Annotated in this window: 50 protein-coding genes (2 of these 50 running past the window's edge); 39 read left to right on the top strand and 11 right to left on the bottom strand. The window is 68.1% G+C overall.

Features of this window, described 5'->3' with window-relative positions; genetic code table 11:
- From BLU09_RS15680 to BLU09_RS15560, 25 genes are all read left to right on the top strand, one after another.
- Positions 1-7 carry the final stretch of a two-component system sensor histidine kinase NtrB gene (locus BLU09_RS15680; protein WP_090490451.1) on the top strand. The gene continues 1,526 nt to the left of window position 1, outside the view, so 7 of the gene's 1,533 nt are visible here — the last part of the coding sequence; its start codon lies off the left edge, out of view; the stop codon is at positions 5-7.
- Complete coding sequence (locus tag BLU09_RS15675) at positions 4-1,440, top strand: sigma-54-dependent transcriptional regulator (RefSeq protein ID WP_090490339.1); 1,437 nt, start codon at positions 4-6, stop codon at positions 1,438-1,440. Before BLU09_RS15680 ends, BLU09_RS15675 begins: the two co-directional genes overlap by 4 nt.
- A 186-nt stretch (positions 1,441-1,626) precedes the next feature.
- Entirely contained in the window at positions 1,627-2,292 is a 666-nt protein-coding gene (gene pilA / locus BLU09_RS15670; protein WP_090490338.1) for a type IV pilin protein PilA, read from the top strand.
- A gap of 93 nt (positions 2,293-2,385) precedes the next feature.
- Positions 2,386-3,303 (top strand): ABC transporter, encoded by a 918-nt coding sequence (locus BLU09_RS15665; RefSeq protein ID WP_244171747.1) that lies wholly within the window; start codon positions 2,386-2,388, stop codon positions 3,301-3,303.
- Complete coding sequence (locus BLU09_RS15660) at positions 3,300-4,280, top strand: ABC transporter ATP-binding protein (protein WP_090490337.1); 981 nt, start codon at positions 3,300-3,302, stop codon at positions 4,278-4,280. The genes BLU09_RS15665 and BLU09_RS15660 overlap by 4 nt, the downstream gene beginning before the upstream one ends.
- Positions 4,280-5,047 (top strand): ABC transporter permease, encoded by a 768-nt coding sequence (locus tag BLU09_RS15655; RefSeq protein ID WP_090490336.1) that lies wholly within the window; start codon positions 4,280-4,282, stop codon positions 5,045-5,047. The genes BLU09_RS15660 and BLU09_RS15655 overlap by 1 nt, the downstream gene beginning before the upstream one ends.
- Positions 5,048-5,070: 23 nt before the next feature.
- Positions 5,071-6,078, top strand: coding sequence for a prepilin peptidase (locus tag BLU09_RS15650; protein WP_090490335.1), 1,008 nt, complete (start codon positions 5,071-5,073; stop codon positions 6,076-6,078).
- A 16-nt stretch (positions 6,079-6,094) separates the two neighbouring features.
- The gene (locus BLU09_RS15645) at positions 6,095-7,216 is read left to right on the top strand and encodes a sensor histidine kinase (protein ID WP_090490334.1); all 1,122 of its coding nucleotides are present in this window, start codon (positions 6,095-6,097) and stop codon (positions 7,214-7,216) included.
- Between the two features lie 73 nt (positions 7,217-7,289).
- Positions 7,290-8,711 carry a sigma-54-dependent transcriptional regulator gene (locus tag BLU09_RS15640; protein ID WP_090490333.1) on the top strand — a complete coding sequence of 474 codons (1,422 nt, stop codon included), beginning with the start codon at positions 7,290-7,292 and terminating at the stop codon, positions 8,709-8,711.
- 214 nt (positions 8,712-8,925) lie between these two features.
- Positions 8,926-10,008, top strand: coding sequence for a type IV pilus assembly protein PilM (gene pilM / locus BLU09_RS15635; RefSeq protein ID WP_090490332.1), 1,083 nt, complete (start codon positions 8,926-8,928; stop codon positions 10,006-10,008).
- Positions 10,009-10,034: 26 nt separating this feature from the next.
- On the top strand, positions 10,035-10,712 hold the full coding sequence (locus BLU09_RS15630) for a PilN domain-containing protein (RefSeq protein ID WP_090490331.1): 678 nt from the start codon (positions 10,035-10,037) through the stop codon (positions 10,710-10,712).
- A 15-nt stretch (positions 10,713-10,727) separates the two neighbouring features.
- Positions 10,728-11,354 carry a type IV pilus inner membrane component PilO gene (locus BLU09_RS15625; RefSeq protein ID WP_090490330.1) on the top strand — a complete coding sequence of 209 codons (627 nt, stop codon included), beginning with the start codon at positions 10,728-10,730 and terminating at the stop codon, positions 11,352-11,354.
- Between the two features lie 43 nt (positions 11,355-11,397).
- Positions 11,398-11,961, top strand: a complete 564-nt coding sequence (locus BLU09_RS15620) for a pilus assembly protein PilP (RefSeq protein WP_186817777.1) — start codon at positions 11,398-11,400, stop codon at positions 11,959-11,961.
- 57 nt (positions 11,962-12,018) lie between these two features.
- Complete coding sequence (locus tag BLU09_RS15615; RefSeq protein WP_090490328.1) at positions 12,019-14,739, top strand: type IV pilus secretin PilQ; 2,721 nt, start codon at positions 12,019-12,021, stop codon at positions 14,737-14,739.
- Between the two features lie 41 nt (positions 14,740-14,780).
- The gene (locus BLU09_RS15610; RefSeq protein WP_090490327.1) at positions 14,781-15,443 is read left to right on the top strand and encodes a hypothetical protein; all 663 of its coding nucleotides are present in this window, start codon (positions 14,781-14,783) and stop codon (positions 15,441-15,443) included.
- Between the two features lie 60 nt (positions 15,444-15,503).
- The gene (locus BLU09_RS15605) at positions 15,504-15,866 is read left to right on the top strand and encodes a roadblock/LC7 domain-containing protein (protein WP_011555721.1); all 363 of its coding nucleotides are present in this window, start codon (positions 15,504-15,506) and stop codon (positions 15,864-15,866) included.
- Between the two features lie 134 nt (positions 15,867-16,000).
- Positions 16,001-16,579, top strand: a complete 579-nt coding sequence (efp, locus tag BLU09_RS15600) for an elongation factor P (protein WP_090490326.1) — start codon at positions 16,001-16,003, stop codon at positions 16,577-16,579.
- 43 nt (positions 16,580-16,622) lie between these two features.
- A complete protein-coding gene (gene accB, locus BLU09_RS15595) occupies positions 16,623-17,222 on the top strand; it encodes an acetyl-CoA carboxylase biotin carboxyl carrier protein (RefSeq protein WP_090490325.1) in 600 nt (199 codons plus the stop codon).
- A gap of 73 nt (positions 17,223-17,295) precedes the next feature.
- Positions 17,296-18,681: an acetyl-CoA carboxylase biotin carboxylase subunit gene (accC, locus tag BLU09_RS15590; RefSeq protein WP_090490324.1), complete on the top strand. Its 1,386-nt coding sequence runs from the start codon at positions 17,296-17,298 to the stop codon at positions 18,679-18,681.
- 188 nt (positions 18,682-18,869) lie between these two features.
- Positions 18,870-22,040 (top strand): type IV pili formation protein SgmX, encoded by a 3,171-nt coding sequence (gene sgmX / locus BLU09_RS15585; protein WP_090490323.1) that lies wholly within the window; start codon positions 18,870-18,872, stop codon positions 22,038-22,040.
- A gap of 27 nt (positions 22,041-22,067) precedes the next feature.
- A complete protein-coding gene (locus tag BLU09_RS15580; protein WP_090490322.1) occupies positions 22,068-23,012 on the top strand; it encodes an ExeA family protein in 945 nt (314 codons plus the stop codon).
- A 5-nt stretch (positions 23,013-23,017) separates the two neighbouring features.
- Positions 23,018-26,947, top strand: a complete 3,930-nt coding sequence (locus BLU09_RS15575) for a translocation/assembly module TamB domain-containing protein (RefSeq protein WP_090490321.1) — start codon at positions 23,018-23,020, stop codon at positions 26,945-26,947.
- A 14-nt stretch (positions 26,948-26,961) separates the two neighbouring features.
- A complete protein-coding gene (locus tag BLU09_RS15570) occupies positions 26,962-30,045 on the top strand; it encodes a POTRA domain-containing protein (RefSeq protein ID WP_090490320.1) in 3,084 nt (1,027 codons plus the stop codon).
- A gap of 17 nt (positions 30,046-30,062) precedes the next feature.
- Positions 30,063-30,578: a hypothetical protein gene (locus BLU09_RS15565; RefSeq protein WP_090490319.1), complete on the top strand. Its 516-nt coding sequence runs from the start codon at positions 30,063-30,065 to the stop codon at positions 30,576-30,578.
- A 22-nt stretch (positions 30,579-30,600) separates the two neighbouring features.
- Positions 30,601-31,920 (top strand): lysophospholipid acyltransferase family protein, encoded by a 1,320-nt coding sequence (locus BLU09_RS15560; protein ID WP_090490318.1) that lies wholly within the window; start codon positions 30,601-30,603, stop codon positions 31,918-31,920.
- On the opposite strand, the gene BLU09_RS15555 is transcribed toward BLU09_RS15560, so the two are convergent.
- The 8 genes from BLU09_RS15555 to BLU09_RS15520 all read right to left on the bottom strand — a co-directional run bounded on the left by BLU09_RS15555 (position 31,911) and on the right by BLU09_RS15520 (position 39,335).
- Entirely contained in the window at positions 31,911-33,179 is a 1,269-nt protein-coding gene (locus BLU09_RS15555; protein ID WP_090490317.1) for a spinster family MFS transporter, read from the bottom strand. The genes BLU09_RS15560 and BLU09_RS15555 overlap by 10 nt on opposite strands.
- Positions 33,176-34,111: a Ppx/GppA phosphatase family protein gene (locus BLU09_RS15550; RefSeq protein WP_090490316.1), complete on the bottom strand. Its 936-nt coding sequence runs from the start codon at positions 34,109-34,111 to the stop codon at positions 33,176-33,178. Before BLU09_RS15550 ends, BLU09_RS15555 begins: the two co-directional genes overlap by 4 nt.
- A gap of 14 nt (positions 34,112-34,125) precedes the next feature.
- Positions 34,126-35,310, bottom strand: coding sequence for an aminotransferase class V-fold PLP-dependent enzyme (locus BLU09_RS15545; RefSeq protein ID WP_090490315.1), 1,185 nt, complete (start codon positions 35,308-35,310; stop codon positions 34,126-34,128).
- Positions 35,311-35,398: 88 nt separating this feature from the next.
- The gene (locus tag BLU09_RS15540) at positions 35,399-35,935 is read right to left on the bottom strand and encodes a hypothetical protein (RefSeq protein WP_244171746.1); all 537 of its coding nucleotides are present in this window, start codon (positions 35,933-35,935) and stop codon (positions 35,399-35,401) included.
- 128 nt (positions 35,936-36,063) lie between these two features.
- Positions 36,064-37,356 (bottom strand): Tol-Pal system beta propeller repeat protein TolB, encoded by a 1,293-nt coding sequence (gene tolB, locus BLU09_RS15535; protein WP_090490314.1) that lies wholly within the window; start codon positions 37,354-37,356, stop codon positions 36,064-36,066.
- Positions 37,353-38,141, bottom strand: a complete 789-nt coding sequence (locus BLU09_RS15530; protein ID WP_090490313.1) for an energy transducer TonB — start codon at positions 38,139-38,141, stop codon at positions 37,353-37,355. The genes tolB and BLU09_RS15530 overlap by 4 nt, the downstream gene beginning before the upstream one ends.
- 3 nt (positions 38,142-38,144) lie before the next feature.
- Complete coding sequence (gene tolR / locus BLU09_RS15525; RefSeq protein WP_090490312.1) at positions 38,145-38,612, bottom strand: protein TolR; 468 nt, start codon at positions 38,610-38,612, stop codon at positions 38,145-38,147.
- A gap of 12 nt (positions 38,613-38,624) precedes the next feature.
- The gene (locus BLU09_RS15520) at positions 38,625-39,335 is read right to left on the bottom strand and encodes a MotA/TolQ/ExbB proton channel family protein (RefSeq protein WP_011555704.1); all 711 of its coding nucleotides are present in this window, start codon (positions 39,333-39,335) and stop codon (positions 38,625-38,627) included.
- A 245-nt stretch (positions 39,336-39,580) separates the two neighbouring features.
- Here BLU09_RS15520 and BLU09_RS15515 point away from each other — a divergent pair, with 245 nt between their 5' ends.
- Entirely contained in the window at positions 39,581-40,531 is a 951-nt protein-coding gene (locus tag BLU09_RS15515; RefSeq protein ID WP_244171745.1) for a hypothetical protein, read from the top strand.
- Positions 40,532-40,646: 115 nt separating this feature from the next.
- Positions 40,647-41,462 (top strand): glutamate racemase, encoded by an 816-nt coding sequence (gene murI / locus BLU09_RS15510; RefSeq protein WP_090490310.1) that lies wholly within the window; start codon positions 40,647-40,649, stop codon positions 41,460-41,462.
- A gap of 69 nt (positions 41,463-41,531) precedes the next feature.
- Here the strand turns inward: murI and carF are convergent, their stop codons facing one another.
- On the bottom strand, positions 41,532-42,377 hold the full coding sequence (gene carF / locus BLU09_RS15505; RefSeq protein ID WP_090490309.1) for a plasmanylethanolamine desaturase: 846 nt from the start codon (positions 42,375-42,377) through the stop codon (positions 41,532-41,534).
- A 226-nt stretch (positions 42,378-42,603) separates the two neighbouring features.
- On the opposite strand from carF, the gene BLU09_RS15500 reads away from it, so the two are divergent.
- The 10 genes from BLU09_RS15500 (at position 42,604) to BLU09_RS15455 (ending at position 53,738) form a co-directional block, all read left to right on the top strand.
- On the top strand, positions 42,604-43,170 hold the full coding sequence (locus BLU09_RS15500; RefSeq protein WP_090490308.1) for a hypothetical protein: 567 nt from the start codon (positions 42,604-42,606) through the stop codon (positions 43,168-43,170).
- Between the two features lie 161 nt (positions 43,171-43,331).
- Complete coding sequence (gene ftsE / locus BLU09_RS15495; protein WP_090490307.1) at positions 43,332-44,024, top strand: cell division ATP-binding protein FtsE; 693 nt, start codon at positions 43,332-43,334, stop codon at positions 44,022-44,024.
- Complete coding sequence (locus BLU09_RS15490) at positions 44,021-44,923, top strand: cell division protein FtsX (RefSeq protein ID WP_090490306.1); 903 nt, start codon at positions 44,021-44,023, stop codon at positions 44,921-44,923. The genes ftsE and BLU09_RS15490 overlap by 4 nt, the downstream gene beginning before the upstream one ends.
- Positions 44,920-46,053 (top strand): murein hydrolase activator EnvC family protein, encoded by a 1,134-nt coding sequence (locus BLU09_RS15485; protein WP_373284010.1) that lies wholly within the window; start codon positions 44,920-44,922, stop codon positions 46,051-46,053. Before BLU09_RS15490 ends, BLU09_RS15485 begins: the two co-directional genes overlap by 4 nt.
- 69 nt (positions 46,054-46,122) lie before the next feature.
- A complete protein-coding gene (locus tag BLU09_RS15480) occupies positions 46,123-46,983 on the top strand; it encodes an alpha/beta fold hydrolase (protein ID WP_090490304.1) in 861 nt (286 codons plus the stop codon).
- 57 nt (positions 46,984-47,040) lie between these two features.
- Positions 47,041-48,417 (top strand): S41 family peptidase, encoded by a 1,377-nt coding sequence (locus tag BLU09_RS15475; RefSeq protein ID WP_090490303.1) that lies wholly within the window; start codon positions 47,041-47,043, stop codon positions 48,415-48,417.
- Between the two features lie 69 nt (positions 48,418-48,486).
- On the top strand, positions 48,487-50,313 hold the full coding sequence (locus BLU09_RS15470; RefSeq protein ID WP_090490302.1) for a PEGA domain-containing protein: 1,827 nt from the start codon (positions 48,487-48,489) through the stop codon (positions 50,311-50,313).
- 2 nt (positions 50,314-50,315) lie between these two features.
- Positions 50,316-50,669 carry a hypothetical protein gene (locus tag BLU09_RS15465; protein WP_090490301.1) on the top strand — a complete coding sequence of 118 codons (354 nt, stop codon included), beginning with the start codon at positions 50,316-50,318 and terminating at the stop codon, positions 50,667-50,669.
- Positions 50,670-50,908: 239 nt separating this feature from the next.
- Positions 50,909-51,889 (top strand): D-alanine--D-alanine ligase, encoded by a 981-nt coding sequence (locus tag BLU09_RS15460; protein WP_090490300.1) that lies wholly within the window; start codon positions 50,909-50,911, stop codon positions 51,887-51,889.
- A gap of 325 nt (positions 51,890-52,214) precedes the next feature.
- Positions 52,215-53,738 (top strand): cellulose synthase family protein, encoded by a 1,524-nt coding sequence (locus BLU09_RS15455; protein ID WP_090490299.1) that lies wholly within the window; start codon positions 52,215-52,217, stop codon positions 53,736-53,738.
- 68 nt (positions 53,739-53,806) lie between these two features.
- On the opposite strand, the gene BLU09_RS15450 is transcribed toward BLU09_RS15455, so the two are convergent.
- Positions 53,807-54,349 carry a hypothetical protein gene (locus tag BLU09_RS15450; RefSeq protein ID WP_186817778.1) on the bottom strand — a complete coding sequence of 181 codons (543 nt, stop codon included), beginning with the start codon at positions 54,347-54,349 and terminating at the stop codon, positions 53,807-53,809.
- 83 nt (positions 54,350-54,432) lie between these two features.
- Here BLU09_RS15450 and BLU09_RS15445 point away from each other — a divergent pair, with 83 nt between their 5' ends.
- Complete coding sequence (locus BLU09_RS15445) at positions 54,433-55,479, top strand: PEGA domain-containing protein (protein ID WP_090490297.1); 1,047 nt, start codon at positions 54,433-54,435, stop codon at positions 55,477-55,479.
- A 51-nt stretch (positions 55,480-55,530) separates the two neighbouring features.
- Here the strand turns inward: BLU09_RS15445 and BLU09_RS15440 are convergent, their stop codons facing one another.
- Positions 55,531-56,127 (bottom strand): hypothetical protein, encoded by a 597-nt coding sequence (locus BLU09_RS15440; RefSeq protein ID WP_090490296.1) that lies wholly within the window; start codon positions 56,125-56,127, stop codon positions 55,531-55,533.
- 53 nt (positions 56,128-56,180) lie between these two features.
- Between BLU09_RS15440 and BLU09_RS15435 the strand changes: the two genes are divergently transcribed.
- Positions 56,181-57,169 carry the 5' portion of a M1 family aminopeptidase gene (locus BLU09_RS15435; protein WP_090490295.1) on the top strand. Its footprint extends 901 nt past the window's final position, so the window shows 989 of its 1,890 coding nt (coding positions 1-989); its start codon is at positions 56,181-56,183; its stop codon lies off the right edge, out of view.

Here is a 57,169-nt window from a genome sequence, read left to right as displayed (position 1 = left end):
GCTATGACGGCGACACAGGGAGGGGAGGCGGGCGCCCGCGGCCACATCTTGGTGGTCGACGACGAGCTGTCCATGCGCGAGTACCTTGAGCTGTTGCTCCAGCGGGAGGGATACGCCGTGACGAGCGTGGCCGGGGTGAAGGCCGCATGCGACCTGCTGGCCTTGGATGGGGTGGACCTGGTCATCTCCGATTTGAAGCTCGGGACCGGCAGCGGGCTCGACGTTCTTCGTGCCGCACGCGCGCGTCCCGGCTCGCCGGAGGTGGTGCTCATCACGGCTTACGGAACACCCGCCGCGGCCGTGGGGGCGATGCGCGAGGGCGCGTACGACTACATCTGCAAGCCATTCGATAACGAAGAGCTACGGCTCCTCGTCCAGAAGGCGCTTGAGAAGCGCACGCTGCGGCAGGAGAACACCGGCCTTCGTGCGCGCCTCTTTCCGGGGCTTGATGGTGCAGTGGGGCAAAGCGCCCGGATGCAGGCCGTGTGGTCGCTGGTGGAGAAAGTGGCTTCTGGCCGGAGCACCGTGCTGGTGACCGGGGAGAGCGGCACAGGCAAGGAACTGGTGGCGCGTGCCATCCACATGCGCGGAAGCCGAGCAGCCCGACCGTTTCTCCCGTTCAACTGCGCTGCGCTGAACGAGGGGACACTTGAGAGCGAGCTTTTTGGGCATGTGAAAGGGGCGTTTACTGGGGCCACCCATGACCGTTCGGGCTTGTTGGTCGCGGCAGGGGATGGCACGGTCATGCTGGATGAAGTCGGAGAGATGCCGCTGGCCACCCAGGTGAAGTTGCTCCGAGTGCTCCAGGAGCGAAAGGTGAAGCCGGTGGGCAGCGCGGCGGAGATTCCCTTCCAGGCGCGCGTCATCGCGGCCACGAACCGGCGGCTTGAGGCGGAGGTGAAGGCGGGGCGGTTCCGGGAGGACCTTTTCTATCGGCTCAACGTGATTACGGTGGAGTTGCCCCCGTTGCGCGAGCGCTCAGGAGATATCTCCCTGCTGGCAGGCTACTTCCTTTCCCGAATGGCGGAGGAACTAGGGCGACCTGGCCTCCGTTTCGCGCCCGAGACGCTGGCATTGCTGGAGCGGTATCCGTTTCCTGGCAACGTGCGACAGTTGCAGAACATGGTTGAGCGTGCCGCGACGTTGTCGGACTCGGACTTGCTTGGGCCATCCACGCTGCCTCCTGCCGTACGAGGGGATGCGGAACCCGTTGCCCGCGCGTCGGAGGGCGCCGAGCCGGGGCTTGGCGCCGGCTTCAATCTGGAACGCCACCTGGATGACAGCGAGCGTCGCTACCTGCTTGCCGCAATGAAACAGGCTGGCGGTGTGAAGACCCGGGCCGCAGAACTCCTCGGCCTTTCGTTCCGTTCGTTTCGGTACCGCCTGGCCAAGCACGGCTTGACGGACGACCTGGAACCCGGGGCTCCGTCCGATGCGTAGGCTGATCGACAGTTATCGTCAGCGGCACTGCCGAATTTTGTCAGCCCTGCACCTGGAAAGCGGCGCAGGATTCCTCAGCTCTTGGAAATCAGCGGTGTTAGCGCGTGGCGGTGAGCTGGCACATCATGTGCTAGCGCTACCAGCGGGCGCAGTGCCCCCCCGTTGCAACCTTCCTTGAGGATCCCCATGCGCGTCTCGCGATTCAACCCCCGCAACCGTGGCTTCACGCTCATCGAGCTCATGATCGTGGTGGCCATCATCGGCATCCTGGCGGCCATCGCCATCCCGAACTTCATCAAGTTCCAGGCTCGCTCCAAGCAGTCGGAGGCGAAGACCAACCTCAAGGCCCTGTACACGGCGCAGAAGTCGTTCTTCTCTGAGAAGGACCGCTACTCGCACTTCGCCAACGAAATCGGCTTCGCGCCTGAGCGTGGCAACCGGTACGGCTACCGCGTTTCCGCTGAGGCGGGCACCTGCGAGAACCGCACCGCCGCCGATATCACGGTGCCCAACGCGGGTGTTCCTTGCATCAGCAACGACTCGTTCCGCTTCGGCTCGAGCAGCGTCATTGACGACCCGACCCCGCATGTGGCCACGTTCACGGTTGCGAGTGCTGGTGGCTGGACCACGACCTTCGGTGTGCAGCCGGACGTCGAGACGTGCCCCAACTGCAACTTCTTCGCTGGCGCGCAGGGCAACGCGGATAACGAGGCTTCCTTCGATGACTGGGTGATCGCCGGCTTCGAGGGTACGGGCGGTGTCGGTCCTTGCTCCGAGGCTGGCAACGTCGCCTCGGGTACCCCGTACAACACCCGTAACGATGTCGCTTGCGACGGTGCCACTGGTACCTGATGTTGTCTGACGTGGAATGAGCGGTGGCTTGACCACTGTTCTCTGGGCCGCCCTCCTTCAGGATGGCGGCCCTTCGTCGTTTAGGAGCCTGTGGTGCTTATCCGGATTGTGGTCTTGGCGCTGGCCGTGTGCTCGGTGGGGTTGCTCGCTGAGAAGCCAGGGAAACCCTTGCGAACGAAGGATGGCCCCGTGCTCCCCCGTCGGGAACTCCTTCAGATTTTGGGGGCAGCCCAGAGCCCGCTTTTAGCGGACTTCTACTGGATTCAAGCGATTCAGCAGGTAGGGCGTGCCAACACTGACACCGAGTACCGGGATGTATTCTTCTATGCGGACTTCGCGACCGATCTCGACCCCAAGTTTCGCTACGTCTACGAGTTTGGCGCGATTGCAACCCCATTCAATCTAGGGCGTGAGCAGTGGGTGAACACGGACCTGTCATCCCGGCTGTTGGTCAAAGGGCTGGCTCAGTTCCCCGATGACCGTCGTTTCTTGTTCCAGCTCGCCTACAACAAGATGACGTACGAGCGTGACTATCAAGGGGCCGCTGAGCTCCTCACGCGATTGTCTCGGTTCCCTGACATCCCGCGCTACGTAGCCCATCTCGCTACTCGCCTGTACGCGCAAGCTGGGAGTTTTGATACGGGGTTGCAGATGGCCGAGATGCTACGCGACAGTGCGGAAGATGATGAGTCGCGCGCGTTCTATGAACATCGCATCAAGGAAATCTTGCGTGAGCGCGTGCTGACTCAGATTGATGACGCCATCAGTGCTTTCCAGCGAGACCGAGGTGAGTTGCCCAAGACAGTCCCTGCATTGGTTCGCTCGGGCTATCTACGTGCAATGCCCGAAGACCCATTGGAGGGGCAGTTTTTCATCGACCGGCGAGGGCGCGCGCGCTCTACATCGGGATTGTACAGGTTGGAGATGTACGAGGACGCCAAGAAAAAAGAATTGCAGGAAGATCTAGCTGCAGGCGGCATTCAGCTCGGTGACCCGGGGGATGCGCCATGACGGTGACCGCCTCGACAGAGTCGAACTTGCCAGTCTCCATCCGCGGATTGTCCAAGACGTACCGGGTGGGGTTCTTCCTCAACAAGCAGGTCAAGGCCCTCCAAGGATTGGATCTGGAGATTGCGCCAGGACAGGTCTATGGCTTGTTGGGGCCCAACGGTGCGGGCAAGTCCACGACCATCAAGATTCTCATGGGGCTGGTGCGAGCCTCTCAGGGGCAGGCGTTGCTTTTCGGTGAACCGCCCGAGCGGCCGCATGTCCGGCGTCAGGTGGGTTTCCTGCCGGAGAACCCCTCGCTTTATGAGTACCTCACCGGGCGGGAGTTCGTGACGCTTGCCGGTCGCATCTTTGGGCTAAGCGGCCATGAACTGGATCAGCGTGTGGAGCGGGTGCTCGGCGAGGTGGGGATGGGCCGAGCGTCTGACCTGCAGATTCGCCGTTATTCCAAGGGCATGGTGCAGCGGACTGCACTGGCTCAAGCGCTCATCAGTGGGCCTCGCTTGCTGGTTCTGGATGAACCCACTTCCGGCCTGGATCCCCTCGGGCGCAGGCAGATGCGTGACATCATCCTTGCCGAGCGGGAGAAGGGGACGACCATCCTCTTCTGTACCCATATCATCTCCGACGTCGAGTCCCTCTGCGACCGCGTGGTGGTGCTCGTAGGCGGGCGACGCGTTCAGGAAGGGAGCGTGCAGGAATTGGTGTCCACAAAGGCTCCCTCCGTGGAGATGGTCGTACACGGGCTCCCATTGGATCAGTTGCAGTCGCTGGGCTTCACATATGAGCAGGCGCAGCAGTTGGACAGCCGGGTCCTGTTGCGGGTTCCGGACGCTGATTCTCATGGTTTGCTCCAGGCCGTCCTTAATAGAGGGGGGCGAGTTAGCCAGGTACAGCCTGCGCGCTTCTCGCTGGAGGACCTCTTCCTGGACGCGATGAAGCAGGCAGGTGGGCAGACGGTAGGCGGGGAGATTCAGTGATGGGGGCTTTCGCCGCCATGGCATGGAACGGGTTCCGCGAGGCGCGGCGCAACCGGGTGACGGTGCTGGTTGCTGCCTTCGCTATCTTGCTGCTCTTCGCCACCACGCTCGTTACCGAGGTCACTGTCAGCACCTTCGACAGAGTGGTGACCGACTTCGGACTAGGGGTGATGAGCCTGCTGCTCGTCTTCCTCTCCATCTACTTGTCGTCGGGGCTCATCAGCCGTGAAATCGAGCGGCGAACCATCTTCTTGATGGTGTCCAAGCCTCTGTCCCGAAGCAGGTTCCTGCTGGCGCGGCTCGCGGGCAACATGCTCACCCTCGGTGTGTTGCTGGTGGCCATGACGCTGCTGTTCTGGGTGGAGCTTGTCCTACATCATTCGCCCATCACCCAGCCGCAGATGGCCGCGCTGTGGGGGCTCTATCTTGAGCTGTTTGTCCTCACCAGCGCGGGGTTCCTGATGTCCACCTTCGCCAGCCAACTCGTCTCCGCACTGGTGACGACGGGACTGTACTTCGCGGGGCATCTCTGCGCGGACATCTACAACCTGGGAGTGAAGTCCAAGGTGGACTTTGTCCAGTGGGTCAGCAAGGCGACGTACTATGCCCTGCCCAACCTGGAGCGGCTGAACTTCAGGCCGCGCGCCACGTATGCCATCGATGTGACGGCCGCGGAGCTAGGCTCGGCCACCCTGTACGCACTGGGCTGGGGAGCGCTCTTCTGCGTGCTGGCCACGCTCGTGTTCGAGCGGCGCGACTTCCGCTGAAGCTCGGGTAGGATGCGTCCCCTGTGACGCATTCCTCCCTGCCGGGATACTTCGGGCCCCTATTCGCCGTGTTCCTGTTCGTGCTCGGTCTGTGCGTGGGCAGCTTTCTCAACGTCGTCATCGCGCGCGTCCCGCTGGGGCAGAGCATCGTGCGCCCGGGCTCGAGGTGTCCCAAGTGTGGGCACGTCCTGGCCTGGTACGAGAACATCCCGCTGCTGTCGTGGCTGGCACTGCGGGCCCGCTGCCGGGGCTGCCGCACACCCATTTCCGTGCGGTACCCGCTGGTGGAGTTGCTGACGGGGCTCCTGTACTTCGCCTGCTTGCGCCGCTTTGGCTGGACCTATGAGTTGGTGCCGGCGCTGGTGCTCGTTTCGTTGCTGGTGCCGCTCGCCTTCATCGATCTGGACCACTGGATTCTGCCGCTGTCCATGACGGTGTCGGGCATGCTGGCCGGGCTCATCCTGGCGATTCCTCTCGGGGTGGATGCCTTCCGCGACGCCCTGGTTGGCGCGGCCGTGGGCTTCCTGTCCTTCCGGGTGATGGAGTACGTCGGGTGGAAGGTGTTTCAGCGGGAGGCACTCGGAGCGGGGGACAAGTACCTCGTGGCCATGCTCGGGGCGTTTCTGTCGTGGCGCACGCTGCTGGGCGTGTTGTTGTTCGCATCCATGCAGGGCGCAGTGGTGGGCATCCTGATGTTGCTGCTGACGGGACGCGCGGGCCCGCGTGCAGAGAACGCTCCCGGGGAGCCCGTGGGTGATGCTGAGCCACTCACGATGACCTGGGAGTTCACGCAGCCGGGACTCCCACCCTGGAAGCGCCTGTTGCTGGTGCCGGTTTGCCTCCTGGTGCAGCCCATCCCCGATGCCCCGCTGGATGAAGAGGGCGAAGAGGAAGAGTGGGTGCCTGAGCGCACCAGTATTCCCTTCGGGCCCTGGCTGGCGCTCGCGGGGCTGGAACTTATGCTGCTGGGGCCCTGGCTGTCACGGGTGTTGCCTCCGGACATCGCAATGATGCTGGGCGGCCTGCCGTGAGCGGCGCGGGGATGCGATGAAGTGGCGGATCGCCAGCGTCGCGTTCCTGCTGGGCTCCCTCTCATCGGGGCTCACCTGGCTGTCCGTGCAACCCGTGCTCTTCCGACTTCTGGATGCACTCCGCCGGTGGGTGCCCGAAGGGAGCTCGGAGGAGGAGACCCTTTCTCGCGTGCGAGGCGTACTCCCCTGGCTCCTGGGGTTGGACTTGGTCGCATTGACGGTCCTCACCTATGTGGTGTTGGACTTGATGGTGGGACGTCCATTGCGGCGCACCGAGGCGGTGGTGGAGCAGTTCGGACGGATGGAATGGGAGCCGCAACTGGTGCCGACCCAGGGCGGCACGCTGGTGTCCCGAATCCAGCGTTCCTTACAGCGGATGGCGGAAGCGCTTCGCGAGGAGCAGGCGCTCACGCGCGCGCAAATGACGTCCCTGCGAGAGTCCAATGCGCAGTTGGCCCGGACGCAGACGGAGCTGGTGGCCTCGGAGCGCATGGCCACCGTCGGGAGGCTGGCTGCGGGTGTCGCCCACGAAGTGGGCAATCCGCTGGCGGGAATCCTAGGGTATGTGGCGCTCGCGCGTGCGAAGGCGGACACGCCCGAGCTGAAGGACTTCCTCAAGCGCATTGACCACGAGGTGCAGCGCATCGACCAAATCATCCGGGGCTTGCTCGACCTGGGGCGCCCCGGCACCACTTCGTTGGGGCCGGTCGAGGTGGCTGCGGTGGTGGAGACTTGCGTACGCTTGGTTCGGGCCGCGCCCGAGCTGTCCGGCGTGACGGTCTCTTTGGAACTGGAGCCGGGGCTGCTGGCACGTGCTGACCCCGGCCCGCTCTCACAGATCGTCATCAACCTGTTGCTCAACGCTGCCCAAGCCATGGGGGGGCAGGGGCGCGTGCGGGTTTCCACCCGGCGAACGGCTGACGAGGTTCGTCTCCTCGTGGAGGATGGCGGGACGGGCATTCCTGATGACGTCATGCCTCGTCTCTTCGAGCCCTTTTTCACGACGAAAGGGCGCGAAGGGACGGGGCTGGGACTGGCGGTGTCCCTACGCCTCGCGCAGATCATGGGCGGTCGCCTCGAAGCGGAAAATGCGCAGGGAGGCGGTGCCCGCTTTACCGTGTGCCTGCCCGTACTCTGAGGAAAAGGCAGGCCCCTTCGGCGCGGAAGCTTCCGGCTCTGGCGCGGGTGGGGGATGATGCTCAGAGACGGCCATGCCCTTGTTCCGCACCATTCTCGTTGCCGATGATGAGCCCTCTATCCGGCACATCCTCACGTTGGTGCTCACCGGGCACGGATATGAAGTACGCGCGGTGGCCGATGGCGAGGATGCGCTGAAGGAGCTCGCCGCGCGTGACTACGACGTGCTGCTGTGTGACGTGCGCATGCCGAAGAAGGACGGCCTCTCGGTCTTACGTGAGGCACTGGCGGCGCAGCCTTCGTTGACCGCGGTGGTGATGAGCGCCTACGGCTCGCAGGAGCAGGCGCTCCAGGCCGTTGCCTGGGGGGCGTTCGATTACGTCCAGAAACCTTTCAAACCGGATGAAATCGTCTTCGTCCTCCGCAAAGCCGAGGAGCGGGAACGGCTGGTCCGAGAAAACCGGCGGCTGAAGCAGTCCAACCTGCCGTCAACGCCGGAGGGGCACATCCTCGGCGAGAGTCCGGCGTTGCACGCACTGCTGCGCCAGGTGGCACGGCTCGCGCCGGTGGACACCACCGTGCTCATCAGCGGCGAGAGCGGCACGGGCAAGGAGCTCATCGCGCGGGAACTCCACGAGCGCAGCCCCCGTGCGCCCATGTCATTCGTCGCGGTCAACTGCGGCGCCATTCCCTCCGGGCTCATCGAAAGCGAGCTGTTTGGTCACGCGAAGGGCGCCTTTACGGACGCGCGCACCGCGAAGCGAGGCCTCTTTGCAGAAGCGGATGGCGGCACGCTCTTCCTGGACGAGGTGGGAGAGCTTCCACTGTCCGCCCAGGTGAAGCTCCTTCGCGTCCTCCAGGAGGGAGAAATCCGCCCGGTGGGGGAGAACCGCGTGGAGAAGGTAAGCGTGCGAGTGGTGGCCGCGACGCTGCGCGACCTGTCCCGCTTGGTGGCGAAGGGCGAGTTCCGCGAGGACTTGTACTACCGCCTTAACGTGGTGAACCTCCGCGTTCCGCCGCTACGGGAGCGTCGTGAGGACGTGCCCCTGTTGGCGCGGGCCTTCATCGCTCGCTTCAACCGCGAGCTGAACCGGGATCCCCCTGTCGCGGGGCTCTCCTCCGAGGCGGAGGCGCTCCTGCAGTCCTACGCGTGGCCGGGAAACGTCCGCGAGTTGGAGAACGCAATGGAGCGTGCCGTGCTCCTTGCGGATGAGCCGCTCATCCTCCCGGCGAACCTGCCCGAAAGGCTGTGGGCCGCCTCCCCACCCGGGCCGCAGGGGACCACGCAGGTGGGGCAGGTGCTACAGGATGGTAGAGACCTGTCCCTGAAGCGGGCCATCCGGGAGTTGGAGGAGTCCTACATCCGAGCCGCCCTGCGGAAGACCAAGGGCAACCGGACCCGGGCCGCGGAGCTGCTGGACATCAGTCATCGGGCGCTCCTCTACAAAATCAAGGAGTACGGCATCGACCCGGACGCCGAAGCGGAGCGTGGGTGACGTGCGGGGCCGGTCCAGAACCCGGACGGATCGGCCGGCATTTGACGGAACGCGCCGGAGGCCGGAAAATCGGGCCTCCGCGACGGTGTTGAGGGGCCCGGCGCTGAAGGTAGTGTGAGGCTCCCGTCCGTCCGGAGGGCAGGCGGGCTCCAGGCACTTTTTAGGAGGGGTTGACGGCCAGTGCTACGCTGGCTGCCTCTCGACGGAGTCACGCATGGCGAAGGGCAAACTGGTACTCGGCCTGGATATCGGATCGACGTCCATCAAGATGATTCTCCTCAAGGAGCAGCGCAAGCGCGGCGAGGTCATCTACGCGCTGCAGAGCTTCGGGATGAAGCCGCTTCCTCCGGAGGCCATCGTTGACGGCGCGCTGATGAACTCCACGGCCATCGTCCAGGCCGTGCAGGACCTGATGTCCGAGCTGAAGGTGAAGGGCAAGGACGTCGCTATCGGCGTGTCCGGCCACTCGGTCATCATCAAGAAGATTCAGATGCCCCGCATGTCCCAGGATGAGCTCGAGGAGAGCATCCAGTGGGAGGCGGAGCAGTACATCCCGTTCGATGTGAAGGACGTGAACATCGACACGCAGATTCTCGACGGCGGAGGCAACGACGCCACCGGGCAAATGGACGTGCTGCTGGTCGCGGCCAAGAAGGACATGATCAACGACTACACCACGGTGGTTTCCGAGGCGGGGCTCGCGCCGGTGGTCGTGGACGTGGACGCGTTCGCGGTCCAGAACATGTTTTCCGTCAACTACGACGTCCCTGACCGCGAGACGGTGGTTCTCATCAACGCGGGCGCCTCGGTGGTGAACATCAACATCATCTCCAACGGCGCGACGGTGTTCACGCGCGACGTCACCATCGGTGGCAATCAGTTCACCGAGGAGATCCAGAAGCAGCTGAACGTCTCCTATGAGGAGGCTGAGGCGCTGAAAATCGGTGGCAACGGCGCTGACGCCGATGCTGTGGTGCCGCAGGATGTGGAGCGGGTGCTCTCCAGCGTGGCCGAGCAGGTGGCGGGAGAAATCCAGCGCTCGCTCGACTTCTACGCGGGCACCGCCGCCGACTCGAACTTCAGCAAGGTCTACTTGTCGGGCGGCACGGCGAAGATTCCCGCGCTGTTCAAGACCATCGAAGCGCGCACCGGCGTGCCGGTGGAGATTCTCAACCCCTTCCGCAAGATCGAAGTGGACAACCGGAAGTTCGACCCTGCGTTCATCATGGACGTGGCGCCCATGGCGGCGGTGGCCGTGGGACTGGCGCTGCGGCGCCCGGGCGACAAGCTGGCCTGACCGGACCCCCTCTGGAGACGACGCACATGATGATTCGCATCAACCTGCTGCCCGTCCGGGCGGTGAAGAAGCGCGAGATGGGCCGGCAGGTGCTGGTTCTCTTCGCCGTGGTCCTGATTGGCGCGGGTGTGGCCAACTACCTCTGGTACGACAACCGTGAGAGCGAGTTGGTGGCGCACCAGCAGGGCGTCACGGCGGCCAAGGCCAAGATCGCCGAGTTGGAGAAGATCATCGGCGAAGTGAAGAACATCAACACCCGTAAGGCCGAGGTCGAGAAGAAACTGGCCGTCCTGGACTCGCTCCGAAAGGGGCGCAAGGGCCCCGTCCGCATGATGGATGCGCTCGCGTCCGCTACGCCGAAGAAGGTGTGGGTGAAGACGTTTGCGGAAACCAACAACGCCGTTTCCATCGATGGGTCGGCCGTGAGCCACGATGAGGTCGCGGAGTTCATGCGAGGGCTCAACAGCGTCGTCTGGACGCCGAAGGGCATGGGCCGCCTGGTGGACCGGCGGCGAGAGAGCAAGACCTCTCGCGTGGAGCTGTTGACCGCGGAAGCGACCATCGAAGAGTTTCCAGAGGCCCAGGTCACGCCGTTCTTCACCAACATCGACTTGAAGAACGCGTCACAGTCCAAGGAGACGCAGACCGGTGCGCCCGTGCTGGTTGATTTCAAGATCATGCTGAAGTCCAACTACGCCATCTGAAGAAGGCCGCTCGCCATGGACAAGTACCTGGATCAATTCGTCAAGGCGCCACCGGCCATCAAGTTCGGTGGGCTGGCCGCTGCGGTCGTCGTGCTCACCGTCGTCAACTTCTTCATGGTTATCCAGCCGACGGAGGAGGCGATCGAAGGCACCATCGCCCAGCGCCGCAAGCTGGACATGGAACTGGCCGACAAAAGCGAAATTGCGCAAAACCTCAACGAGCGTCGGCGTGAGATGGATGTGCTCGAGCAGAAGCTTTCTGAGGCGTTGACCGAGCTTCCTGAGCAGCGTGACATCGAAGAACTGCTCGCGCAGATCAACGACATCGGCAAGAAGAGCGGGTTGGAGATCGCCAGCGTGACTCCCGACAAGGAGTCTATCGGGGGCGGCGAATTCTTCGCGCGCATCCCCATCAAGATGACGGTGAGCGGCAACTACCATGAGATCGCCCTCTTCCTTCAGGAGATGGCGAACATGCGCCGCATCGTCAACGTCAACAACATCAAGCTTGGTACCGCCACGCTCAAGAACGAGAAGGTGGTGCTGCAGAGCAGCTTCTTGGCTACGACGTTTCGATTCGTGGATCAGAAGAGCGTCGCAGCAGAGGACGCGAAGACCAAGAACGCCAAGGCGAAGAAATAGAAACTTGATCCGTCCGAGAAGTAGGGCGACAAGGGGATTGAGGATGAAGACGTTCAAGGCCACCATGACCACTGCGATGCTCGCCTTGGCGCTTGCCTCGTGCGAGGAGGCGCCCCCTCCGGCGCCGACGCCCGCGAAGCCCAAGGTTGCGGCGCCAGCGCCGGTAAAGGAGGTCCCCTCGGAGTCAGAGGCCCAGAAAGCTCCGGACCTCGCCTATACGTACAATCCGGTGGGCAAGCGCGATCCATTCCGCAGCCCCATTGAGGATCTTGGGCCGGTGAACGCGAATCCGGTTGCCGCATGTAACGAGCCACTCTGCTCGTTCGACCTGGACCAACTGAAGCTCGTTGCTGTCGTAACGGGTGATGCTAGCCCGGTGGCAATGGTCGAGGACCCAGCGGGTCGGGGACATATTGTGCGGCGCAACACGCGGATGGGGCGCCAGGGTGGCAGGGTGACGCAGATCCTTCGTGACTCCGTGACGGTCACTGAGGTGTTCTCAGGCAATGGCGAAATCATCAAGAATCCGGTGATGCTGCAGCTGAAGCCTGATGCGAAGCTGGACCCCGCCTACAACATGATGACGGGCAGGAACTTCGGAGAGTAGCGCCCTCCAAGGCGCTCCCGCGGGCGGTGGCCCGCTTCCAACTTGTTGAGGGGACGCATGCTCGAGGAGAGCGCTGTGACGAGGGGCAAGTGGATGTTGGCGACCGCGTGGGCGGTCGTACTTATGGGCGCCAGGGTGCATGGCGCCGAGCTGAATACGCTGCGGGGGCTGGATGTGTCCCGCACGGGCTCGGGCGCCCAGGTGGTGGTGACCGGCACCCGACCACCAACCTTTACCGTGTTCCGCCTGAGTGGGCCGGAGCGCCTGGTGGTAGACCTCTCGTCGGCGGATGCGACGGGGATCAAGGGTCACCATGTCGGCTCCGGACCGGTCTCTGGTGTCGTGGCCTCGCAGTTCTCGGACGAGCGCGCAAGCGTGGGTCGAGTGCTGCTGGCGCTGGACAAGGCGTCTCAATACGATGTCCGTGCGGACGGCAACCGGGTCGTCATCTCGGTGGACGGCGCAGCACAGCCCGTCGCTGCTCCTGCGGAGGCAGCGCGTGCGGAGGCTTTGTCCACGCCGGGCAACGCTCCAGCGCAGGGCGAGACGAAGCCGAACAAGCCTGTGATGACCACCGTACACACCAGTGAGCCAAAGAAGGCCGAGGTGGTCGCGGCCAAGGCTGCTCTGCCTGAGAATGTGGTGGCTGCCGAGGCAGATGAGCGCGAGGTTGTCGACCCGGCGCAGCGCATCACCGCCATGTCGTTCTCGAACGATACGCTTCGGATCCAAGCCGACGGAGACATTGCCCGGTATGAGGTGCTTGAGCTGGCCGACCCGCCTCGGTTGGCAGTCGACCTCTTCGGGGTAGGCTTGGCGACGCGAGCTCCCCGGGTGAACTCGGGTGCGCTGCGTGACGTGCGCGTCGGTGCGCACTCCGACAAGGTGCGGTTGGTTCTGGACGTGCGCGGCAAGATGCCCGCCTACCGTGTCGATCGTACGAACCGGGGGTTGGAGGTGGTGCTGGGTGGTGCCGTGGCCCGGAAGGCTGCGCCGGTGGTTGAGGCGCAGACGTCCGTTGCCTCCTTGGCGGAGGTCGAGCCGCTTCGCCCGACCCCTGTGAAGTCCGAGCCCGCTTCGTTGGTTGAGGTGAAGGACCTGCGCTTCGAGGAGAACAGCGCTGGTGGTCGCATCGTGATGAAGCTGTCCGGGGCGGCGGCGTGGAAGGTCGACCGGCCGGACCCGCGCAGCGCCGTATTGACTTTGGACAGCGTGCGTCTTCCCAAGAAGCTGGAGCGGAGCCTCGACACCAGCGCGCTGGAAACGCCGGTGAAGATGATCAGCGCCTTCAGCGTGCCGGGGGCGGGCAGCAAGGTGCGCCTGGTGGTGGCCGCTGACGGGGCCATCGAGGAGAAGATCTCTCAGAGCGGCAGCACGTTGACGTGGCGCCTGGACGTCAAGGGCGTGAAGACGGAAGAGGTCGCGGTCGCTCAGCGGACCGCCGGATTCACCACGGAAGCGCCCGCCTATGCCGCCGAGGGCGCGCCTCAGCAGGCCCGCTATCGCGGGAAGCGAGTGTCCTTCGAGTTCAAGGACATTGACATTCAGAACCTGCTTCGCGTCATCGCCGAGATTTCCAAGAAGAACATCGTGGTGGCGGACGACGTGAGTGGTCGTGTGACCATCCGGCTGCGGAACGTTCCTTGGGACCAGGCGCTGGACCTCGTGCTTCGCACGAAGGCGCTCGGCAAGGAGGAGTTTGGGAACATCGTCCGGATTGCGCCGCTCAAGACGCTGGAGGAAGAGGCCCGGTTGCGGCAGGAGCGTAAGAAGTCGCTCCAGCAGCAGGAAGACCTCATGGTCAACCTCATACCGGTCAACTACGCAGTCGCCAGCGAAATGGCCGCTCGCGTAAAGGATGTCCTGAGCGAGCGAGGTTCCGTGACGGTGGATCAACGCACCAACGTTCTTATTGTGAAGGACGTGCGCTCCAACACCGAGCGTGCTCGCTCGCTGGTTCGGAGTCTCGACACCCAGACTCCTCAGGTGCTTATCGAGAGCCGCATTGTGGAAGCGAACACCACCTTTAGCCGTTCGCTGGGTGTGCAATGGGGTGGGCAGGCACGTGCGAGTCAGGCCACGGGGAATCCTACGGGACTCATCTTCCCGAACAACGTTGCGGTCACGGGCGGTGCCGGCGGAGCGGCCATTGGTGTCGCGGACAACCCAAACTTCGCCGTGAACCTGCCGGTGGGTACGGGACAAGGTATCGGTGGTGCTTTGGGGTTCACGTTTGGTTCTGCTGGTGGCGCGCTCCAGCTCAACCTGCGGCTGTCAGCCGCAGAAAACGAAGGTACGGTCAAGACCATCTCCGCGCCTAAGGTCACGACGTTGGACAACAACACCGCGCGAATCAGCCAGGGTGTGTCCATTCCTTTCAGCCAAACTTCGGCCCAGGGTGTGAACACCACCTTTATTGAAGCGCGGCTGTCGCTGGAGGTGACGCCACACATCACCCAGGACGGCAGCGTGCTGATGTCCATCAACGCAGCCAACAACCAGCCTGATCCGTCCAGCACAGGTGCGAACGGCCAGCCCGCCATTCAGCGGAAAGAGGCGAACACCCAAGTGTTGGTGAAGGACGGAGACACCACTGTCATTGGTGGAATCTATGTGCGCCGCGGCAGCACGACCTCCAACGCTGTACCGTTCTTGTCGCGGATCCCTGTTCTTGGGTTTTTGTTCAAGAACAGCATCGAGAATGATGCTCGGCAGGAGTTGCTGATTTTCATCACGCCTCGAATTCTAAACCGGCAGACCATCGCGCAGACTCTGTAAGGATTTCTTCGCGTCCTCATCATGTAGGAGAGTGTTCGCCAATGAAGAACTTCTATCTCGCGATGCCGCTGGCGCTGGCGCTGACCGGCTGTGTTGACAGCCCCCCGGACATCCAGATTTTCAATGCATTCATTCCGGATGGCACATGTGCTGTGAACCAGTCTGGTGTTGCTAGCGCCGGTGGTTCGCTGGACATCTCGACTTCGAGGCGCTACCTGGCGGCGTTCTCGATTCGGAGTACCCTGCAGCCAACGGACATCACGGTTAGCGAAGCGCCCGTGACGGGGGGCGGTGATGCTGTCGGCATCTACGTGACTCACGTTGAGCTGGCCTACGATACTCAGGGAACCGGTCCCTCGCTGACAAGTGAGGTCTATCCGAGTCACTTCTCCCTGCCTTCCGACGCCACGGCCAATAGCACGCTGGTCATCGACTTGCTGGGGGCTGGCGCGCTCGAGACCCTTACCAATCAAGTAGCTGTTGGTTCAGAAGTGACGGTCAACGTTGGCGTGAAGCTGATAGGGAAGACCGTCAGTGGGGCGAAGGCGGAGTCCAACGAGATTGCGTATCCGATTTCGTTCTATAACTCCGGCTTCACATGCCCGACGGGGACGTTCCTGCTGAACAACGGCCCGTGCGGAGGCACGGGCGGGCAGGACAACTTCCCGCCGGCGTGCTCCGAGCCACCCGAGGACGAAACGTAGCCACCTCCTCTGCCGGGGCCCTTGACTGGGCCCCGGCCGTCTTTCTAAGAGCCTCTACCCATGTCCTTCCGCACGCACCTCGAGTCGGTGGTCAACCAGGTCGAAGGAGCCCTCGCGTGCAGCGTGATGGGCTTTGACGGCATCTCCGTCGACACCTTCCAGAAGGATGAGAGCGCCGAGCTGGACCTCAACGGCGCCTGGGTGGAGTACGCCAACCTCCTCACCCAGCTGCGCAACGCCGCGGAGACCCTGAAGACGGGCACCGTGAGCGAGGTCAGCGTCAACAGTGAGAAGGTGCTGACCGTGATGCGGCTGGTGTCGCCGGACTACTTCCTGGTGCTCGCCCTTCACGCGGATGGCAACTTCGGCAAGGGCCGCTACGTGCTGCGCGTCACCGCACCCAAGGTGCGTGCCGAGCTCTAGCCGGACGCCCAGCCAGCAGTCATCCAGGCGACGCTTCCGCCGCTGCTTTCCCCTTCCATGGAAGGGGCGCATGGGCTAGACACCCCGGACTTTTCAAGCTTTCGCTGCTGCGAGTCTGTAAGGAGTCGGTCCCCATGGCCGGTGTCATTGATACGTCCGAGTTCCGCAAGGGTCTGAAGATTGAAATCGACGGTGAGCCGTACGAAATCGTCGACTTCCAGCACGTCAAGCCCGGCAAGGGCTCCGCGTTCGTGCGCACCACGATTCGCAGCCTCCTGACCGGCCGCGTGCTCCAGCCCACGCTGAAGTCCGGTGAGAAGGTGGGTAAGCCCGACATCGAAGAGAAGGACATGCAGTACCTCTATGTCCAGGGCGAAGAGTTCTACTTCATGGACACCCGCAACTACGAGCAGACCTTCCTCGGTGAGAAGGTGCTCGGAGAGGCGAAGAACTTCCTGAAGGAGAACATCAACGTCAGTGTCCTCTTCTACAATGGCAAGGCCATTGGTGTGACACTGCCGAACTCCGTGGACCTCAAGGTCACCCAGTGTGACCCGGGCATCCGCGGTGACACGGTCTCCGGCGCACTGAAGCCCGCCGTCCTGGAGACCGGCTATTCCGTCAACGTCCCGCTCTTCATCGAAGAGGGTGACGTGCTGAAGATCGATACGCGCGACGGCAAGTACCTGACGCGCGTGGCCACCAGGGGCTAGTTCGCAGCTCGGCAGCGACGCCGGAGGGAAGGGGACGCGAGATATGGCAACGAAGCGCAAGTCGACCCGGGCCCAGGCGCCCGCTCGGACGGAGGCCGCCTCGAGCGGTCCCGCTGACACGGGTGGCACGTCCCTGGACGTGGATGCCCTGCGGCAGATCGTGGAGATTCTTGAGTCCTCGGACGTCACGAGGCTGGTCTGGAAGCGCGGCGAGGAGAAGCTCTTCATCCGCCGCGGCCAGGGGCCCGAGACGACCATCGTCCACCACGCCGCGCCGGCTCCCGTCGCCGCGAGTGTCGGGGTGGAGTACACCGCCCCGGCCGCTCCTCGCGTCGCCGCTCCGCCGCCGGCCGCTGCTCCCGCGGCGCCGGCTCCGGCCGCCGAGAAGCCGGTGGAGAAGCCTGGCCACCAGGTGACGAGCCCCTTCGTGGGGACGTTCTACCGGACCCCCGCGCCGGACCAGCCTCCCTTCGTGGAGGTGGGCTCCATCGTGAAGAAGGGTCAGGTGCTCTGCATCATCGAAGCGATGAAGCTGATGAACGAGATTGAGTCCGAGGTCTCCGGCCGGGTGGCGGAAATCCTCGTGGAGAACGGCCGGCCGGTGGAGTTCGGTCAGGCGCTGTTCCGCATCGAAGTGGCCTGAAGATGAGGCTGGCGCGCCGCCCGTATCCCACGGGCGAGCCGCTCCTCATGACGGCCCTGACGGAGACACCCACGTGTTCAAGAAGGTGCTGATCGCCAACCGCGGGGAGATTGCCCTGCGGGTCATCCGCGCCTGCCGGGAGTTGGGCATCGCCACGGTCGCGGTGCACTCCACGGCGGACGCCAACGCGCTCCATGTCCGCTTCGCAGACGAGGCAGTGTGCATCGGCCCGCCGGCGTCCAAGGAGAGCTACCTCAACGTCCCGCAGCTGCTGTCCGCCGCCGAAATCACCCGCGCGGACGCCATCCACCCGGGCTACGGCTTCCTGTCGGAGAACGCCGAGTTCGCGGAGGTCTGCGAGAACTGCAAGATTCGCTTCATTGGCCCCCGGCCGGAGATGCTCCGACTGATGGGCAACAAGGTGCGCGCCCGCCAGGCCGCGCGCGAGGCGGGACTGCCGCTGCTTCCGGGCAGCCCCGGCACCGTGAAGGACCCGCGTGAGGCGGAGGCCTTCGCCCGCGAGATTGGCTTCCCCGTCATCCTCAAGGCGGCCGCCGGTGGCGGCGGCAAGGGGATGAAGATCGTCCGCGAGCCGGGCGCGCTGGCGCAGGCCTTCTCCACCGCCCAGGCGGAGGCCGTGGCGTCGTTCTCCAATGGCGACCTCTACATCGAGCGCTACGTGGAGAAGCCGCGCCACATCGAAATCCAGATCGTCGCGGACGAGCACGGCAACATCGTCCACCTCAATGAGCGCGAGTGCTCGGTGCAGCGCCGACACCAGAAGCTCATTGAGGAGAGCCCGTCGCCAGCGCTGACGCCGGAGCTGCGCAAGCGCATGGGCGAGGTGTCCGTGAACGCCATGCGCAGGCTCGCGTACAACAACGTGGGCACCATCGAGTACCTGCTCGACGAGCGCGGCGAGTTCTACTTCATGGAGATGAACACGCGCATCCAGGTGGAGCACCCGGTGACGGAGCTCGTCACGGGCGTGGACCTGGTGAGCGAGCAGATCCGCCTGGCCTATGGGGAGCCCCTGCGCTTCAAGCAGGAGGACGTCCAGATTCGTGGCCACGCCATCGAGTGCCGGGTGAACGCCGAGGACCCGATTACCTTCGCCCCCTGGCCCGGGAAGATTACCGGCTACAGCGTGCCGGGCGGCTACGGGGTGCGCGTGGACTCGGGCGCCTATGAGAACTACACGGTGCTGCCGTACTACGACAGCCTCCTGTCGAAGCTCATCGTCCACGCGGAGGACCGGGCCACGGCCATCCGCCGCATGCAGCGCGCCCTGGGCGAATACGTCGTGGAAGGCATCCGCACCAACATTCCGTTCCACCGGGCCGCGCTCGCGGAAGAGTCCTTCCAGGAGGGCAATTACGACACCCGGTTCGTGGAGCGCTTGCTCGCGAGCGAGACGGGCTCCCGGCGGCTGAAGAAGGCCGTCGAGGAGACGCCGTAGCACCCATCCACGTGGTGTGAATTCCCGCTTGTCGGGCCGCTACGCAAGCAGGTGATCCGGCCCGGGGGGAGCCGGGCCGTTTCTTGACCCGCGTCGGAGCTTTCCGTTAGCCTCCGACACTCCCCCTTGCTGAGGATGGAAACCCGCGAAGTTCAAGGGGTTTCGGCCTGCTGGAAGCCCACCGCTCGATGGACAAGAACAAGATCATCGAAGCCGCCGCGAAGCTCGTCGCGAAGGGCGCCTACGACAAGGCCATCAAGGAGTACCAGAAGGTCCTGGAGGTCGACCCGAAGGACATCCGGGTCCTCCAGAAGATGGGGGAGCTGTACCAGAAGAAGAACGACAACCCGCAGGCCGCCCATTTCTTCACCAAGGTCGCGGAGAGCTACTCGTCGGATGGCTTCTTCCTCAAGGCCGTCGCGCTCTACAAGCAGGTCCTCAAGCTCAATCCGAACCTGCTGGAGGTGAACCTCAAGCTGGCGGAGCTTCACCAGCAACTCGGGCTGATGTCCGAGGCGATGGCGTACTTCCAGATTGTCGCCAACCACTACGACAAGGCGGGCGACACGAAGTCGTCGCTCGATACCTTGAAGAAGATGGTGGATCTCGACCCGGAGAACGTGGCGTCGAAGATCAAGCTGGCGGAGCTGTACGCGCGCGAGAACATGACGCGCGAGGCGGCCCAGGAGTTCAAGCGCGCCGCGGAGTACCTCAAGCGCAACAGTCGCGCGGATGACTGGCTCCGCGTGGCCGAGCGGCTGTCCGCGCTGGAGCCAGACAACCTTCCGCTGTCGAAGGAGCTGGCCACGTCGTACCTGCAGCGCGGCGACCAGAAGCGCGCGCTGGCGAAGCTGCAGGTGTGTTTCAAGGCCGATGGCCGCGACGTGGAGACGCTCACGCTGCTGGCGCAGGCGTTCCAGGGCCTGGGCCAGACGTCGAAGACCATCTCCGTCTACAAGGAGCTGGCCAAGATTCATCAGGAGCGCGGCCGCGTCACCGAGGCCGAGGCTGTCTGGACTCAGATTGAAGTGCTGGACCCCGAGGACCCGGACCTGGTCGCGCGCCGCGCGCCCGAGCCCGCACCGGCGGCGCCCCAGCCCACGGCGGCACCTCAGCCCGCCCCGCGCCCCGCGCCCCAGCCCGTGGCGGCAGCGCCGGCGCCCGTGGCACCTCCCGCACCGGCGGGGATGGGGCGCGAGCAGCTCTCCAAGCTGCTCACGGAGACGGACGTCTACGTCAAGTACGGGCTCCACGACAAAGCGCTGGAGCACCTGCGCAAGGTCTTCTCCGTCGAGCCGGAGAACCTCGACGCCCACGAGAAGGCGTATCAAATCTACGTCGCGTCCGGGAACATGGCCCAGGCGTCGGAGCAGTTGCTGAACGTGCTCCGCCTGTGTACGCGCACGGCCGACGTGCAGCGCGCACAGCCGTACCTGGCCACCATCCTCCAGGAGAATCCCGCCCATCCCGAGGTGCCCGCGTTCCTGTCCGTGCTGCGCACGACGGGGCCCGTGGTCGCCGCGCCGACGGTGTCCGTGGTGGAGTCGGTGGGCGAGGACGCCATCCTGGTGGACTCCAGCGACGACGAGATTCTCGTCGCGCCGCCGCCGGAAGACGCGCTCCTGCACCCGCCCGGTGACGAGCTGGCGCTGACCACGCTGCCCTCGGGCGATTCGGACGAGGTCATCGAGGAGGACAGCGACTCCGCCGTCATCAGCGAAGAGGCGCTGGTGGGCGAGGCCATCACTTCGGGTGAGTTCGAGGTGTACGGCACGCCCGATCCGGAGGACCTGGCGGCGGCGTCGGTGGACGAGACGCTGGTGACGGACGACGACCAGCTGGTGCTGTCCGACGAGCCGGGCCTCAGCGTCACCGATGATGAGCCGCTCGTCGCCTCCATCGATGATGACCTGGCTGCCGCGGCGGCGTACTCGCTCGATGACGAGTCGCTGGTGGACGACGGCGCCGCCACGTCCATGGAGGCGCTGTCGCTCGGGGACGACGACGAGCCGCAGCCCACGCAGATGCATGCGCCCACGCAGGCGCTGCTCGACGAGGCCTCGCCGGACACGCTCCAGGTCCCCACACTGGACTCGCTGGACGTGCCTACGCTGGACGACGAGGCGCCTCCACCGCTGGACTTGGAGAACGTGCCCACGCGCGTGGGCGCCGCGCCGTTGACGGCCGCCGACCTGGACGAGGACCCGTTCGGGGCCCCCGCGCTGGGCGACTCGATGGAGTTCGAGGAGCCCACGGCCTCGCACGCCATCGTGGCGGTGGACGACGAGTCCTTCGTGGAGGACGCGTCGGAGCTGTCCGCGGACGAGCTGTCCGAGCCGATCGCCTATGAGGAACCCGCGGTCGAGCCCGAGCCGGAACCCGAGCCCGAGCCGGAAGTCGAGGCCGCCGCCGATGAAGAGGAGCCCGCGGCGGAGGAGTGCGACGAGGCGTCGTTCTTCCTCGACCAGGGGCTGCTGGAAGAGGCGCGCGAGATTCTCGAGACGGTGATGATTGCCTTCCCGGGCCACGCGCGCGCAGCCGAGCTGATGGAGCGGCTGGAGGCGGCGGAGGCGGGAGGCGGCGCGGAGCAGGAGGACGCGGCCGCGGAGCCGGCGCAGATTCCGAGCGTGCAGCCCGTCACGGACGGCTACGAGGACGCCGAGGAGACCACGGGCGAGCGTGACGCGTTCGACCTGGCTGCGGAGCTGGCCGGGGAGATCGACAACTTCGGCGATGACGCCGGGGCCTCGGCGCTGCCGGCGGAAGAGGACTTCCAGTACTCGGTGGAGGAGGTCTTCTCCGAGTTCAAGAAGAGCCTGGCCAAGGTGGTGAAGCCCGAGGACGTGGACACGCACTACGACCTGGGCATCGCGTACAAGGAAATGGGCCTGCTCGACGACGCGCTCCACGAGTTCGACGTGGCCCGCCAGGGCAGCGCGGGCGGCAAGCGCGAGCTGGACTGCATCACCATGATGGGCATGCTCCAACTGCTGCGCGGCGACGCCTCCGCGGCCGTGGAGGCCTTCCGCGAGGGGCTGGGCAACCCCCACGCCACGGGCGAGGCGGCCAAGGCGCTCGGCTTCGAGCTGGCGGCGGCCTACGAGGCCCAGGGGGATGCGGGCAAGGCGCTCTTCCACTACCAGCGCGTGGCCGCGATGGACGGGAAGTACCGCGATGTCGCCGGGCACGTGTCCCGGCTTGCGGCTTCCGTGGCGCCGGTGGAGGATCCGCTTCCGACGCCTTCTGGCAATGGGACCCAGGCCACCAGCAGTCCGCCCGCACCCGCGGGGGCCGCGGCGCCCACCACTCCGATACCAGCGGCTGGCGCGTCCAAGGCGCGCAAGGTCGGCTACCTGTAGTTGCACCCCGCGAGGTCCGGCGAGCCCATGACTACGTACCTGGACTTCTTCGAGCTGACCCAGGAGCCCTTCTCCAACGCTCCCGTCAGCCGCTTCTATTACAACTCGGCGCAGCACTCGCAGGCGCTCACCCGGCTGATGCACGCCGTGAGCTATATGAAGGGCCTGTCCATCCTCGTCGGTGACATCGGCGCGGGGAAGACGACGCTGGCCCGCCGCATGCTCGACTCGCTTCCGGAGTCCGAGTACGAGGCCGCGCTGCTCGTCATCATCCACTCCGGCATCACCGCCAACTGGCTGCTGCGCCGCATCGCGCTGCAACTGGGCGTGGAGAATCCGGCGCAGGAGAAGCTGGCGCTGCTGTCGCAGCTGTACCAGCGGCTGCTCCAAATCTACGAGTCCGGCAAGAAGGCCGTCGTCCTCATCGACGAGGCGCAGATGCTGGAGACACGCGAGCTGATGGAGGAGTTCCGGGGGCTGCTCAACCTGGAAGTGCCGGAGCGCAAGCTCATCTCCTTCGTCTTCTTCGGCCTGCCGGAAATCGAAAAGAACCTGAAGCTGGACCCGCCGCTCGCGCAGCGCGTGGCCATGCGCTACCGGCTGGAGCCCTTCACCGCCGAGTCGACCGAGGCCTACGTCAAGCACCGCCTCCGGCTCGCGGGCTGCCCGCGCATGCCCTTCAGCCCGGAGGCGCTGCTGGCCGTACACCAGCACTCGTCCGGCTCGCCTCGCGTCATCAACACGCTGTGCGACAACGCGCTCTTCGAGGCCTTCCTCGCGCGCGAACAGACGGTGTCCGCGGAGCTGGTGCATCGCATCGGGAAGAACCTGGGCCTGCTCGGGGTGAACTCGCCCGCTGGGCAAGCGGCCGAGCGGCCGAGCGCTTCGGCGTCGACGCTCCCCAGGACGACGAGCAGCAAGGTGGACCTCGCGGAGATCGACCGCTACCTCGAAGGGCTGGGTAAGCTGTAGCGGCTTTGTCCTCTCAGGGCCGCCACGGTGCGCGCAGGGCGCTGCTGTTGGTGCTCCTCGTCTTGTCGGGGAGCGTGCTCCTGTTGCGCATGCCGGAGTCCTGGGAGGTGGCGTGCACGCTGGGCCGCCGGCACCTGCCAGACGTGCTGGGCCTGGATGTGGGGCTCGGCCGCTGCGAGTTGGACCCGCTGGGCTCCCGCGTGGTGGTGCACGGCTTCTCGCTGTTCCTCCCCGGCACGGACTCGCCGCTGGTGGCCGTGGACAGGGCGGAGGTGCAACTCGGCTTCCTCCAGCCACTTCGGGGCCGGCTGACGCTGGCCCAGGTGAAGGCATCCCGGCCGCGCGTGGCGCTGGATTTGTCGCAGCCCTCGTCGCCGTCGGAGCCCAAGTCCAACTTCTGCTTCCTGGAGCCGCTCGAGCACCTGCGCGTGGCGAAGCTCGACATCTCCGGCGCGGAGCTGCGCCTGGCGCTGCCTGAGGGCCGGCGCGTGGACGTGGACGAGTTGGACGTTCGCTGGGACGAGCAGTGGGGCGTCATCGAACTGGACGTGGAGGCCCGGCGCGGCCGGGTGCGCCTGGGCCCGGACGGACGCGAGCTGGCGCTGGGGCAGCTGGTCATCGCGGGCGCGTTGGACCCGGACGAGGCCCTGCTGGAGCTGGAGCGCGCCGAGGTGTCGCTCGACGACATCACCACCACGGTGTCCGGCCGCGTGGATTCGCTGTGCGCGCCGCGGCTGGCGCTGGACGCGCAGGTGTTCCTCCCGCTGCGCGCGCTGTACCAGGCGCGGCTGATTCCCAGCCCGGCGACGGGGCACCTCTGGTCGCGTGTGTCCATCGCGGGGAAGGTGGCGTCTCCCGCGGTGTCGCTGGAGCTGTCGGGCAACAGCCTGGGTTACGGGGACTTCGGCCCGACGAACCTTCACGCGCGCCTGTCGTACTCGGGTGAAGACGTCCGCCTGGAGGAGCTCACCCTGCCCGTGGGCGCGGGCAAGGTGCGCGCGACGGGGCGGCTGGGACTCACGCCGAACTTCCCGCTGGAGGTGTCGTTGACGACGGAGGACGCGTCGTTGGGCCGCATCCTGGACCGGGCGGGGGTGAAGGGCTCCTGGGTGGACTTCCCGGCCACGCTGGACGCGCGGCTGTCCGGCAACCTGCTGCCGCGCTTCTCCCTGTCAGGGCCGTTGGACCTGCGGACCGGGAAGTTCGTGCTGGCCACGCATGCGTTCGACACGCAGCCGAAGGACGGCCTCACGATTCTGGAGTTCGACAAGGCCCGCGCGCAGGCGCAGGTGAAGCTCCAGGCGGACCGTGTGGCCTTCAGCCACGTCAACGCGGAGGTGGGCCACTCACGCGTGACGGGCGACGTCGTGCTCCTGCTGGCGGGCGGGCTGGGCCTGGACATCCACGGACAGGGCGACGTGGACCTGGCGGACTTCGGTCACATCGCGGGCCTGCCCTGGGCCGGACGGGGCCACGCCACCTACGCGATTACCGGACCCGCGTCGGACGTGAAGGTGGAGGCGGGGCTGTCCTTCCGCGACTTCGAGTTCTGGAACCTGTCGCTGGGGGTGATGCAGGGGAAGCTGGCCTACAAGGACAGCCTGCTCACGTTCCCCGCCTTCTCCGGTCAAAAGGGCCGCACCCAGTATTACGGCAAGGCAGGCGTGTCCTTCGGGCGGCTGCTCAACCTGCGCCTGGAGGTGAACGTCCCGCAGGGGCGCAACGAGGACCTGGTGGACGTGGTGGCGGGCCTGAGTCCGTCGCTCGCGGTGATGCAGGGCACGCTGGGTGGAACGGCCACCGGCCGCGTGGAGGTGGACAGCCCCGTGGAGAAGCTGGAGGGGCTGGTGGCGTTCGACGTCAAGGACACCACCTATCTGGGCCGGCGCATGGGCGACGGCGCGGCGCGGCTGCGCTTCGTGGATGGCAAGGCGATGGTGCTGGAGCGGACCACCCTCACGGGGCCGCTGGGCCGCACCTGGGCGGAGGGCACCTTCACGTTCGAGGGCGGGCTGGACTACCGCTTCGGCGGAGACGGCCTGTCGCTGGCCGAGGCGGTGGACCCGGAGCTCGCCGAGCGCATGGGCATCCAGGGCACCATGGTGATGGACGGCGTCGTGTCGGGCACCGCCGATGTGCCGGTGGTGGACGTCACGCTGCGCGCGCCGCGCGTCACCTTCGCCGAGCGGAACCTGGGCGCCATGGACCTCACCGGGCGCATGGTGGGGAAGAACTTCGAGGTGTGGGGCCACCCCTTCCGGGACGCCACCGGCCGCATCCGCATGAAGGTGCAGGACAACTGGCCCTATGAAGCCCAGGGCTCGTTCTCGTTGCCGGAGATTCGCCCGCTGCTGCCGGACGCGCCGCTGTGGGCGGGCGTCAGCGGGGCCTTGTCGGGCACGGTGAGCGCCAAGGGCCTGCTTTTGGAGCCCGCGGGCTCGCAGGTGAACGCCACCGTGGAGCGGCTGGTCCTCTCCCGCGACGATTTGCGCGGGGAGAACGCGGGCCCCATCGTGCTGGCGCACTCGGCCGGGCGGACGGACGTGCAGCCCTTCCGCTTCACGGGGCAGCACGTGGACCTGTCGCTGGGCGGGTGGATGAGCCCGCGCGGCCTGAACGTGACACTGCGGGGCGGGTTGGATTTGCGCCTGCTGGAGTCGTTGATGCCCGCCATGGTGGAGCGCTCCTCCGGGCGCATCACCGTGGACGCCGAGGCCTCCGGGACGCTGGAGAAGCCCTCCGTGGTGGGCTCCGCGGAGCTGTTCGACATGCGGCTGGCGCTGCGGGACTGGCCCGTCCAGGTGCGCAACATGGCCGGGCGCGTGGAGCTGACGGGCCAGCGCGTGCTGGTGGAGCACCTGCAGGGCCAGCTCAACGAAGGCCGCGTGTCCGCGCGCGGCGACGTGCGGCTGGAGCGCTTCCTGCCGCAGCGGCTGGGCCTCACCATCCAACTGGACGAGGTGCCCTACCGGCTCACGGAGGACCTGCCCGCGACCTTCTCCGGCCTGCTCCAGGTGATTGGTCCGCCCAAGGGCTTCACCGTCACCGGTGGCATGGACATCGTGAAGATGCGCTACCAGAAGCCGCTGGACGTGGATGCGCTGCTGAAGACGATGCAGAAGCGCACCACCCACCTGGCGGCGGGCTCGTCCTCGTCGTCCGGTGAGCCTCCGAAGCCCTGGGTCATCTGGGACGTGAACGTCCACTTCGGCGATGTCCGCGTGGACAACAACCTGGCGAAGGCCCGCCTGCTGGGGGACGTGCGGTTGACGGGGACGGACCTGCGGCCGGGACTGCTGGGCCGGGTGGAGCTGGCCGAGGGCAGCCAGGCGTTCTTCCGGAACAACCCCTTCACCATCAGTCAGGGGCAGCTCGAGTTCCAGGACCCCACGCAAATCGACCCTGTCTTCGAGGTCCAGGCCCAGACGCAGGTGCGCGAGTACATGGTGAAGCTGCACGCCTTCGGCAAGCCGTCGGACCCGCAGATTCTCCTCTCCTCGGAGCCGGCGCTGGTGGAGGGTGACATCGTCTCGCTCCTCACGCTGGGTTTCACCTCGTCAGACCAGGATACCGCGGCCTCGGCGAGCGCCGGCCTGGCGGCCGAGGCCCTCTTCAACGTGTCGGGCCTGGATCGGCAGCTCCAGCGCTTTCTTCCCAGCAATCCCGTGTTGAGGGATTTGTCCCTGCAGATTTCGACCACCTACAACGATGCCACCCGGCAAGCGGAGCCCACCGCGCAACTGGAGTCGAAGTTCCTGAGCGAGCAGCTTAAAATCGGTATGACGCAACCCGTGAGCGGGCGCGGCACGCGGGCGCGGGCCGAGTACCGTTTCGATGACCGACTTTCCGCGCAGGCCCAGTGGGACAACGAGAACAACGACGCCTCGTTTGGAAACCTCGGGCTCGAGCTGAAGCTGAGCTGGGAGGTCGAGTAGTCCGGGCCCTCGGGGTGCTGGCGCTGGTGCTCTGCGTCCTCGTGCCGGGCGCGGCGCGCGCGCAGGCGGACGACGGCGGTGGCTTCGGCGCCGAAGTCATCGCCGTGGAGCTGCACCTGTCCGGAGGCGCGGACGCGCAGGGCCTGAGCGACCTGGTGGCGGTGCGCAAGGGGCAGACGCTGACGCCGGGCGCGGTGCGGCGCTCGGTGGAGCGGCTGTGGGCCACGGGCCGCTTCACGGACGTGGTGGCGCGCACGGAGCCGGTGCGAGGCGGGGTGCGGCTGATGTTCCAGCTCACACCCGTGTCGCGGCTGGCGCGGCTGCGCTTCGAAGGCAACTCCGTGCTGTCGGACGGGGAGCTGCTGGAGGCCAGCAGCTTGCTGGAGGGCGGGCCGCTGGACGCCGAGGAGTTGCAGGGCGCGGTGTCGTCCGTGCTCCAGGCGTATCAGCGCAAGGGGTACGACTCGACGAGAGTCTCCGTGACGCAGGAGCCGGTGACGGATGGCATCGCGGTGGTGCTCACCGTGGACGAAGGACTGCCCACGCGGGTGCGGCAGGTGACCTTCTCCGGCAGCCCAGGCCTGCCGCTGTCCCGGTTGCTGGAGGTGCTGGCGCTGCATCCGGGGCAGGTGTTCGATCGGGCGCGCCTGTCCAGCTCATTGGAGGAGCTGCGCACCTTGCTGCGCGGCGAGGGCTACTGGCGCGCGCAGGTGGGGGCGCCGGCGGTGCTGGTGGAGGGCAGCTTCGCGTCGGTGGCGGTGCCCCTGATGGCGGGGCCTCGCTACGTGGTGCGCTTCCACGGCAACCGCCACTTCCCGCACGGCGTGCTGGAGCGCGTGCTGGCGCACGACGTCTCGGAGCCCATGGACGAGGTCGTCGCTGGCCGGCTCGCGCGACGCATGGAGGTCTTCTACCGCTACCGCGGCTTCCACGACGTGCGCGTGCGGCCCCGCGAGGTGCTGCGTCCGGATGGCGAGGTGGTGGCGCTGGTGTTCGACGTGGAGGAGGGGCACCCGCTGCGCGTGGCCGACGTGCGCTTCCACGGCAACCGCGGGCTGCCGGTGGAGACGCTGCGCGCGCTGCTCGCGGAGCAGGTGCTGGCGGGCATGACGCGGCCGGAGCTGGACCTGCGGATGCTCGACGACCCGCTGAACACCGAGGGACGTCACGGCCTGGAGCCCCCGGGCGTCGCGCCGCCGCCGCCAGCGTCCACCGTGTACGTGGAGGACGCGTGGCTGGAGGCCGTGGAGGCCATGAACGAGGCCTACCGCGAGCAGGGTTTCCTCTCCGCGGTGGTGGCGTTCCGGGGCCTGACGGTGGATGTCGTGGGGCGCACGGCGGTCGCGGACTTCGACGTGGAGGAGGGGCCTCAGGCGCGCCTGGTGAAGGTGGACTTCGAGGGCGTGCCACCGGGCCTGACGGCCTGGGTCATGGGCCGGCGCATGCGCGAGGGCGCGCCGCTGAGCTTCGACACGGTGGAGTCCTCACGTCAGGCGCTGGAGCAGGAGCTGGGGCGGCAGGGTTACCTCTTCGCGCGCGTCACCACGGAGACGGGCGTGGGCGAGGACGGGACGCAGGCGACCGTCATCTTCCGCGCGGACGCGGGCCCGCAGGTGAAGGTCGGGAAGATTCTGGTGCAGGGCCTGACGCGCACGGACCCGGACCTGGTGCTGGCCAACCTCGCGGTGGAGGAGGGCAAGCCCATCGCGCTGGATGAGCTGACGGAGGGCCAGCGCCGCCTGGCGCGCCTGGGCGTGTTCCGTCAGGTGGACATCGCGCTGGCGGACCCCACCCGGCGCGAGGACACCAAGGACGTGCTGGTGACGGTCCAGGAGCGGCCCCGGTTGGATGGCCAGGTGTCCGGCGGCTACTTCCTGGTGGATGGTCCCCGCATCACGCTCGACACGGCCTACCGCAACCTGGACGGACTGGGTCTCAGCCTGCTGGCGCGCGGGAAGATCAACTACGCGGGCTGGAGCGCGGAGGCGCTGTCTCGAGACAGGCGCATCGCCTGCCAGCAGACGGTGCCCGGTGGCGGTCCCGCTCCGGGCTGTGACGTGGAGCTCCAGGGGCTCAATGGCCTGGGAGGCCGAGGCAACCTCGCGCTGGCGCAGCCGCGGCTGTTCTTCCTGCTGCCGCTGCAGGTGGGGGCCCGCCTGGACCTCATTGGCGAGCGCGTCCACCGGCCTTCCTACGTGTCCTCGCGGTTCGCGGCGGCGGCCGCCATGGACTGGGCCGCGGCGACGTGGCTCAACCTGTCGCTGTCCTACGAAGTGGAGAACAACCGGCTGCGCTCGCGCGCGGGCGTGCTGGAGCTGCTCAACCGCGCCGACCGGGAGCGGCTGCGCTACCCGTTCGGCGACTTCGCGCTGCATTCGTTGCGCCCCTCCGTCACGCTCGACTTCCGGGATGACCCGGCCAACCCGCGCCGGGGCGTGGTGTTCGTCTCCAGCGCGGAGTTCACCCGTGGCTTGAGCGTGCGTCCCACGGACGTGGCGGGCAACCGCGTGGATGCGTACCCCATCGACGGCGTGAAGCTGTCGGGCAGCCTCAGCGGCTACATCCCGCTGGGACGGCGGGCGAGCGTGGCGCTGTCCGCGCGCGCGGGCACCATCATCCCGTTGGAGGAGCAGGCGCAGGCCATTGGCTCGAAGCTGTTCTACCTGGGCGGCTCGTCCAGCCTGCGCGGCTTCCGTGAGGACGGTGTGCTGCCGGAGGACGTCCGCGGCGCGTTGCAGCAGCGACTGCGTGACTGCCGCGCGCTGATTTCGCCGTCGGGGTGCTCCGCCGAGCTGAAGGCCGTGCTCGCCGGGCAGGTCCCCGCGAGCCAGGGTGGCGAGCTCTTCACCCTGGGCAAGGCGGAGCTGCGCCTGCCGGCCCTGTCCTCCGTGGACCTGGGGCTCTTCTTCGAGGCGGGCAACCTGTGGCTGGACCGGACGCAGTTCGACCCGGGCCGGCTGCGCTACACGGCGGGCGCGGGCCTGCGCTACGTGACGCCCGTGGGGCCGCTGGCCTTCGACGTGGGCTTCAACCTGGACCCGGACGAGTCGGTGAACGAGGCCACCACGCAGTTCCACTTCAGCATTGGGACGTTCTGAGGGAGGCGAGGGTGCGCATGCGCTGGCCGCGGTGGACGGTGGTGGGCCTGGGGCTCCTGGTGGCGGCGGGTTGTCGGACCTCCTCCGCGTCCTCGCAGGGGCCGGCGCGGCCCAAGTGGATGCCTCCGGAGGGAACGTGTCCCCGGGGCGCCTTGCTGCAGATGGAGCGCCTGGGCCTGAAGCCCGGGGACAAGGTCCCGGTCATCGTGGATGCCATCCAGGACCACCCGGGCCCGGCGCGCTACAACTACAGCTTCGTGATTGCGCTGCCACGCGAGCAGGGAGAGCAGCAGCTTCCCGGCGCGCGCATCGGTGGCCGCCTGTACGTGACGAAGCACCGCGTCTTCGGCCGGTATGACCGCATCTTCCTGCCGGAGGCCGGGGCGATGTCGGTGCCCTTTTGCGGCATCCTCCTGGACTCGCGCTGGGACAAGGACGGCGAGGGCCTGATTGCCTACCCGAGCCCGATGAAGGGCTTCTCCGTGGTGCAGGACAACACCGGCGTCATCCAGGTGGTGGACCGGTATCCCTGAGACGTGGAGTACAGTCTCCGCCGTGTTCTACGCGTGCGTGCGTGCGGTGGTGGCGCTGTGTCTCCGACTCTTCTACCGGGTGAAGGTGAATGCCCCGGCGCTGGAGCCGGACGGCCCGGTGCTCTTCGTGGGCAACCATCCCAACGGCCTCATCGACCCGGCGCTGGTGTTCATCCTCACGCGGCGCAAGGTGACCTTCCTGGCGAAGGCGCCGCTGTTCCGGATGCCCGTCATCGGCTGGCTGTTGAAGGGGTTGGACGCGCTGCCGGTGTACCGGAAGCAGGATGACCCGGCGAAGATGGGCGGCAACGAGGGCACGCTGGAGGCCGCGAAGGGCGCGCTGGTGCAGGGGCGCGCCATCACCATCTTCCCCGAGGGCAAGAGCCACTCCGAGCCTGGGCTCGCCGAGCTGAAGACAGGGGCGGCGCGCATCGCCGTGAGCGCGGCGAAGGCCGGGGCTCCGGTGCGCATCGTCCCCGTGGGGCTCACCTACGCGGAGAAGCACGTGTTCCGCAGCGAGGTGCTCATCGACGTGGGGCCCGCCATCGACGTGCAGGACTTCCTGCCCGAGGACGCCGCGGCGGAGCCCGATGCCGTCCGCGCCCTCACCGAGCGCATCGCCAGCGGGCTTCGCGCGGTGACGCTCAACCTGGAGCAGTGGGCGGACCTCCCGCTGGCGCAGCTGGCCGAGCAGCTCTTCGCCTTCAAGCAGGGTGGGGCGCTCGACGCGGAGCGCCTGCGACTGTGGGCGCGCGGCGTCCAGATGTTCCGCGCCCAGGAGCCGGAGCGCTTCGAGTCCCTGCGCGCGCAGCTCGCCGGCTTCCGGCACCGCATGGCGCTGGTGCAGGCGACGGGGCTGGAGGACCTGGCGCTCGTGTACCGGCCGGGGAACGTGGTGCCCTTCGTGGTGAAGAACCTGCTGGCGCTGGTGCTGGGCCTGCCGCTGTTCGCCCTGGGGCTGGGCCTGTTCTGGCTGCCCTACCAGTTGCCGCGGCTCGCCAGCCGAAACGCCGAACTGGATGTACAGGCCACGGTGAAGTTCCTCACCGCCTTCGTGGTGGCGCTGGTGTGGTGGGGCGCGCTGACAGCCGCCGTGGCGGTGTGGGGAAGCGCGCTCCTGGCCGTGGCCGTCTTCCTCGCCGTGCCACCGCTGGCGCTGTTCACCCTCTACTTCGCCGAGCGCTGGGAGTCGCTCCAGCGCGACATCCGCGTGTTCTTCACGCTGGGCAACCGCGCGCGCCTCAAGGGCCTGCTGCTCGCGGATGGCGAGCGGCTGGCCTTGGAGATGGAGCGTCTGGCCGACGAGTACCGGCCAAGGCTGGATGCCGCCGCTCAGCCCTGACGCGCGAGGGGCACGGCTTCACGGAACAGCCGGGCGCCCAGCAGCAGCGCGAAGCCGCCGAGGAGCACGGGCAGGGCATTCACCGCGATGGCGGTGTGCAGGCTGGATGCGTCCGCGATGGTGCCGATGAGCGTGGGCGAAATCGCGTCACCCAGCAGGTGGATGCACAGCACATTCAGGCCCATGGCGAAGGCGCGGAACGCGGGCGGCACGCAGTTGACGATGGCCGCGTTGATGGGGCCGCTGTTGAGGAAGATGAGGAACTGCGCCAGGGCGATTGCCGCGAAGGTGGGGCCCACGGCCTTCAGGCTCACCGCCAGGTACATGCACGGGGCCGCCAGCATCAGGCCGATGCCGGACATCCAGAGTCCGCCGCCTTCGCGCTTGCGGTCCAGCTTGTCGCCAAGCCAGCCGCCGGCCACGGTCCCCAGCAGGCCGGCTACCGCCGTAATCGCGCCGAAGATGAAGCCCGAGCTGTCCTGCGCCAGGCCGCGCTCGCGCACCAGGTACGTGGGCATCCAGAAGCCCAGGCCGCCAATGGAGAACGTCATCAGCGTGTACCCGGCCGTCACCGCCCAGAAGGCCGCGTTCCGCGCCAAGCCCTTCAGGCCCACCATGAAGGGCAGCTTCGCCTGCGCGTCCGGCCCATCCATGGCGCCGCGCTGGGGCTCCGGCATGAAGAAGGCCATGGCGCCCAGAATCAGCCCGGGCACCCCACCCGCGAAGAAGGCGACGTGCCACGAGTAGGCCTGCGTCAACCACCCGCCCAGGCCGTATCCCGCGGCGGCGCCCACGGGGATGGCGATGTAGAAGAACGCCAGCATCCGCGTGCGCTGCGTGCGCGGGTACAAGTCGGAGATGATGCTGGGCGCCACGGCGCCGTAGCCGGCCTCGCCGATGCCAATCACCGCGCGGGCCAGGAGCAACGCGCCGAACGAGGTGGCCAGCCCGCTGGCCCCGGTGGCCAGGCTCCAGAGCACCACGCCGCCCACCACCAGCAGCCGCCGTGGGTAGCGGTCCCCGAGGAACCCGCCCAGCGGCGAGGCCAGCATGAACACCACGATGAACATGGTGCCCAGCAGGCCGGACTGCGTGTCGTTGATGCCGAATTCCTTCTGGATGTCCGGCAGCGCCACCGCGACGATGTAGCGGTCGAGGTAGTTGACCAGGTTGATGAGGGTGAGGATGAGCAGCGCATAACCCGCGTTGCTGGCGGGCACGGCGGACGCGGCCGGTGAGGCCGCGGGTTGGGCGTTCATGAAGAGGTGGCTCCGGCTCCAAAGCGGTGCGCGAGCAGGCCCCAGCGCAGGCCCCTGTCACTGACGCGGCAGGCATCCAGTCCCAGCGCCTTCACCGACTCCAGCAAGATGAGGGCGCCCGCGGGGATGACGTCCGCGCGCTTGGGCTGCATGCCGGGCAGGGCGCGCCGCGCTTCCAGCGGCATGGCGCACAGCCGGTCCGCCAGGGCGGACAGCTGGCCCACGGACAGCGTGCCGCCGTGGACCTGCTCCGCGACGTAGGGGTGGATGGTGTGCTGCACGGCGTACAGCGTCGTCACCGTGCCCGCGACGCCCACCAGGGCCGCGCCGGGCGGCGGAGCGGGGAGGGCGCGGAAGGTGTCGCGCAGGTGGGCTTCGACACGCGCGCGGTCCTCGGACGTCATCGGGTCAGCGCCGACGAAGCGCTCCGTCATGCGCACCGCGCCCACGTCGAAGCTGTGGCGGAAGTCCACGTGGCCGCCACGGTTGCCGTAGATGAACTCCGTGGAGCCGCCGCCAATGTCGAGCACCAGCAGGGGGCCCGCCGCGTCCGACGCGAAGTCCGAGTGCACCGCGGCGAAGGACAGCTCCGCCTCCATGGCGCCGGAGATGATTTCCACGGTCACGTTCGCGCGCGCCTTCGCGGCGGCGAGGAACTCCGCGCCATTCTCCGCGTCACGCGCGGCGCTGGTGGCGGACACGGCAATGCCTTCCGCGCCCAGCTCGCGCGCCTCGCGAGCGAAGGACTCCAGCACCTGGAGCGTCGCCTCCATGCCTTCAGCGGAGAGCCTACGCGTCGCATCCACGCCCCTGCCCAGGCGGGTGATTTCCGCGCGCTCCCGCACGGCCTCGAAGCGGCCCTCCGGGGTGCGCTCCGCGACGAGCAGGAGGACGGAGTTGCTGCCAACGTCGATGGTGGCGAAACGCGACATGCGCGGCAGCCTACTCAACGCAGCAGCGCTTCCAAAGCGTCGCTCAGGGCCTGGTAGTCGGCGGGGGTGTTGTAGAGCTGGGCGGAGAGACGCACATGCCGGCGCGGCGGACGGGGCCAGGGGGTGATTTGCGCCTCGATGCGGTATTCGTCGAACAGGCGCAGGTGGAGCGGGTCCACGTAGAGCGGGGGCTGGGGGACTTCGGGGAAGCCGTCCGGCAGCGTCACCGTGGCCATGCTGCCGACCATGTCCTCGGGGCAGGTGGGCTGGGTGCCCAGCCGCGCGCACAGCAGGTTCTGCGCCGCCAGCACCTTGGCCCGGTTCGAGGCCATGACCTCCGGCCAGCCGCCGGGAAGCAGCCCGCCCATGAAGCGAATCACCTCGGGCACGCAGAGCACGGCCGAAGGGTCGTGCGTCCCCGTCCAGTCGAAGTCCAGCCGGAAGCGGGAACGGTCCGTCCGCCGGGAGTTGTGCCCGTGGCTCACGGACAGGGGCTTGATGGCGGGCTGGAGGTCGCGCCGGACGTGGAGGAACGCGGCGCCCTTGGGGGCGCACATCCACTTGTGGCAGTTGCCCGTGTAGTAGCCGGCGCCCAGCGTGCGCAGTGACAGCGGCAGCATGCCCGGCCCGTGCGCGCCGTCCACCAGCGTCTCCACGCCACGCTCGCGCAGGGCGGCGACGAGTTGCTCCAGCGGCATCACCAGGGCCGTCTGGCTGGACACGTGGTCCACCAGGAACAGGCGCGTGCGCGGGGTGACGTGGGGCAGCACGGCGTCCACCACCGACTGCGCGGACGGCACCGGCCAGGGCAGCTTCGCCACCACCACCTTGGCGCCCCACTGTGACGCCACGAAGTCCAGCGCGTTGCGGCTGGCGTTGTACTCGTGGTCGGTGGTGAGCAGCTCGTCACCAGGGGCGAAGCGCAGCGAGCGCAGCACCGTACTCACCCCCGCCGTCGCGTTGGGGACGAAGCCCAGGTCGTCCGCGTCCGCGTCGAGGAAGGAGGCGAGCGCGGCGCGGGCGTCATCCAGCAGCGGCTCGATTTCGCGGTGGAGGAAGCGCACCGGCTCGGCTTCCAGGCGCGCGCGCAGCTCGGACTGTCGCTGGAGGACGGCGGTCGGGCAGGCGCCGAACGAGCCGTGGTTCAGGAAGACGACTTCGGGGTCCAGGCTCCAGTGGCTGCGGAAGGGCGCGCTCATGTGGGAGGACTCGACCTGAGCTGGTTGCGCCTGTCAACGCGCGGCACGTGCACAGGGGGGCATGCGCAGCGCTCGAGCGCGGATGCGCTCAAATCTCGATGGAGAGCTTTCCCGATTGGGACTTCTTGGGGTTGTAGTGCTCCAGGTCGGACTTGAGGACGTACCCGACGACACCGTTCGCCTCCGCCTGGTCTCCGCCGACGAAGGACATGATGACGACGTTGCCGCCGGCCGCACGGGCCAGTTGCTTCGCCTCCTCGAGGAGTTTCTCTCTCGGCAGGGTGCCGTGCGATGACGCACGAAGTGAGAGCTTCCCGAGAATCTCGTGCGGGGCGCCATCGGTCGTGCGGATGCTCCCGTTCACGAGCTCAACGCCTTCAGGGAAGGTATCGACGAGCACCTTCACTTCGCTCGAACCTGATGTCACGGGAATCTGAAACTGGTTTCCCGCCATCGACGTGGAGCTGGGATGGCGCCGCTCATAGTCCGCCTCATAGCGCTGGACCACCGCCGCATCCTCGGCGAGCCGTGCCTCGCCGAAGGACGAGTACGTCACGGAGGGCTTCGTCGCGACGCATGCGCCCAGGAAGAGGGCGGCAACGAGGACTGCGCAGCAGGGTTTCATCGACAGGTGCCTCACGAGAAAGGGAAGGGCGCGGAACGCTACACCGGCTTGCTCCCCCTTCGTCGAGACCACCCCTGCTGTCGGTAGGGGCCGCAGGTGGGGCGCGCAGGCCCCACCCGTCCCTGTGGCTACTGCGCCTGCGGCAGCGGCGCCCAGTCCGGCGTCTGGTAGACGCCCTTCTCGGCGCGCAGCGGCAGCTGGTTGTTGCCGTCCGCCGTCATGACGTAGAGCTGCGAGCCGCCATTGCGCGTGGACGTGAAGACGATGAGCCGCCCGTTGGGCGAGAAGGCGGGCTCCTCGTTGCTGCCCTGGTCCTGCGTGAGGCGCGTCACCTTGCCCGTCTCCACGCTGACGGTGAAGAGGTCGAAGGCGTTGCGCTCGTCGCGAGCGGTGAAGACGATGAGGTCTCCGCGCGGCGACCAGTCCGGGGTCTGGTTGTAGTTGCCCTGGAAGGTGAGCCGCCGCACGCCCGTGCCATCCGCGTTCATGATGTAGACCTGCGGGCTGCCGCCCCGGTTGGACACGAAGGCGATGCGCTTGCCATCCGGCGACCAGGTGGGGCTGGTGTTGAGGCCGTAGGGCGTGTCGGTGAGCGCGCGCGCGCCGCTGCCGTCCGCGTTGGCCACGTACACCTGGGCGCTCTCGCCCTCCGCCAGCGAGTACGCGATGCGCTTGCCGTCCGGAGAGAAGGCCGCGCCGGTGGCCATCTGCCCACCGGAGATGACGGCCTTCGCCTCACCGCCAGGGGACTGCACGTAGATGTCCGGGCGATTCTTGCGGTACGTGGTGAAGGCGACCTGCGAGCCATCCTGGCTCAGCGCGGGCAGGATGTTGATGCCGCCCTTGGTGAGCGCCCGGGCGTTGCCGCCGTCCCAGTCCGCCACGTACACGTCGCGGTTGGTGCCCACCTTGCGCACGTAGGTGATGCGGGACAGGAAGGGGCTGGGCTCGCGGGTGAAGTGCCGGTAGAGCGCGTCCGCCAGGCGGTGCGCCAGCAGCGAGGCGTTGTCGGCGGGCGCTTCCTTGGACACCTTCAGGTCCTCGCGGCCGGTGCCCACGTTGAACAGGCGAAGTTCCCCGCGCAGCACGCCGCCGTCCTGCGCCAGCGACACCTTCACGAGCGCTTCGGCGCCCACGTCCGCCCAGCGGCTGAAGTTGATGCTGGCCGCGGCCATGCCTTCCTTCGCGTCCGCCGTGAAGCCCTTGCGGTCCAGCACCTGGAGGATGCCGGAGGCGGCCAGGTCGAAGCTGAAGGCCGAGTCGAAGGGCGCAACCAACGCCTTCGCCCCATCGTTCTGCGTCAGGGGTGCGGGCACCGCCACCGGCAAGGGGCGGAAGTTGGCGCCGGAGATTTCGATGGTGGGCGCCTGCGCGAGCGCGACGACGGGGAGGAGCAGCAGGGAGAGGAGCAGGGCTTTCATAGGGCGTTGAACACCAGGTTGACGCCGCTCTTCTGCAGGGCGTCCCGGAGATGGTCCGGTGGAGGAGAAAAGGGCGCGGCCTTGCGCACGGCCGTGACGACGGCCGAGTCGAAGAGGTCGTTCCCACTGGCCTTGGTGAGATTCACGTCCAGCACTTCACCCGTGCGGCCCAGGCGCACCGCCACCATGGCCTTGAGGTGCAGCCGCTCGGATTCGGGGATGGTGTCCGCCACGCTGTAGTGGCGGCGGACCTGCGATTGGAGCAGGCCGAAGTAGCGCTCGCCTTCCGCGGTGGCCGAGTCGCCGTCCGGGTCGCCGTCCTCGGCGCCCTCCGCCTCCTCGGGCTCGGCCGCCTTGGCCGTCTTGTCGAAGGCGCCGAAGAGCCGCTTGCGCCGGTCCTCGCCCGTCGTCTCGCCCTTCTGCGGCGTGGGCTTGGACGTGGAGGGCTCCGGCTGCACACCTGGGATGGGCACCGCCACCTTGGCGGGCGAGGGCTCCGGGGGCGGGGCCTCCGGAGCGGGCTTGGGCGCGTCCACCTTCTTGGGCGGCGGTGGCAGCTGCTCCTTGCGTGGCAGCAGCTTGGAGTCGCGCGGCTTGCCCAGGCGCACCAGCGTGGCGCGAATGGGCTTGGTGTCCAGGTCCACCTTGGGCGTGGCGGAGAAGCGCGCGTACGCAATTGCCGCCACCAGCACCAGGATGTGCCCCACGACGGACACCACCACGAAGCGCGACAGCCGCGTGGAGCGCGTGACGAGCAGGCTGTGGCTGACCGCGGAGGGCGTCATGGGCTAGCGCTTCGCTTCCTTCGACTTGCTCTTTCCACTGTTGGACGTCCGGCCCCCGGTCGACGGGTCCGTGATCATGCCGACGTTGCCAATGCCCGCGCGCTGGGCCGCGGCCATGACCTCCACCACCACACCGTACGGCACGTCCCGGTCCGCGTGGAGATAGACTTCCTTGTCGGCCTGCGCCTTGGCGTTGGCGGCGAGCTTCTGCTCCAGCTCCTCCAGCGCCACTTCCGCGTCACCGATGTAGACCTTGCGCCCCGCGTCGATGGAGAGGACCAGCTTCTTCTCCGTGGCCTCCACCGGCGCGGCCTTCGTCTCCGGCAGGTTCACCTTCACGCCCTGCTGGATGAGGGGCGCCGTCACCATGAAGATGATGAGCAGCACCAACATCACGTCCACCATGGGCGTGACGTTGATTTCGCTCATGGTGGTGCGGCCACCGCCGCGGTTGCCTCCGCCCATTCCCATGGTGGCCCCCGGCTAGCGGAAGAAGTGCCGCTTGATGATGTTGAGGAAGTCCGCGGAGAAGTTCGACATCTCCGTGTCGAACACCTTGATGCGGCTGACGAACGAGTTGTAGGCGACCACCGCCGGAATCGCCGCGAACAGGCCCGCGGCGGTGGCGAAGAGCGCGTTGCCCACCGGCGCGGCCACCGTGGCCAGCGTCGCGTTGCCCTGCTCGGCAATCTGGTTGAACGCGCTCAGGATGCCGATGACGGTGCCGAACAGGCCCACGAAGGGCGACGCCGCGCCCACGGTGCCCAGGAAGGACACCCGGTTCTCCAGCTCGGTGATTTGCGCCGTGGAGGCCCGGTGGAGCGCGCGCTCCACGTTTTCGATGCCGCCCAGCCGCTCGGCCAGCGCGCCTTCGGTGCCGCCCTCCTTGGCTTGCGCCAGCTTGGTCAGCTCTTCATAGCCAGCGCAGAAGACCTTCGACAGCGGCGAGCCGTCGAGCTTCTGAGCCGTCTGGTAGATGGCCTCCAGGCGCGAGGCCTTCCAGAAGGTGTCGAGGAAGGTGAGAGACTGTGCGCGAGCCTTGGCGAGCTGGGACGCCTTCATGGCGATGAGGGCCCAGGAGGCCACGGATACGCCCATCAGGAGCAGCAGGACTGCCAGCTCGATGAGGGAGGCGTCGCGGATGATCTCCACGTAGTTCATGGCGCCAAGCGCCAGGGGCAGGTGGGGCGTCATGGGGAGCAGCGCGTAACACTCCGATAAGACAGGGTCAAACAATGGGGAAACGGTTGGTTGCTTGAGCTGGATTGCCGATGGCGGTGAATAATTCCCGCCGCTGCCCGTCGGATGGAGCAGAAGCGGGCCGAACACCTCACTGCCCCACCGACAGGTGCCCCATGAACTCCCGGTTGCTGGTCGCATTCCTCTGCTTGTTTGCGATCCTCCCTGGCTGTGTCGTCCATGAAGAGCCGTGCTGCGATGTGCCCCGCTACGAGGGGGATGTGACCTTCCGCTGGAGCTTCGGTGGCCAGCGCTGCGACGATGTCCGCGCGGTCCATGGCGTCAACGTCATCATCCCCGGCGAGGAACTGGCCAACGACGGCCGCTACAACTGCCAGGCGAACGGCTTCGACGGCATCGTCCTCCACCGATTCGCGCCGGGGACCTACTCGTTCCGCCTGGAAGGCGTCGGCTACGGCAATGAGTTGCTGTACGAGACCCATGGCACCTTCACCGTGGACGGCAACGTGACGGTGAACGTGGACCTGACCCCGACGGGCGCTCCGCCGTCCTTCGCCTACCTGAGCTGGCTCTTCCCGCCGAACAGCTACAGCCCCAGCCCCAACTGCAACCAGGCGGGGATCACCCACGTCGAGGCGAGCGTGGATGGCGGTGACTGGGCGCGCTTCGAGTGCTGGGAAGGGCACGCCGCCAACCAGATCCGCACGCCGTACCTGGACCCGGGCTACCACGGGTTGGAGCTCGTCGCCGTCGATAGGAATGGCCTGCCCTGGTACTACTTCGGGGGCGACATCCTCACCCAGTTGGGGCAGCCGACCTCCCACACCGGGTCGATGTGGGCCATTGGCGGGGCCTCTGTCCGGTGGGAGCTGCGCTCGCGTTACGGGAACCGCCAGACCTGCTACGAGGCCGGCCTGCAGCGCGTGGGCATCAACTTCCGCGACATCCACACCGGCGAGCTGGTGTACGGCGACGTCGGTGACTGGCACGACTGCGTCGATGGCCCGAATGAAAGCTCGGTGGTGGTGTACCAGTTCCTGCGGCCCGGCCGTTACGTGGTGGAGATGTACGCCAGCGCCCGCGACGGTCGCGAGTACTTCTCGCCGGACAACTCGCCCGTCATCGACGTTGTCGCCCACCAGTTCCCGGGCCCGAACTCCTCGCTGCCGGTGTACCTCATCGAGGACTGAGCGCGGCAGGTCGGCTGGGCAGTGAGCGGAGGGCCGGGATGGTACATCCCGGCCCTTCGTGCGTTCAGCGGGGCCGACGCTGGCGCTGGCATCAAACGTGATAGGGACACGCTCCATGCGGCAAGGCAGCCACAGTCCCATTGGTGTCTTCGACTCAGGCGTCGGCGGGCTCACCGTCCTCAAGGCCCTCATGGCCCGGCTCCCCCACGAGAGCACGGTGTATCTGGGGGACACCGCGCGGGTGCCCTACGGCACCAAGTCCGGCGAGGTGGTGACGCGCTACTCGCTGAAGAACGCGGAGTTTCTCCTGGAGCGCGGCATCAAGCTGCTGGTGGTGGCGTGCAACACCGCTTCGGCCGTGGCGCTGCCCGCGCTGGAGGCGGCGCTGCCAGTGCCGGTGGTGGGCGTCATCCTCCCCGGCGCGCGGGCGGCGCTGGCGCGCACGCAGGGGGGCGGGGTGGGTATCATCGGCACACCCGGCACCATCCGCTCGGGCGCCTACCAGCGTGCCCTCGAGTCCGCGGACCCACGGGTGCGGGCGAAGGCCCGCGCCTGTCCGCTCTTCGTGCCGCTGGCGGAGGAGGGGTGGACCACGGGCGACGTGCCCCTGCTGGTGGCGCGCGACTACCTGGCCGAGTTCACCCGCGACGGCGTGGACACCCTGGTGCTGGGCTGCACGCACTACCCGCTGCTCAAGGGCGTCATCGCGGAGGTGGTGGGGCCCCAGGTGGCGCTGGTGGACTCGGCGGAGGCCACCGCGGACGCCGTGGCCGCGCTGCTGTCGGAGCGGGACGGACTGGCGCCGGCGTCGCGAGGCACGCCGGAGCACGCGTACTACGTCACCGACGTGCCGGAGCGCTTCATAGAGGTGGGGGCCCGTTTCCTGGGCCGGCCCATCACTGCGGCGGAGCAGGTGGACCTGACCTTCTGACGGGGCGTGCCGCGGACGCGCGAACGCCCGCCGCGGCAGGCCGGGCGGGCGTTCTGGTACGGCGGAGGACTACGGCCGCGTGGAGGCGGGCTTCTCCTGCACGGTGGCCTGGGTGAGCAGCTCCTTGGCCGCCTGGACCACCGGGGCCTCGCTGCCTCCCGCGGCGACCACCAGCGCGCGCGCCGCCTCCGCGCCGATGTCGTCCTGGCGCGGCAGCAGGCCCGTGGCCCAGGTGATGAGCCGCTCAGCGGTGGGGAAGAAGTGGACCATCGTCAGCGGCTTGTTCATCCAGCCCACGGTGATGCAGTAGTACTTGTTGTACGGCTTGGTGTGGTGAATGCGGTGGTGGTCGGGGGGCAGGATGAGGTGCACGCGCTGGAGGAAGCCGACGAGCGCGGGCGGCGAGTCCATGTGCGACCACTTGTGGAACTGGTTGGTCGCCATCACCCAGAAAATCATCGCGCCGAGAAAGGACGCGCAGAACACCCAGCCCGGGCCGCTCATGGGCAGGCACAGGGCGATGATGGCCACCGGCAGGGAGATGAGGCAGTTGTTGCCGTTGGTCTCCACGAAGTCGTGGCGGGTGATGGCCTTCTCGTCCACGTGGTGCTCGCGGAAGGGGCGGATGAGCGCCTTGCCCAGCAGCGGCATCTCCGTGGAGCCCCACGTGTCGCCCATCCAGTGGACGAAGCCGGAGACGAAGTCCGCGGCGAGGTAGCCCAGCAGCACCGCGCTGAGCAGCAGCCACGTGCCCGCATAGGGGTTGCCCCACAGCCGGTACACCAGCGCCACCTCCAACGAGACGAAGGAGACGATGGCGGCAATCTCCATCGCGCGGATGGCGGGCGAGTACCCCTGGGCCAGCACCTGGGCGTCTTGCTGGCGCACCTTCTTTTCAATCTCTTGGGTCTTCATCCGGGCGTCCTCGCCGTTGGTGGGGGTGTCGAGAACCCCGTCCGTCAGCCTGTACGTATCCCAGCCGCTTTCAGCTTTTCAACGGAACTGCCGGGCAATCGCCGTGGCCTGCACGGTTGGTGGGCCAGGGAGTCACTCGTGTGCGTGTGGCATCACGAAGGATGCGAGCAGGTCACGCTTACCTTGTGTCGTGCGGATGCGGCTGCTACGGTCCGCGACTTCGGCGATGACGAAAACCTTCGAAAAAGCCGTCACCGGCTTCAATCACAACATCAAGCACAAGGGGAAGGTCTACCACGTCCAGACTGAGGACTCGGGCGTCAACAACCCCCACATCATCACCCACCTGTTCGTGGGCGGGAACATCCTCGCGTCGAAGAAGACGTCCTACGCGGACATCCTCAACGCGGAGAACCTCGCGGAGGTCGTGCGTGAGTTGATGGAGGAGCAGCACAAGGAGATGCTGCGCAACCTCATCAACGGGGTGTACGACAGCTACGAGTCCACCGCGCGCAGCTACCAGCCCGGTCAGCTCGCGGCGGACACGGACCCGGCGCAGGTGAAGCTGCAGCCCGGCCAGTCCATGGCGCAGCGTCCGCCTCCGCCGCCTCCTCCCGTGGCGGTCCCCGCGCCCGTGGTGGTTCCTCCGGAGGTCGCCGCGGCGCGCGCCCTCAAGGAGAAGCCGAAGATCAACGAGATTGGCGTGGAGACGCTCTTCGGCGAGGACCTCATCTCGGAGAAGAGCCTCGACGAGGTCATCCTCAGCTACCTGGCGGGCGAGGGCGAGCAGTAGCCGCCCACGCGGTCTCCCGGATGTGGGCGCCTGGCGTGCCCGTCCGGGCATCGCTCCAGGTGCTCGCGCGGCCTGGGCGAGCGGGGGGGAATCCCTCTCGCGGGGCGTGCGTGGGGGATGCCGCCCGGGCGTGGTAGGTTGGCGGCCTTCCGCTCGCCGCCATGATTCAGTTCTTCCACGTATACAAGGCGTATCCCGGCGACCCACCGGTGTTGTCGGACATCAACCTCAACGTGGAGAAGGGCGAGTTCGTGTTTCTCACGGGCCCTTCGGGCGCGGGGAAGACGACGCTGCTGAAGCTCATCTTCTGCGCGGAGAAAGCCACCAAGGGGCAGATTCTCGTGGGCGGCCGCAACATCGCCCGCATCCGTGAGTCCGCGGTGCCGTACCTGCGGCGCAACATCGGGGTGGTGTTCCAGGACTTCAAGCTGCTGCCACACCGGACGGTGGAGGACAACGTGTCCTTCACGCTGGACGTGCTGGGGGTGCCCCGCGCGGAGGCGCGCGAGAAGGTGCGGCGCATGCTCAAGCTGGTGGGGCTGGAGCACAAGGCGAGCTCGTTCCCGCTGCGCCTGTCGGGTGGAGAGCAGCAGCGCGTCGTCATCGCGCGGGCGCTCGTCAATGACCCCACCATCCTCCTGGCGGACGAGCCCACCGGCAACCTGGACCCGGCGCTCACCGTCGAAATCATGGACCTGCTCACGCAGGTCAACGTGCGCGGCACCACGGTGATGGTGGCCACGCACGACGCGACGCTGCTTTCGCGCTACCAGAAGCGCACCGTGCGCCTGGAGCGCGGGCAGATTGTGTCCGACGAGGACGGCGTCAAGGCGGCGCGCCGGATGGTGGTATGAGCGCGCTGTCGAAGGTGACGTACTTCTGTCGCTCGGCGGCGGTGGGGCTGAAGCACTCGCCCTTCGTGCACTTCATCGCGGTGACGACCATCGCCATCGCCTTGTTCTCCGCGGGCATGGCCCGGGGCGCGGCGCGGGTGCTGGACAACCTCCTGGCGTCGCTCGGCGGCGAGGTGGAGGTGACGGTGTACCTGTCGCCGGAACTGGACGCGGACGAGGTCCACGGGGTGCGTGCCCGCGTGCTGGCGCTCAGCGGGGGTGAGGTGACGCTGGTGTCGCCGGACGCAGCGCTCTCACGGCTGCGCACGGAGCTGGGCGACCTGGGCGAGGCGCTGGCGGAGCTGCCGGAGAACCCGCTGCCGGTGTCGCTGGAGCTGCGCGTGCCGCCGGAGCGGCGCAACCCGGACGCGCTCCTGGCGTTGGCGAAGGCGCTGCGAGCAACGCCCGGCGTGGCCGGCGTGGACTATGGCGAGGCGGCGGTGCAGCGGCTGTCCGCCATCGCCCGGGCGCTGCGCTTCGGCTCGCTGGTGGCCTTCGCGGTGGTGCTGGGCGCCACCGTGGTCATCGTGGCGGCGACGCTGCAGTTGGCCATCTATTCGCGGCGCGGCGAGATTGAAATCCAGAAGCTGGTGGGCGCCACGGACCGCTTCGTCAAGGCGCCCTTCCTGCTGGAGGGCCTGCTCCAGGGCGTGTTGGGCGCGGCGGTGGCCCTCTTCGGGCTCTGGGCCTTCGGCCGGGTGCTGGGGCCCACGTTGGGCACGCTCTTCGCCTTCCTGTTGGGGCCCGGCGTCGCGGCGCCGTGGGTGGAGCCCCGGCTGGCGCTGGAGCTGCTGTGCGCTGGCTGCGGCCTGGGACTGGGCGGCAGCTTCGTCGCCGTGGGGCGCTTCCTCCGCGTATGAGCTGGCGCCTCCTCCTCCTGGCACTGGGGCTGTGGGCCTCGACGGCCGCGGCGGCGGCTCCGGCGACGGCGGCCGAGGAGGCCGAACAGGCCGCGGTGCGTGAGCGGCTGAGCGCGCAGCGCGCGACGCTGGCGCTGGTGGAGGCGAAGAAGCTCTCCGTGTTGGAAGGCGTGGAGCTGATGCAGGAGATGGCCGCCTTCTCCCGCCGGCGCGTGCGCTCGCTGGAAGGGGACCTGGCGGTGTTCCGCCGGCGCGTGCTGCTGGCGGAGCGCGAGCAGGCCGTGCTGGCCGAGGCGCTGCGGCTGCAACTGCGCCGGCTGTCTCCGCGCCTGCGCACGCTGTACCGCCTGATGCGCCGCCGCCCGCTGGAGGTGCTGCTGTCGGCCGAGGACTTCGCCGCGCTGGTGTGGCGTGCCCGGGCGCTGGAGGCCAGCATGTCCGGCGACCTGGAGCTGCTGCGCACCGTGCAGCGTGTGGCGCGGCTGCAGCGTCAGGCGACGCGCGAGCTGGAGCGGCTCCATGCGTCGCTCGCCGCGCGCATGGCCTTCCTCCAGGAGCAGGAGCGGCTGGCCCGCATGCAGCAGGAAGGGTTGGAGGAGGTGGTCGGCACGCTCGCGGGCGAGGCGGAGCTGGCCCGGCGCGCGGTGCGCGAGTTGGAGCAGGCCGACGCGGAGCTGACGCGCATGGTGCAGGACCTGAAGGAGCTGCCCGCGACGAGCGGCTTCGGTGCGCTGCGAGGCAGGCTCCCTCGGCCCGTGTCAGGCATCGTCGAGGTGGGCTTCGGCAAGGTCGTCAACCCGCGCTTCAACACGGTCACCGTCCAGAAGGGCCTGGACATCCGCGCCGCCGCGGGCACGCCGGTGCGGGCCGTGGCCGAGGGCACCGTCGCCTACGCCGGCGCCCTCCGCGGCTACGGCAACCTGCTCATCCTGGACCACGGCGACGGCTATCACACCCTCATGGCCCACCTGTCCTCCATCACCGCCGAGCTGGGCCACATGGTGCTCCCCGGAGACGTGGTGGGCGAGGTCGGAGACACCGGCTCTCTCAAGGGGGCCTACCTGTACTTCGAGGTGCGCAAAGGCGGGCAGGCGGTCGACCCCGCCCTGTGGCTGACGCCCGGGCCCTGACGCATTGCGGCAAGTTCGCGGACGCGTTGTTATTGTCGTGGGACCCTTCTGCGAGGAGCAGGCGAGCGCATGGACCTGATGGGCGGAATGCAAAAAGCGCTGCGGCACATGCTGGTGGCGCGAGGTGTCGAGTCCACGACAGTGCAGGTCGGTGGCCAGACGGTGCACCACTACGCATTGACGGGGCAGGGCAAGGGGCCGCCGGTGGTGCTGGTGCACGGGCTGGGCGGCTCGGCGAACGGCTTCGGACGCACGCTCTTCGGGATGGCGAAGCGCTTCTCGCGCGTGTACGCCCCGGACCTGCCGGGGCACGGCTTCTCCGTGGAGTACTGCGGCGGCGAGGTGTGCGTGCGCAACCAGTTCGACGTGCTGCGCGCCTACGTGGAAGAGGTGGTGAAGGCGCCGGCCTACGTGGTGGGCAACTCGCTGGGGGGCGCCATGGCGGTGAACCTGGCGGCGGAGTACCCCGAATGGGTCCGCGCGCTGGCGCTGGTGGCTCCCGCGGGCGCGCAACTGCCGGAGGCGGAGAACACCGCGCTGCTCAACTCGTTCGTCGTGAAGTCCCCGGCGGAGGCGCGTGCCTTCACGCGGCGCTTGTTCCACCGTCCGCCCCTGCCCGCGCTGCTGTTCGCCTACGAGCTGCGGCACTTCTACGACACACCCACCGTGCGGGCGCTGACCGCGGAGGCGCTGGCCACGCGCGCCTGCCTGTTGCCGGAGCAGGTGCGCAACCTGGCCATGCCGCTGCTGTTCCTGTGGGGCGGCAGTGAGCGGCTGCTGCCGTCGGAGACGCTGAACTGGTACCGCGCCCACCTGCCTGCCCATGCCCAGGTGCGCGTGGTGGATGGCTTCGGGCACGTGCCGCAGCTGGAGCGCCCGGACGAGCTGGTGTCGCACCTGGTGCGTTTCGCCGACTCGGCGGAGCTGTGAGGGCCGGGTAGACTGGTACGAGCCTTCCGGGGCCGCCCCGGGAAAGGACGTACCGACGTGACGGGTTCCTCCCAGCCATGGCGCGCGGCGCTGACCGCCTTCTTCCTCCTGAGTGCTCCGTGGGCGCATGCCGCGGAGCCGCTCAGGAAGGACGCGGGGACGGCGGGCCGCGCGGAGCAGGCCGAGCGCGACGACGCCACGTACCGGCAGCTGGAGGTGTTCGCGCGAGTGCTCTCCTACGTGGAGAACAACTACGTGGAGTCGCCGGACCGCCAGCGGCTCATGTACGGCGCCATCCAGGGCATGTTGGAGACGTTGGATCCGCACACGGTGTTCCTCCCGCCCGACGTGTACCGGGAGATGAAAATCGACACCTCGGGCGAGTGGGGCGGCCTGGGCATCGAAATCGCGCGCAAGGGCGAGCGCATTGTCGTGGTGGCGCCCATCGACGACACGCCCGCGGCGCGCGCGGGCATCAAGGCCGGCGATGAGCTGGTCGGCATCGACGGTGAGCGGACCGAGGGCATGGACGTGGGGCGCGCGCTGCAGAAGATGCGCGGCCCGGCCGGCGGGCGCGTGCTGCTGACCATCATGCGCGCGGGCTTCAGCGCGCCGCGCGAGATCGCCATCATCCGGGACCACATCCGCATCGTGTCCGTGGAGGGCGCGCTGCATGGTGGCATCGGCCATGTGAAGGTGAAGAACTTCCAGGACCGCACCGACCTGTACCTCCGCAAGGAGCTGGACCGGCTTCGCGCGCTCAACGGCGGCAAGGAGCTGCGCGGGCTGGTGCTGGACCTGCGCAACAACCCGGGCGGGCTGCTGGACCAGGCAGTGGCGGTGAGCGACCGGTTCCTGCCGGGCAACCTGCCCATCGTCTCCACGCGGGGGCGGGATGGCCGAAACGCCACCGTGGAGCGCAGCAAGGACCGCGACACGGAGAAGGACTACCCCGTCGTGGTGCTGGTCAACGCGGGCAGCGCCTCCGCGTCCGAAATCGTGGCGGGCGCGCTCCAGGACCATGGCCGCGCGACCATCCTGGGCGCGCCCACCTTCGGCAAGGGCAGCGTCCAGACGGTCATCGAGCTGGAGGACGGCTCCGGGCTGAAGCTGACCATCGCGCGCTACTACACGCCCAAGGGCCGCAGCATCCAGGAGCGCGGCATCACCCCGGACTTCCTCGTCCCCGACGAGCCAGGAGGCAAGGTGCCGCGCGACGTGGTGCGGGAGAAGGACCTGCAGCGCCACTTCCGCGCCGAGCCGACGGCGGCGACCGAGCCCGCCGCGCCCGAGCCTCGAGGGCTGCCCGAGAATCTCAAGCCCTGGGACGTCACCGCGAAGCTGGAGGACTATCCCTTGAGGGTCGCCCTGGACTATCTCCACGGAATGGCATCCGCTCCCGCGCGCACTCCATCCCGGGCAGCGGGTCGTTGAGGACTCCTTCTCACTTGCATTTCGCCGTGCAGTCCGTTTGATGCGCAACGGGCAAAAGGTGAACGAGAGATGCGACCTTCGAATGTGCGAGCGGTTCACGCCGCGTTGAGTGGATGGCTGGTGGGACTGCTGGCCGTGGGACCCGCGGCGGCGCAGACGCCGGTGTCCTCGCGGCTGGTACCCCGGGCCTTGAGCGCGGCGACGGCGGATGCGCCGGCCGATGCGGCATCGGTCACCGTGGTGGCCATTGCGTTGGACGCGGCGGCCCGTGGCGACGCGGCCCGGCTGGCGCGCGAGGCGGAGCTGGCGGTGACGCGCTCGGGGCGGCTGAAGCTGGTCCGCCTGTCGGACGCGTTGGACGCGGACGGGCAGCGCGAGCGTCAGGCCCGTGAGGACGAGGCCGCCGAGGCGATGAAGGCGGGCCAGCGCGCCTACGACGAGCTCGATACCGAGAAGGCGCTCGAGCACTTCGACAAGGCGGTGCGCGGCTACGAGGGCGCCGACCTCTCCCAGCGCTTCACCGAGCTGAGCCGCGCGCGGGTGATGAAGGCCGCGTCGCAGGTGGCCAACGGTGAGAACACCGCCGCGCAGCTGGAGATTCGCACCGCGCTGGCGCTGAACCCGGAGGCGCGCTTCTCGCCCAACTTCTTCCCGCCGGAGGAGATGACCTTCGTGGAGAAGGAGCGCAAGGCGGTGCTCACCGGCACCAAGGCCAGCTTGCGCGTGAGCACCGAGCCGGTACCGGCCCAGGTGTTCGTGGACGGCCAGTTCCGGGGCATCTCGCCGGTCGACGTCGCCGACCTCACGGCCGCGGACCACTACGTGACGGTGGTGGCGCCGGGCTACGCGCTGACGCAGCGCCGGGAGCGCGAGGGCGAGGTCAGCTTGTCGCTGGCCCCCGTGGCGGCGCAGAAGGGCCTGCAGACGTTCACCGAGCAGGCGGCGCGCAAGCCGGAGAGCCCGGAGCGCGACGCGGCCCTGCGTGAGCTGGGAACGCTCGCGGGCGTGTCCCAGGTGCTGGCGCTCCTGGTGCGCGGTGGCGCCGGGACCGCGCCGCTGGAGGTGACGGGGCTGCGCCTGGACGTGTCGGATGGCCACAACCAGGCCTATGCGCTGGGGACGGTGCCGCGCGGGGATGGGCTGGTGGATGGTTCGCAGGCGCTGCTGGCGCAGCTGGTGTCGGCGGATGCGCCGCGCCAGGACGGAAAGCCGGTGACGCACTTCGCGGGTGGCGTCAGCAACACGCGCCGTACCGTGGGCTACGTGCTGATGGCCACCGGCGTGGCGCTGCTGGCCGGCGGCGTCTACTTCGGCATGGAGGCCTCCGCGAAGTCGGATGACTTCAAGCGCGCGGCGCAGAACAGCAGCCGCGCCCAGGACCTCAAGAGCACGGGCAAGACGTACGCGCTGGTGGCCGACGTCGGCATCCTCCTGGGCCTCGCGTCGGCGGGCGCGGGCGGCTACCTGGCCTTCGCCAACGGTGGCGGCGGTGGTTCGAAGTCGACCTCCCGTGCGAGCCGCCCCGCGCCGTCTCCCGTCCCCGCGGCCGCGCCGCAGGACACGCCTCCCGCGCCGAAGGAGGCCCCCGCCGCGGAGAAGGAGCCGTTGCCCATGCCTCCGCCTCCCGCGCAGACGGCGCCTGCCTCGAAGCAGAAGGAGCCCGGCACGTCCAACAAGCGCGCGCAGGAGGACGAGGCGCGCCAGCGCGAGGAAGAGCTCCGCAAGCGCCGTGAAGAGGTGGAGCGCCAGCGCAAGGAGCTGGAGGAGCGGCGCAAGCAGGAGGAGGCCGCGGCGCAGCGCGAGCAGGAAGAGCGGCGTCGGCAGGAGGAGCGGCGGCGAGAGGAAGAGAAGAAGAAGCGGCCCGCACTCGACGATGACGATCTCCGGAACTACTAGCCATGCGCCGTCCCTTGCGAAACCTCGTTGCTTTCATGGCCCTGAGCACCGGGCTGTCCGCATGCAGCCTCCTCGTCGACTTCGACGAGGAAGGGCAGCCCTGCGATGAGCTCAACCAGTGCCTGGAGGGCTACACCTGCGTCGACAACGCGTGTGTCCCCGAAGACGGCGCGCCGTCCGATGGCGGCTCCGATGCGGGCACCGACGGTGGTCTGAACACCGACGGTGGCCTGAACACGGATTCGGGAACCCCTGACCTGGACGCGGGCTCGGAAGAGCTGGACGCCGGGCTTCAGGATGACGCGGGCACCACCGGACCGGGCCCCGTCCTGGAGCCGGAGTTCCCGGCCAGCTGACCTGCCTCACCCGAGGTCCGCGGCTCGCGGCGTGGAGACGGAGCGGCGCCTGACGCGGGCCGCCCGCTCCGTGGCGCCCCGGCCACGCCGCGGCCCGGAGGACACGCCTGCTCTTCGCGCACGGCGTGGTTGAAGCCCCTCACCCGATGCGGTCTCCGAGGGAGACCGTCCCGCTCCGCCCACCACCGCGCGGCTGGCATCATCCATGCTCTGTGCTCCGCCCAGGAGGCAACATCGACATGGGCAAGCGCGTGGGAGTGCTGATGGGCGGGTGGGGCGAGGAGCGGGAGATTTCGCTCAAGACGGGAGAGGCCGTGGTGGCGGCGCTCGAGTCCCGGGGCCATCAGGTGACCCGCATCTTCGCGGGGCCGGGCCTGGACCGCGCACTGCGCGCGGCCGAGCTGGACGTGGCCTTCGTCGCGCTCCATGGGCGCATGGGCGAGGACGGCCGGGTGCAGGGCCTGCTGGAGTTGCTGGAGCTGCCGTACACGGGCTCGGGCGTGCTGGCGTCGGCGCTGGCCATGAACAAGCCCTTCGCGAAGCGGCTCTTCCGCCTGCACAACCTGGCCACACCCCATGGCTACACGGTGGCGCGCGAGGACGCGTGGCGCGCCCTGGCCCTGCACGGCGACCTGGGCTTCCCGTGCGTGGTGAAGCCCGCGTGCGGCGGCTCGTCGGTGGGGCTGGCCGTGGTGCGTGAGCCGGAGGCGCTGGCGTTCGCGGTGGCGCAGGCCAGCCGGTTCGGCGGCGAGGCCCTGGTGGAGCGCTACGTAACGGGCCGGGAAGTCACGGTGGGCATCGTCGGAGGCCAGGTGCTGGGCAGCTGCGAGGTGGCCACGCCGCGCGAGGGCTTCGACTTCGATGCCAAGTACAAGGGCGGGGCCGCGTACTTCTGCCCACCCCGGCTGTCTCCTACGCGCGTGGCCAACGTGGAGGCCCTGGCGCTGGCGGCCTACCGCGCGCTGGGCTGCCGCGGGCAGGCGCGGGTGGACCTGATGTGCTCGGACACGGAGAACGACGTGGTGCTGGAGGTGAACACGCTGCCGGGCTTCACCCCCACCAGCCTGTTGCCGAAAATCGCCGCCAGGGCGGGGCTGGACTTCGCCGCGCTGACGGAGCGCATCCTGGCGCTGGCCACCCGTGACGAAGCCGGTGTCCTGGAGGCCCCCGCCGTAGAGAATCCGCCGGGCCTGGGCGCACCTCGCCGCGCGGTGAGCTGACCCCGCAGGTCGGTCAACCCCTGGCGTTGTTTCAACCCCGGCGCCAGGGACACAAGCTGGGTGTCATCGGAGTGACGCAGGGTGTCAGTGCCCCGTGAACGGAACGTTCAAATCCGGGGAATAGTTTGACACGGCCTTGAACGCATTCCTATTGTCCGGCGCCGATCACTCCCCGAAGGTCAAAACCTTGTCTTTTCGGGTACATACGATGTGGGGGCTTGGACGACCCATCTCGCGCCGGTCCGCGCGAGACGGAATCAGCCGGGCCGCCCCGCACGGAAGGACCGCAGGCCCTCTGGGCTGTGGCAGGGGTTGAGCGTCACCGATGACCACCGTCGAGATCATCTTCCTGGGCGTCTATTTCAGTCTCTTGTGCGTGCTGGGAGTCTACGGCTCGCACAGGTACCGGATGGCGTTCCTGTACTACCGGCACAAGTTCAAGCTGCCGACGCCAAAGGGCAAGCTGGAGTCGCTGCCCAAGGTCACCATCCAGCTCCCCATCTTCAATGAGATGTACGTGGTGGAGCGCCTGGTGGAGTCGGTGTGCCGCATCGACTATCCGCGCGACCTGCTCGAAATCCAGGTCCTCGACGACTCGACGGATGAGACGTGTGGCATCGCCCGGGCGTGTGTGGAGCGTCAGCGCCAGAAGGGGCATGACATCGTCTACATCCACCGCGTCAACCGCCAGGGCTTCAAGGCGGGGGCGCTGGAGAACGGCCTGAAGCTGGCGAAGGGCCAGTTCGTGGCCGTGTTCGACGCGGACTTCGTGCCCAGCCCCGACTTCCTGATGCGCACCGTGCCGTTCTTCTCGGACGACAAGGTGGGCATGGTGCAGGTGCGCTGGGGCCACCTGAACCGTGAGTTCTCGCTGCTGACGCAGGCCCAGAGCATCTTCCTGGACGGGCACTTCATCATCGAGCACACCGCGCGCAACCGCGCGGGCTGCTTCTTCAACTTCAACGGCACCGCCGGCATCTGGCGCCGTGACACGATTTCCGACGCGGGCGGCTGGCAGCACGACACGCTCACCGAGGACCTGGACCTGAGCTACCGCGCCCAGTTGAAGGGCTGGCAGTTCGTGTTCCTGCCCGAGGTCATCTCCCCGGCCGAGGTGCCGGTGGACATGAACGCCTTCAAGAGCCAGCAGCACCGCTGGGCCAAGGGCTCCATCCAGACGGCGAAGAAGCTGCTGCCCACCATTCTCAAGAGCGACCTGCCGCTGGTGGTGAAGCGCGAGGCGTTCTTCCACCTCACCAACAACATGGCGTACCTGTTGATGGTGCTGCTGTCGGTGCTGATGCCCATCAGCATGGTGGTGCGTTTCCAGCACGGCCTCTACGGCACGCTGTTCCTGGACCTGCCCTTCTTCCTCACGGCCACCGCCAGCGTCTGCTTCTTCTACGTGGCGGCGCAGCGTGAGCGCGGCGCGAAGGGGTGGGAGCGGGTGAAGTACCTGCCGTTCCTCATGAGCCTGGGCATCGGCATGGCCATCAGCAACGCCAAGGCGGTGGCCGAGGCGCTGCTCAACCAGCAGTCGGGCTTCGCGCGCACGCCGAAGACGGGCGCCGAGGGCAAGAAGGCCGTCACCGTCAAGAAGGCGTACCGGGGCAGCAAGTCGCTGCTGCCGCTGGTGGAGCTGCTGTTCGCCGCTTACTTCACCGGCGCGCTGTGGTTCGCCATCGACGCGCGCATCTACACGTCGGTGCCCTTCATCGTCCTGTTCCTGGCGGGCTTCCTGTACGTGGGCAGCTCCAGCCTCCTGCAGGGACTGTCCGGCCGGATGAAGCTGGTGGAGTCCACCCCCGCGGTGGACGCCGCCGACGAGCAGCCCCGCCGCGCGGCCTGAGCGGCATCCTTCCTTCGGGAAGGCTGGGGGGGAGGCTGGCACCGCGCCGCCTCACCCCTTTCGCGTTTCTAGGTGCCGGCGTCCGGCGAGGTGCCCGCGTCCGGCGGGCCCCGCAGCAGCACCTGCTCCAGCCGCACGCTGGGGGCGCCCGACGGCGCCGTGCGGCAGTCCTCGTCGATGGAGGTGCTGGTCGCCGAGCGCAGCGTCAGGCCCGCGTCCGTGCACCGCACCACCTCTGTCGGAAAGGTGACGGGGCAGGGTGTCCCCGCGCCGGAGAAGCCGGTGGCACGCGTTTCGCCCACGAAGCCCGCGGGGGTGCGCCGCAGGACGATGGACGGCGAGCCCGCGTCCGGGGCGTCCACCGCTGCCGAGTCATGTGCGCGAACGACGGCGAGTGAGAGTGTGCTGCCATCATCGTCGCCGTAGTACCGGAAGGCCGGGTTCCCCGCGTGGTGGTACTCGCCGCCCTGGTTCTGCTCGCAGCCGGCGGGAATCTTCACCGCGGGTGGAGGCGGCGGCACGGGCTCCGTCCGGGGCGGCGCCTTCGCGGCGCACGCGGTGAGGGAGAGGACGCTGAGGTGGAGGGCCAGTGTGGGCAGGACGCGGTGCATGGAGCGCGGATATTCTCCCAATCCGCAATGCCCTGGGACTCTGTTTGATTCCCTTGGGATGACTCTCTAACCTTCGGTTCGTCATGAGCCTCCACCGCATCGTCGTCTTCGCCCTGGTGACTGTCCTGGCCGCCCCTTCGGCCGCGCTCGCGCAGGATGACTTCCTGGCGCCGCTCACCTCGCCGTCGAAGCCCAAGACGGGCAAGCCCAAGGTGGTGAAGAAGAAGCCCGCGAAGGCGCCCGCCAAGAAGCCCGCGCGCGCGAAGGCGCCCGCGAAGGGAAGCAAGAAGCCCGCAGCCGAGGATGACCTGCTGCTGGCGCCGCTGACGCCCGTGAAGACGGAGGTGCTCGTCCGGATGACGGGCAACGTGCGCGGCGCGAAGCTGTTCGTGGATGGGAAGGAGTTCGGCGTCCTCTCCTCGGCCGTCGTGCCGGTGGAGGTCCGCCCGGGCGAGCACCACCTGTTGGTGCGCCGGCAGGGTTACGCCGACTTCACGCGGCGCATCGACGTGAAGTCGGGCACGCAGGCGGAGGTGCTGGTGTCCATGGACGCCACCATGGGCTTCGCCACGCTGACGGCGGACGTGGCGGACGCGGTGGTGATGGTGGACGGGCAGCAGGTGGGCGCCGTGCCGCAGGCCAACGTGTTGCTGCGCCCGGGCTCGCGTGAGATTGAGTTCCGGGCCCCGGGCTTCAAGCCGGACGTGCACAACATCACCGTCTTCGCGGGCCGGACGTACGAGGTGACGGGCAACCTGCGGCCCCTGCTGGACACGTCCGTGGCCACCGCCGACGTGCCGAAGAGCCCGGTGTTGGAGCCGTCCTCGAAGCTGGACCCCGACGACGACACGGCCCCGGGCCTGTCGTTCGCAGGGGACCCGGAGACGCCCGAGGTGGAGGGCTCCAAGCCGTGGTACGGCCGCTGGTACGTGTGGGCCGGCATTGGCGCGGTGGTCGCCGCCGGCACGGTGGGCGCGGTGATGGCGACGCAGGGTGGCGCCAGCCCGCTGACCTCCAAGGAAGTGTGCGGTTCCGTCGACTGTGATGCCGTCCTGGGTGGCATCCGCTCGGTGCGCGGTGGCGGTGCGCGGCTTCAGGCTCCTCCTCCGGCCGGCGCGATCCGCTTCTGATGCGGTCGTGAATCGTCCCGCCCTCGACGTGGGCGGGACGGCGCCACGGTTCTACTGGTCGCGCAGGTCGTCGTTGTCGGCGCGGCTGCCCGGGGCGAGCAGCAGGTATACGTCGCTCACCCGTCCCACGCCCCAGGTGTCCAGCGCGGTCGCGCGGACCTGGAAGGGGGCGGAGTCGGGCAGCAGGTGGGTGATGTCCACTTCGCCCGCCTCGAAGTTGAAGGCGCGGCGGCCCACGCTGTCCACCTGCTCCCGGCCCATGTGGACCGCCTCGGTGAAGCCCACGGTGGCGCGCCGAGTCACCTGTCCACTGGCGTCCAGCACCTCCAGCAGCAGGAAGTTGTCCACGGCGATGCCGAGCGTGCCCTTCGCGTCGCCGTAGAGGCGCGCCCGGTGTCCGTCGAGGCTCAGCGTGGGCGTCTGGCCGGTGGCGACGACGCGCGGCGTGCGCTCGCCTTCGGTGGCGTCCACCTCGATGTCTTCGCGCAGCTTGGTCAGCGTGTGGGTCTCTCGGGCGGGCGTGTCCAGCAGGAGCCGAACGGCACGGGGCTCGGTCGAGGTGGAGGTGGGCGTGGCCGAGGCGGGCACCTGCCGCGCACAGGCCATCAGCCCCAGGGTGGCGGCCATGACGAGCGTTCGAGAATGCATGGGAGGTCCAGGGTAGATGAGCAGGGGTGACCCGGGTCAATTAGCATGGCCGGATGCGGACCTTCCTCCATGGGTGCCTGCTGTGGTGTGCGCTCTCCGGGACGCCGGCGTGGGGCCGTGCGCCCGCGGAACCCCTGGTTTCTCCCGAGGTGCAGCTGTGCCTCCAGCACCTGAAGCCCGCCGAGCGTGAGCGGGCCGCGAAGGCGCTGGGGCCCCTGGAGGAGCTGCCGCTCTACCGCGTGCAGTTGGAGGTGGACCCGGAGACTCGTGGGGTGAAGGGCCGGGTGCAGGTGGAGGTGCTGGCCCGGAAGCGTCCGCTCACCGAGCTGTACCTGCGGATGACGCCCAACGCGCAGGGCCGCCGCGTGACGCTGTCGGACGCGAAGCTGGGAGGCCGACCCGTCAAGCTGGAGCGGCCGGAGCCCACGCTGTACCGCCTGTCCCTGGAGTCCGAGCCCGTGCCGCCGGGCGCCGCCGCGGTCCTGGACGTCGCGGTGGAGGGCCTGGTGCCGCGCGCCGCCGCGCCCTCGCGCGGGGCCGCAGGAGGACTCCTCGGCGGTTTGATGGGCGGTGGTGGCGGGCGTCCTTCGGGCGGCGACCACGGGGCCTTCTCCGCCACGGCGGACTTCATCAGCCTGGTGGGCGTGGTGCCCCAGGTTCCTCCGGTGGGCGAGAACGGCCAGCCCTGGGATGGGCCGCAGGGGATTGGCGACCTGGGCCTCTATGAGCCGGCGCACGTGCTGGCCACCGTCACCGTGCCCTCGGGCTGGGCGGTGCACGCCACGGGCGTGCCCATGGGTGAGATTCCGGAGCGGGATGGGCGGGTGCGCTACGCCTTCGCCGCCGCGGCGGTGCGCGACTTTCCCCTCTTCGTGTCGCGGGGCTACGCCAGCACCACCGCCACGGTGAATGGCGTCACGGTGGAGAGCCACTACGCCGCAACGGACCAGGCCGCGGGCGAGCGCGTGTTGAAGTACGCCACGTCGATGCTGGCGGAGTTCGAGCGCCGTCTGGGGCCGCTGCCGTACACGCACTTCCGCGT

The organism is Myxococcus virescens, assembly GCF_900101905.1.
Taxonomy (GTDB): Bacteria; Myxococcota; Myxococcia; order Myxococcales; family Myxococcaceae; genus Myxococcus; species Myxococcus virescens.
Note: the sequence above shows the minus strand (reverse complement) of the source record. Positions and strands in the feature narration are given on the sequence as shown.

Excerpts from the sequence above, each read along its gene's own strand:
- BLU09_RS15675 (WP_090490339.1), top strand. The coding sequence starts at position 4 with ATGACGGCGACACAGGGAGGGGAGGCGGGCGCCCGCGGCCACATCTTG.
- pilA (WP_090490338.1), top strand. The coding sequence starts at position 1,627 with ATGCGCGTCTCGCGATTCAACCCCCGCAACCGTGGCTTCACGCTCATC.
- BLU09_RS15660 (WP_090490337.1), top strand. The coding sequence starts at position 3,300 with ATGACGGTGACCGCCTCGACAGAGTCGAACTTGCCAGTCTCCATCCGC.
- BLU09_RS15655 (WP_090490336.1), top strand. The coding sequence starts at position 4,280 with ATGGGGGCTTTCGCCGCCATGGCATGGAACGGGTTCCGCGAGGCGCGG.
- BLU09_RS15645 (WP_090490334.1), top strand. The coding sequence starts at position 6,095 with ATGAAGTGGCGGATCGCCAGCGTCGCGTTCCTGCTGGGCTCCCTCTCA.
- BLU09_RS15640 (WP_090490333.1), top strand. The coding sequence starts at position 7,290 with ATGCCCTTGTTCCGCACCATTCTCGTTGCCGATGATGAGCCCTCTATC.
- pilM (WP_090490332.1), top strand. The coding sequence starts at position 8,926 with ATGGCGAAGGGCAAACTGGTACTCGGCCTGGATATCGGATCGACGTCC.
- BLU09_RS15630 (WP_090490331.1), top strand. The coding sequence starts at position 10,035 with ATGATGATTCGCATCAACCTGCTGCCCGTCCGGGCGGTGAAGAAGCGC.
- BLU09_RS15625 (WP_090490330.1), top strand. The coding sequence starts at position 10,728 with ATGGACAAGTACCTGGATCAATTCGTCAAGGCGCCACCGGCCATCAAG.
- BLU09_RS15620 (WP_186817777.1), top strand. The coding sequence starts at position 11,398 with ATGAAGACGTTCAAGGCCACCATGACCACTGCGATGCTCGCCTTGGCG.
- BLU09_RS15615 (WP_090490328.1), top strand. The coding sequence starts at position 12,019 with ATGCTCGAGGAGAGCGCTGTGACGAGGGGCAAGTGGATGTTGGCGACC.
- BLU09_RS15610 (WP_090490327.1), top strand. The coding sequence starts at position 14,781 with ATGAAGAACTTCTATCTCGCGATGCCGCTGGCGCTGGCGCTGACCGGC.
- BLU09_RS15605 (WP_011555721.1), top strand. The coding sequence starts at position 15,504 with ATGTCCTTCCGCACGCACCTCGAGTCGGTGGTCAACCAGGTCGAAGGA.
- efp (WP_090490326.1), top strand. The coding sequence starts at position 16,001 with ATGGCCGGTGTCATTGATACGTCCGAGTTCCGCAAGGGTCTGAAGATT.
- accB (WP_090490325.1), top strand. The coding sequence starts at position 16,623 with ATGGCAACGAAGCGCAAGTCGACCCGGGCCCAGGCGCCCGCTCGGACG.
- sgmX (WP_090490323.1), top strand. The coding sequence starts at position 18,870 with ATGGACAAGAACAAGATCATCGAAGCCGCCGCGAAGCTCGTCGCGAAG.
- BLU09_RS15580 (WP_090490322.1), top strand. The coding sequence starts at position 22,068 with ATGACTACGTACCTGGACTTCTTCGAGCTGACCCAGGAGCCCTTCTCC.
- BLU09_RS15565 (WP_090490319.1), top strand. The coding sequence starts at position 30,063 with ATGCGCTGGCCGCGGTGGACGGTGGTGGGCCTGGGGCTCCTGGTGGCG.
- BLU09_RS15555 (WP_090490317.1), bottom strand. The coding sequence starts at position 33,179 with ATGAACGCCCAACCCGCGGCCTCACCGGCCGCGTCCGCCGTGCCCGCC.
- BLU09_RS15550 (WP_090490316.1), bottom strand. The coding sequence starts at position 34,111 with ATGTCGCGTTTCGCCACCATCGACGTTGGCAGCAACTCCGTCCTCCTG.
- BLU09_RS15545 (WP_090490315.1), bottom strand. The coding sequence starts at position 35,310 with ATGAGCGCGCCCTTCCGCAGCCACTGGAGCCTGGACCCCGAAGTCGTC.
- BLU09_RS15540 (WP_244171746.1), bottom strand. The coding sequence starts at position 35,935 with ATGAAACCCTGCTGCGCAGTCCTCGTTGCCGCCCTCTTCCTGGGCGCA.
- tolB (WP_090490314.1), bottom strand. The coding sequence starts at position 37,356 with ATGAAAGCCCTGCTCCTCTCCCTGCTGCTCCTCCCCGTCGTCGCGCTC.
- BLU09_RS15530 (WP_090490313.1), bottom strand. The coding sequence starts at position 38,141 with ATGACGCCCTCCGCGGTCAGCCACAGCCTGCTCGTCACGCGCTCCACG.
- tolR (WP_090490312.1), bottom strand. The coding sequence starts at position 38,612 with ATGGGAATGGGCGGAGGCAACCGCGGCGGTGGCCGCACCACCATGAGC.
- BLU09_RS15520 (WP_011555704.1), bottom strand. The coding sequence starts at position 39,335 with ATGACGCCCCACCTGCCCCTGGCGCTTGGCGCCATGAACTACGTGGAG.
- murI (WP_090490310.1), top strand. The coding sequence starts at position 40,647 with ATGCGGCAAGGCAGCCACAGTCCCATTGGTGTCTTCGACTCAGGCGTC.
- carF (WP_090490309.1), bottom strand. The coding sequence starts at position 42,377 with ATGAAGACCCAAGAGATTGAAAAGAAGGTGCGCCAGCAAGACGCCCAG.
- BLU09_RS15500 (WP_090490308.1), top strand. The coding sequence starts at position 42,604 with ATGACGAAAACCTTCGAAAAAGCCGTCACCGGCTTCAATCACAACATC.
- ftsE (WP_090490307.1), top strand. The coding sequence starts at position 43,332 with ATGATTCAGTTCTTCCACGTATACAAGGCGTATCCCGGCGACCCACCG.
- BLU09_RS15490 (WP_090490306.1), top strand. The coding sequence starts at position 44,021 with ATGAGCGCGCTGTCGAAGGTGACGTACTTCTGTCGCTCGGCGGCGGTG.
- BLU09_RS15485 (WP_373284010.1), top strand. The coding sequence starts at position 44,920 with ATGAGCTGGCGCCTCCTCCTCCTGGCACTGGGGCTGTGGGCCTCGACG.
- BLU09_RS15480 (WP_090490304.1), top strand. The coding sequence starts at position 46,123 with ATGGACCTGATGGGCGGAATGCAAAAAGCGCTGCGGCACATGCTGGTG.
- BLU09_RS15470 (WP_090490302.1), top strand. The coding sequence starts at position 48,487 with ATGCGACCTTCGAATGTGCGAGCGGTTCACGCCGCGTTGAGTGGATGG.
- BLU09_RS15465 (WP_090490301.1), top strand. The coding sequence starts at position 50,316 with ATGCGCCGTCCCTTGCGAAACCTCGTTGCTTTCATGGCCCTGAGCACC.
- BLU09_RS15460 (WP_090490300.1), top strand. The coding sequence starts at position 50,909 with ATGGGCAAGCGCGTGGGAGTGCTGATGGGCGGGTGGGGCGAGGAGCGG.
- BLU09_RS15455 (WP_090490299.1), top strand. The coding sequence starts at position 52,215 with ATGACCACCGTCGAGATCATCTTCCTGGGCGTCTATTTCAGTCTCTTG.
- BLU09_RS15450 (WP_186817778.1), bottom strand. The coding sequence starts at position 54,349 with ATGCACCGCGTCCTGCCCACACTGGCCCTCCACCTCAGCGTCCTCTCC.
- BLU09_RS15445 (WP_090490297.1), top strand. The coding sequence starts at position 54,433 with ATGAGCCTCCACCGCATCGTCGTCTTCGCCCTGGTGACTGTCCTGGCC.
- BLU09_RS15440 (WP_090490296.1), bottom strand. The coding sequence starts at position 56,127 with ATGCATTCTCGAACGCTCGTCATGGCCGCCACCCTGGGGCTGATGGCC.